At 69.7% G+C, this 55,923-nt stretch carries 50 protein-coding genes (2 of these 50 running past the window's edge); 28 read left to right on the top strand and 22 right to left on the bottom strand.

Annotation, left to right across the window (positions count from 1 at the left end):
• The 3 genes in view from AL346_RS17205 to AL346_RS17195 are tightly spaced (at most 24 nt apart) and all read right to left on the bottom strand, a layout consistent with a single transcriptional unit that may run on beyond the window.
• A protein-coding gene (locus AL346_RS17205; protein WP_019400197.1) for an ABC transporter permease crosses the window boundary here: on the bottom strand, nucleotides 1-621 show its 5' portion. It extends 549 nt beyond the left edge of the window; only the first 621 of its 1,170 coding nucleotides appear in the window; it begins with the start codon at nucleotides 619-621; the stop codon falls past the left edge of the window.
• A gap of 1 nt (nucleotide 622) precedes the next feature.
• A complete protein-coding gene (gene rbbA, locus AL346_RS17200; RefSeq protein WP_019400196.1) occupies nucleotides 623-3,394 on the bottom strand; it encodes a ribosome-associated ATPase/putative transporter RbbA in 2,772 nt (923 codons plus the stop codon).
• 24 nt (nucleotides 3,395-3,418) lie between these two features.
• Complete coding sequence (locus AL346_RS17195) at nucleotides 3,419-4,462, bottom strand: HlyD family secretion protein (protein WP_019400195.1); 1,044 nt, start codon at nucleotides 4,460-4,462, stop codon at nucleotides 3,419-3,421.
• A 337-nt stretch (nucleotides 4,463-4,799) separates the two neighbouring features.
• On the opposite strand from AL346_RS17195, the gene AL346_RS17190 reads away from it, so the two are divergent.
• Together AL346_RS17190 and sseA are read left to right on the top strand one after the other, a co-directional pair.
• Nucleotides 4,800-5,516 carry an alanyl-tRNA editing protein gene (locus tag AL346_RS17190; protein WP_019400194.1) on the top strand — a complete coding sequence of 239 codons (717 nt, stop codon included), beginning with the start codon at nucleotides 4,800-4,802 and terminating at the stop codon, nucleotides 5,514-5,516.
• A gap of 28 nt (nucleotides 5,517-5,544) precedes the next feature.
• Complete coding sequence (sseA, locus tag AL346_RS17185; protein ID WP_019400193.1) at nucleotides 5,545-6,405, top strand: 3-mercaptopyruvate sulfurtransferase; 861 nt, start codon at nucleotides 5,545-5,547, stop codon at nucleotides 6,403-6,405.
• Between the two features lie 70 nt (nucleotides 6,406-6,475).
• Here the strand turns inward: sseA and AL346_RS17180 are convergent, their stop codons facing one another.
• Nucleotides 6,476-7,693 carry a hypothetical protein gene (locus tag AL346_RS17180; RefSeq protein ID WP_019400192.1) on the bottom strand — a complete coding sequence of 406 codons (1,218 nt, stop codon included), beginning with the start codon at nucleotides 7,691-7,693 and terminating at the stop codon, nucleotides 6,476-6,478.
• A gap of 285 nt (nucleotides 7,694-7,978) precedes the next feature.
• Here AL346_RS17180 and AL346_RS17175 point away from each other — a divergent pair, with 285 nt between their 5' ends.
• Nucleotides 7,979-8,578, top strand: coding sequence for a superoxide dismutase (locus AL346_RS17175; protein WP_019400191.1), 600 nt, complete (start codon nucleotides 7,979-7,981; stop codon nucleotides 8,576-8,578).
• Between the two features lie 61 nt (nucleotides 8,579-8,639).
• On the opposite strand, the gene AL346_RS17170 is transcribed toward AL346_RS17175, so the two are convergent.
• Nucleotides 8,640-8,981: a hypothetical protein gene (locus AL346_RS17170; protein WP_156332791.1), complete on the bottom strand. Its 342-nt coding sequence runs from the start codon at nucleotides 8,979-8,981 to the stop codon at nucleotides 8,640-8,642.
• A 173-nt stretch (nucleotides 8,982-9,154) separates the two neighbouring features.
• On the opposite strand from AL346_RS17170, the gene AL346_RS17165 reads away from it, so the two are divergent.
• Entirely contained in the window at nucleotides 9,155-9,673 is a 519-nt protein-coding gene (locus AL346_RS17165; protein ID WP_019400189.1) for a DUF3828 domain-containing protein, read from the top strand.
• 258 nt (nucleotides 9,674-9,931) lie between these two features.
• Nucleotides 9,932-11,458 carry a murein biosynthesis integral membrane protein MurJ gene (murJ, locus tag AL346_RS17160; RefSeq protein ID WP_053193889.1) on the top strand — a complete coding sequence of 509 codons (1,527 nt, stop codon included), beginning with the start codon at nucleotides 9,932-9,934 and terminating at the stop codon, nucleotides 11,456-11,458.
• Nucleotides 11,459-11,574: 116 nt separating this feature from the next.
• On the opposite strand, the gene AL346_RS17155 is transcribed toward murJ, so the two are convergent.
• A complete protein-coding gene (locus tag AL346_RS17155) occupies nucleotides 11,575-12,306 on the bottom strand; it encodes a DUF1194 domain-containing protein (RefSeq protein ID WP_040403349.1) in 732 nt (243 codons plus the stop codon).
• Between the two features lie 181 nt (nucleotides 12,307-12,487).
• The gene (locus AL346_RS17150; RefSeq protein WP_019400185.1) at nucleotides 12,488-13,381 is read right to left on the bottom strand and encodes a branched-chain amino acid aminotransferase; all 894 of its coding nucleotides are present in this window, start codon (nucleotides 13,379-13,381) and stop codon (nucleotides 12,488-12,490) included.
• Between the two features lie 172 nt (nucleotides 13,382-13,553).
• Here AL346_RS17150 and AL346_RS17145 point away from each other — a divergent pair, with 172 nt between their 5' ends.
• The gene (locus AL346_RS17145; protein ID WP_019400184.1) at nucleotides 13,554-14,231 is read left to right on the top strand and encodes a haloacid dehalogenase type II; all 678 of its coding nucleotides are present in this window, start codon (nucleotides 13,554-13,556) and stop codon (nucleotides 14,229-14,231) included.
• A 972-nt stretch (nucleotides 14,232-15,203) separates the two neighbouring features.
• Here the strand turns inward: AL346_RS17145 and AL346_RS17140 are convergent.
• Both AL346_RS17140 and AL346_RS17135 read right to left on the bottom strand, forming a co-directional pair.
• A complete protein-coding gene (locus AL346_RS17140; RefSeq protein ID WP_019401255.1) occupies nucleotides 15,204-16,586 on the bottom strand; it encodes a dipeptidase in 1,383 nt (460 codons plus the stop codon).
• A 61-nt stretch (nucleotides 16,587-16,647) separates the two neighbouring features.
• Entirely contained in the window at nucleotides 16,648-18,189 is a 1,542-nt protein-coding gene (locus AL346_RS17135; protein ID WP_019401256.1) for a helicase HerA-like domain-containing protein, read from the bottom strand.
• Nucleotides 18,190-18,406: 217 nt separating this feature from the next.
• Here AL346_RS17135 and AL346_RS17130 point away from each other — a divergent pair, with 217 nt between their 5' ends.
• From AL346_RS17130 to scpA, 7 genes are all read left to right on the top strand, one after another.
• Nucleotides 18,407-18,790, top strand: coding sequence for a DUF2267 domain-containing protein (locus tag AL346_RS17130; protein WP_019401257.1), 384 nt, complete (start codon nucleotides 18,407-18,409; stop codon nucleotides 18,788-18,790).
• A gap of 108 nt (nucleotides 18,791-18,898) precedes the next feature.
• On the top strand, nucleotides 18,899-19,726 hold the full coding sequence (gene folP, locus AL346_RS17125) for a dihydropteroate synthase (protein WP_019401258.1): 828 nt from the start codon (nucleotides 18,899-18,901) through the stop codon (nucleotides 19,724-19,726).
• 5 nt (nucleotides 19,727-19,731) lie between these two features.
• Complete coding sequence (gene folB, locus AL346_RS17120; protein WP_019401259.1) at nucleotides 19,732-20,100, top strand: dihydroneopterin aldolase; 369 nt, start codon at nucleotides 19,732-19,734, stop codon at nucleotides 20,098-20,100.
• Nucleotides 20,093-20,614: a 2-amino-4-hydroxy-6-hydroxymethyldihydropteridine diphosphokinase gene (gene folK, locus AL346_RS17115; RefSeq protein WP_019401260.1), complete on the top strand. Its 522-nt coding sequence runs from the start codon at nucleotides 20,093-20,095 to the stop codon at nucleotides 20,612-20,614. The genes folB and folK overlap by 8 nt, the downstream gene beginning before the upstream one ends.
• Before the next feature lie 133 nt (nucleotides 20,615-20,747).
• The gene (locus tag AL346_RS17110) at nucleotides 20,748-22,625 is read left to right on the top strand and encodes a methylmalonyl-CoA mutase subunit beta (protein ID WP_053194082.1); all 1,878 of its coding nucleotides are present in this window, start codon (nucleotides 20,748-20,750) and stop codon (nucleotides 22,623-22,625) included.
• 29 nt (nucleotides 22,626-22,654) lie between these two features.
• Nucleotides 22,655-23,035 carry a hypothetical protein gene (locus AL346_RS17105; RefSeq protein ID WP_019401262.1) on the top strand — a complete coding sequence of 127 codons (381 nt, stop codon included), beginning with the start codon at nucleotides 22,655-22,657 and terminating at the stop codon, nucleotides 23,033-23,035.
• Nucleotides 23,032-25,218 (top strand): methylmalonyl-CoA mutase, encoded by a 2,187-nt coding sequence (gene scpA / locus AL346_RS17100; protein ID WP_019401263.1) that lies wholly within the window; start codon nucleotides 23,032-23,034, stop codon nucleotides 25,216-25,218. Before AL346_RS17105 ends, scpA begins: the two co-directional genes overlap by 4 nt.
• A 213-nt stretch (nucleotides 25,219-25,431) precedes the next feature.
• On the opposite strand, the gene AL346_RS17095 is transcribed toward scpA, so the two are convergent.
• From AL346_RS17095 to treF, 5 genes are all read right to left on the bottom strand, one after another.
• Nucleotides 25,432-25,884 carry a hypothetical protein gene (locus tag AL346_RS17095; protein ID WP_019401264.1) on the bottom strand — a complete coding sequence of 151 codons (453 nt, stop codon included), beginning with the start codon at nucleotides 25,882-25,884 and terminating at the stop codon, nucleotides 25,432-25,434.
• Between the two features lie 183 nt (nucleotides 25,885-26,067).
• On the bottom strand, nucleotides 26,068-26,301 hold the full coding sequence (locus tag AL346_RS17090) for a helix-turn-helix transcriptional regulator (protein WP_019401265.1): 234 nt from the start codon (nucleotides 26,299-26,301) through the stop codon (nucleotides 26,068-26,070).
• Nucleotides 26,302-26,309: 8 nt separating this feature from the next.
• Nucleotides 26,310-26,822, bottom strand: coding sequence for a DUF2975 domain-containing protein (locus AL346_RS17085; protein ID WP_026014978.1), 513 nt, complete (start codon nucleotides 26,820-26,822; stop codon nucleotides 26,310-26,312).
• Between the two features lie 67 nt (nucleotides 26,823-26,889).
• Entirely contained in the window at nucleotides 26,890-27,711 is an 822-nt protein-coding gene (locus AL346_RS17080; RefSeq protein WP_019401267.1) for a lysophospholipid acyltransferase family protein, read from the bottom strand.
• A gap of 116 nt (nucleotides 27,712-27,827) precedes the next feature.
• The gene (gene treF / locus AL346_RS17075) at nucleotides 27,828-29,498 is read right to left on the bottom strand and encodes an alpha,alpha-trehalase TreF (RefSeq protein ID WP_019401268.1); all 1,671 of its coding nucleotides are present in this window, start codon (nucleotides 29,496-29,498) and stop codon (nucleotides 27,828-27,830) included.
• A gap of 179 nt (nucleotides 29,499-29,677) precedes the next feature.
• On the opposite strand from treF, the gene AL346_RS17070 reads away from it, so the two are divergent.
• A complete protein-coding gene (locus AL346_RS17070; RefSeq protein ID WP_040403784.1) occupies nucleotides 29,678-30,418 on the top strand; it encodes a DUF3750 domain-containing protein in 741 nt (246 codons plus the stop codon).
• Between the two features lie 11 nt (nucleotides 30,419-30,429).
• On the opposite strand, the gene AL346_RS17065 is transcribed toward AL346_RS17070, so the two are convergent.
• A complete protein-coding gene (locus AL346_RS17065) occupies nucleotides 30,430-31,467 on the bottom strand; it encodes an alpha/beta hydrolase (protein WP_026014979.1) in 1,038 nt (345 codons plus the stop codon).
• Nucleotides 31,468-31,645: 178 nt separating this feature from the next.
• On the opposite strand from AL346_RS17065, the gene meaB reads away from it, so the two are divergent.
• From meaB to AL346_RS17050, 3 genes are read left to right on the top strand one after another with little or no spacing between them, the layout of a single operon-like run.
• Complete coding sequence (gene meaB, locus AL346_RS17060; RefSeq protein WP_019401271.1) at nucleotides 31,646-32,635, top strand: methylmalonyl Co-A mutase-associated GTPase MeaB; 990 nt, start codon at nucleotides 31,646-31,648, stop codon at nucleotides 32,633-32,635.
• Between the two features lie 15 nt (nucleotides 32,636-32,650).
• Nucleotides 32,651-33,352 (top strand): hypothetical protein, encoded by a 702-nt coding sequence (locus tag AL346_RS17055; RefSeq protein ID WP_019401272.1) that lies wholly within the window; start codon nucleotides 32,651-32,653, stop codon nucleotides 33,350-33,352.
• 59 nt (nucleotides 33,353-33,411) lie between these two features.
• On the top strand, nucleotides 33,412-34,779 hold the full coding sequence (locus AL346_RS17050) for a TIGR03808 family TAT-translocated repetitive protein (RefSeq protein WP_019401273.1): 1,368 nt from the start codon (nucleotides 33,412-33,414) through the stop codon (nucleotides 34,777-34,779).
• A gap of 4 nt (nucleotides 34,780-34,783) precedes the next feature.
• Here AL346_RS17050 and AL346_RS17045 read toward each other — a convergent pair whose 3' ends face one another.
• Complete coding sequence (locus tag AL346_RS17045) at nucleotides 34,784-35,794, bottom strand: asparaginase (protein ID WP_026014980.1); 1,011 nt, start codon at nucleotides 35,792-35,794, stop codon at nucleotides 34,784-34,786.
• A 130-nt stretch (nucleotides 35,795-35,924) separates the two neighbouring features.
• On the opposite strand from AL346_RS17045, the gene AL346_RS17040 reads away from it, so the two are divergent.
• Together AL346_RS17040 and AL346_RS17035 are read left to right on the top strand one after the other, a co-directional pair.
• Entirely contained in the window at nucleotides 35,925-37,259 is a 1,335-nt protein-coding gene (locus tag AL346_RS17040; RefSeq protein ID WP_026014981.1) for a UDP-glucose/GDP-mannose dehydrogenase family protein, read from the top strand.
• An 81-nt stretch (nucleotides 37,260-37,340) separates the two neighbouring features.
• Complete coding sequence (locus AL346_RS17035) at nucleotides 37,341-37,691, top strand: GFA family protein (protein WP_019401276.1); 351 nt, start codon at nucleotides 37,341-37,343, stop codon at nucleotides 37,689-37,691.
• Nucleotides 37,692-37,859: 168 nt separating this feature from the next.
• On the opposite strand, the gene argE is transcribed toward AL346_RS17035, so the two are convergent.
• Together argE and AL346_RS17025 are read right to left on the bottom strand one after the other, a co-directional pair.
• Nucleotides 37,860-39,029 (bottom strand): acetylornithine deacetylase, encoded by a 1,170-nt coding sequence (argE, locus tag AL346_RS17030; protein ID WP_019401277.1) that lies wholly within the window; start codon nucleotides 39,027-39,029, stop codon nucleotides 37,860-37,862.
• A 20-nt stretch (nucleotides 39,030-39,049) separates the two neighbouring features.
• Nucleotides 39,050-39,991 carry a LysR family transcriptional regulator gene (locus AL346_RS17025; RefSeq protein WP_019401278.1) on the bottom strand — a complete coding sequence of 314 codons (942 nt, stop codon included), beginning with the start codon at nucleotides 39,989-39,991 and terminating at the stop codon, nucleotides 39,050-39,052.
• A gap of 155 nt (nucleotides 39,992-40,146) precedes the next feature.
• On the opposite strand from AL346_RS17025, the gene AL346_RS17020 reads away from it, so the two are divergent.
• From AL346_RS17020 to AL346_RS16995, 6 genes are all read left to right on the top strand, one after another.
• Nucleotides 40,147-41,760, top strand: coding sequence for an ABC transporter substrate-binding protein (locus AL346_RS17020; protein ID WP_019401279.1), 1,614 nt, complete (start codon nucleotides 40,147-40,149; stop codon nucleotides 41,758-41,760).
• Between the two features lie 87 nt (nucleotides 41,761-41,847).
• Nucleotides 41,848-42,825 carry an ABC transporter permease gene (locus AL346_RS17015; RefSeq protein ID WP_019401280.1) on the top strand — a complete coding sequence of 326 codons (978 nt, stop codon included), beginning with the start codon at nucleotides 41,848-41,850 and terminating at the stop codon, nucleotides 42,823-42,825.
• Nucleotides 42,822-43,751, top strand: a complete 930-nt coding sequence (locus tag AL346_RS17010; RefSeq protein WP_019401281.1) for an ABC transporter permease — start codon at nucleotides 42,822-42,824, stop codon at nucleotides 43,749-43,751. Before AL346_RS17015 ends, AL346_RS17010 begins: the two co-directional genes overlap by 4 nt.
• Nucleotides 43,748-44,731: an ABC transporter ATP-binding protein gene (locus AL346_RS17005; RefSeq protein WP_019401282.1), complete on the top strand. Its 984-nt coding sequence runs from the start codon at nucleotides 43,748-43,750 to the stop codon at nucleotides 44,729-44,731. The genes AL346_RS17010 and AL346_RS17005 overlap by 4 nt, the downstream gene beginning before the upstream one ends.
• Nucleotides 44,728-45,732: an ABC transporter ATP-binding protein gene (locus tag AL346_RS17000; protein ID WP_156332790.1), complete on the top strand. Its 1,005-nt coding sequence runs from the start codon at nucleotides 44,728-44,730 to the stop codon at nucleotides 45,730-45,732. The genes AL346_RS17005 and AL346_RS17000 overlap by 4 nt, the downstream gene beginning before the upstream one ends.
• A complete protein-coding gene (locus AL346_RS16995) occupies nucleotides 45,729-46,481 on the top strand; it encodes an FkbM family methyltransferase (protein WP_019401284.1) in 753 nt (250 codons plus the stop codon). Before AL346_RS17000 ends, AL346_RS16995 begins: the two co-directional genes overlap by 4 nt.
• Here the strand turns inward: AL346_RS16995 and AL346_RS16990 are convergent.
• The 4 genes from AL346_RS16990 to AL346_RS16975 all read right to left on the bottom strand — a co-directional run bounded on the left by AL346_RS16990 (nucleotide 46,471) and on the right by AL346_RS16975 (nucleotide 52,851).
• Entirely contained in the window at nucleotides 46,471-48,213 is a 1,743-nt protein-coding gene (locus AL346_RS16990; RefSeq protein ID WP_019401285.1) for an adenylate/guanylate cyclase domain-containing protein, read from the bottom strand. The genes AL346_RS16995 and AL346_RS16990 overlap by 11 nt on opposite strands.
• Entirely contained in the window at nucleotides 48,210-49,613 is a 1,404-nt protein-coding gene (locus AL346_RS16985) for an adenylate/guanylate cyclase domain-containing protein (protein ID WP_019401286.1), read from the bottom strand. The genes AL346_RS16990 and AL346_RS16985 overlap by 4 nt, the downstream gene beginning before the upstream one ends.
• 74 nt (nucleotides 49,614-49,687) lie before the next feature.
• Nucleotides 49,688-50,131 carry a Crp/Fnr family transcriptional regulator gene (locus AL346_RS16980; RefSeq protein ID WP_019401287.1) on the bottom strand — a complete coding sequence of 148 codons (444 nt, stop codon included), beginning with the start codon at nucleotides 50,129-50,131 and terminating at the stop codon, nucleotides 49,688-49,690.
• Nucleotides 50,128-52,851 (bottom strand): ABC transporter ATP-binding protein/permease, encoded by a 2,724-nt coding sequence (locus AL346_RS16975; protein WP_019401288.1) that lies wholly within the window; start codon nucleotides 52,849-52,851, stop codon nucleotides 50,128-50,130. The genes AL346_RS16980 and AL346_RS16975 overlap by 4 nt, the downstream gene beginning before the upstream one ends.
• 177 nt (nucleotides 52,852-53,028) lie before the next feature.
• Between AL346_RS16975 and AL346_RS16970 the strand changes: the two genes are divergently transcribed.
• The 3 genes in view from AL346_RS16970 to AL346_RS25680 are tightly spaced (at most 6 nt apart) and all read left to right on the top strand, a layout consistent with a single transcriptional unit that may run on beyond the window.
• Complete coding sequence (locus AL346_RS16970; protein ID WP_019401289.1) at nucleotides 53,029-54,312, top strand: glycosyltransferase family protein; 1,284 nt, start codon at nucleotides 53,029-53,031, stop codon at nucleotides 54,310-54,312.
• A 6-nt stretch (nucleotides 54,313-54,318) separates the two neighbouring features.
• Nucleotides 54,319-55,629, top strand: coding sequence for a glycosyltransferase family 4 protein (locus AL346_RS16965; protein WP_245258856.1), 1,311 nt, complete (start codon nucleotides 54,319-54,321; stop codon nucleotides 55,627-55,629).
• Nucleotides 55,626-55,923, top strand: the 5' portion of a protein-coding gene (locus AL346_RS25680) for a hypothetical protein (protein WP_245303211.1). 263 nt of this gene lie beyond the right edge of the window; only the first 298 of its 561 coding nucleotides appear in the window; the start codon lies at nucleotides 55,626-55,628; its stop codon lies off the right edge, out of view. Before AL346_RS16965 ends, AL346_RS25680 begins: the two co-directional genes overlap by 4 nt.

The raw sequence follows: 55,923 nt of genomic DNA, 5'->3' as shown, positions 1-55,923 counted from the left end.
GATGACGGCGAGCATGGTGATGTTGTTGATCACCTGCATCACCGAGGTGAACCAGGACGAGGTCAGGTTTGGATTGAACATCGCCCGCACGACGACGTTGACCGGCAGGATGGCGCTGCCCTCCCGCCGCTGAAGGAAGGCTGTGATCTCGTTCGTCAGGATGTTCTGCACGTAGACGGCGCCGTTGCCCGCCTGGGTCATGGCCGTCGCATCCACATTGACCTGCAGCTCGGGATGACGCCCGGCGAGGAGATCCGCCTCGAAGCGCGGCGGAATGACGAGCACGAAGACGAAGCGCCCCGCATCCATGGCCGCGTCGATGCCGCCGGCGCCGATCTCGACCGGCGTCTTGAACAGGGGCGGCAGGAAGGCATCCTGCAGCCGGCGCGACAAGGACGAGCGGTCCTCGTCGACGACCGCGATGGCCATGTTCTCCGCCTCCGTCTTCGCGCCCGTCGCCACCGAGTAGATGGCGAAGGTGAAGGTGTAGAGGATGAGCGCGACGAGGACCGGGTCGGCCCGGATGCTGCGCAATTCCTTCACCGCAAGGCGCAGGACATTGGCGACATGGCCGCCGATGCCGCGCGCCGACAGGCGATGCCGTTTCGATTGCCCGCTCATCTCACGGCTCCTGCTTGGCGAGTGCGACCTGCGACGCGACGATGAAGCCGATGCCGAACAGCGCCAGCATGACGAGGTTGGGCCACAGGTCGGCGAAGCCGAGGCTCTTGGTGAAGGTGCCGACGCTCACCGGCTGGTACCACGCCGCCGGGAAGGCGAGCCCGATGAAGCGGGCGCTGCCGGACAGCGAGGAGACCGGCACGAGAAGGCCGGAGAAGTTCACCGCCGGGATGATGGCGATGATCGAGGTGGCGAAGACCGCCGCGACCTGGGTGCGCGTGAAGCACGAGACGAAGAGGCCGAAGCCGGTCGTCGCCAGGATGTAGAGCAGGGTCGCGAAAAGCAGCGTCGGCAGCGAGCCCTTCACCGGCACGCCGAACAGCAGCAGCGCGAGCGCAAGCAGCGTGACGAAGCTCACGGCCGCGATGACGACATAGGGCAGCTGCTTGCCGACGAGGAACTCGAACCTGGTGACGGGCGTCGCGCGGAAGTTGGCGATGGAGCCGGTCTCCTTCTCGCGCACCACGCCGACCGCCGTCATGATCGCCGGGATCAGCACGAGCATCAGCATGATGACGCTCGGCACGATGGCGTAGATGCTCCTGAAGGCCTGGTTGTAGCGAAAGCGCGTCTCGATATCGGCCGGCAGGACGCTGAGGGAACCGCCGCCGCGCTCGTGCGCCTGCGTCTCGAGATATTGCAGCGCCAGCCCGCTGACGTAGCCGCGCGTCGTCTCGGCCCGGAAGGGCATGGCGCCGTCGAGCCACACGCCGACCTCCGGCTGCCGGCCGGAGACGAGGTCGCGCCCGAAGCCGGCGGGGATCTCGATGGCGAGCTTGAGCTCGCCGCTCTTCAGGCGGTCCACCACCTCGGCGGCATTGGCGATCGGCGCCCGCTCGTCGAAATAGCGCGAGCCGGAGAAGCTCTCGAGCAGTTGCCGGCTCTCCAGCGACCGGTCCTGGTCGAGGGCGGCGAAGGTGAGCTTCTCGACGTCGAAGGAGATGCCGTAGCCGAAGGTGATCATGAGGATGATCGGGCCGAGCAGCGCGAAGGCGAGGCGGATGGGGTCGCGCAGCAGCTCCATCGTCTCGCGCCGCGCATAGGCCCAGAGCCGGCGCAGGTCGAAGGAGCGCGCGCCTTGCGCATGCCCCGTAGCAGCCGGCAGCGCGACCGGCACCGCCTGCGCGTCCTCGGCAGAGAGGTCGATGCCCGCCGCCTCCGCGAGGCAGGCGACGAAGGCCTCCTCGATGTCGCCGCCACCGTGCCGTTCCGCCAGCTCCTGCGGCGTGCCCACGTCGAGCACCTTGCCCGCATGCATCAGCGAGATGCGGTCGCAGCGCTCGGCCTCGTTCATGAAATGGGTGGAGATGAAGATCGTGACGCCCTCGTCGCGCGACAGGTCGATGAGGAAGCGCCAGAAGGCGTCGCGCGCCACCGGGTCGACGCCCGACGTCGGCTCGTCGAGGATCAGCATCTCCGGCCCGTGGATCACCGCGACGGCGAGCTGCAGGCGCTGGCGGATGCCGAGCGGCAGACTTTCAGGGCGCTCGTCGGCGACATCGGCGAGGTCGAAACGCTGCAGCATCTCGTCGACCCGTGGCGCGACCCTGTCGGCCGGGAGGTGGAAGAGATGGGCGTGCAGCTCGAGGTTCTGCCGCACGGTCAATTCGCCGTAGAGCGAGAAGGACTGGGACATGTAGCCGACGCGCCGGCGCGTTTCGAGGTCGCCCGCATCGAGCGTTTCGCCGAACAGCTTGGCCCAGCCCTCGCTCGCCGGCAGCAGGCCGGTCAGCATCTTCATCGTCGTCGACTTGCCGCAGCCGTTGGAGCCGAGGAAGCCGAAGATCTCCCCGCGCGCGATGCGGAAGCTGACATTGTCGACGGCCGTGAAGTCGCCGAAGCGGCAGGTCAGGCCCTCCGCCTCGATGGCCGGCGGGCCGTCGCTCGCGACGCGCGGGCGCACGGCGACCGGCTCGTGCTGGCGGCGCTTCTCCTCGGGCAGGAGGGCGATGAAGGCGGCTTCGAGCGTGTCCGTCCCCGCCCGCGCGCGCACCTCGTCCGGCGAGCCGGTGGCGATCACCTTGCCGTCGTCGATGGCGGCGAGCCAGTCGAAGCGTTCCGCCTCCTCCATATAGGCGGTGGCGACGATGACGCTCATGCCCGGCCGGCGCCGCCTGATGCGCTCGATAAGGTCCCAGAACTGGCGCCGCGACAGCGGATCGACGCCGGTCGTCGGCTCGTCGAGGATGATGAGGTCGGGATCGTGGATCAGCGCGCAGCACAGGCTGAGCTTCTGCTTCATGCCGCCCGACAGCTTGCCCGCCGGCCGGTCGGGAAACGGGTCGAGGCCAGTCGCCGCGAGGAGCTCGGCGATGCGCGTCTCGCGCTCCTCGGTGCCCTGCCCGAAGAGGCGGCCGAAGAAGTCGAGATTCTCGTAGACCGAAAGGGTGGGATAGAGGTTGCGGCCGAGGCCCTGGGGCATGTAGGCGATGCGCGCGCCGCTCGCCCTGCGGTGCCCGGCATCGGCCATGTCGCCGCCAAGCACCCTCACCTCCCCCTCCTGGATCCTGCGCACCCCCGCGGCGAGCGCGAGCAGCGTCGACTTGCCGACCCCGTCAGGGCCGATCAGCCCGGCCATGCAACCGGCGGGAATGGACAGCGAGACGTCGTCGAGGGCGTGCACCTTGCCGTAGCGGTGGGTGACGCCGCGCAGGGTGACGACAGCATCCGCGCCGGTGACGGCGGGGGCTGCGGAAGGGCTGGCAAGGTCCATGGGAAGGCTCCCGGACGGCGGGGCTCAGTCCGGCAGCCGGATGGCGAGGTCCGTCGGCCAGCCGGCATCCTTGACGGTGCGAACGAAGCCGATGCCGCGCACGCCCGTCTTCACCTGCGGCTCGTATTGCTTGAGCAGGTTGGGATCGATGCGGATCTTGACGCGGAACATCAGCTTCTCGCGCTCGTCGGCCGTCTCGACGGCCTTGGGCGTGAACTGCGCATCGGCCGCGACGAAGGAGACCCGCGCCGGCACCACATAGTGCGGGATGGGGTCGAGGATGATGCGCGCCTCGTCGCCGAGGATGACCCTGCCGGCGTCGCGCGCGGGCAGGAAGACCGTCATATAGACGTCCGTAAGGTCGAGCAGCGTGACGATGCGCGCGCCGGCGGCCACCACCTCGCCGCCACGCGCCAGCTTGTACTGCACGCGCCCGCGCCGGGGCGCCTTCAGCACCATGTCGGCGAGCACCGTCTCGAGCCGGGCAACGTCCGCCTTCGCCGCCTCGATGGCGGCGGCGGCCTGGTCGCGCGAGGCCTGGGCGGCGTTGAGCGCGGCATCGGCCGCCTTCATCTGGCTGCGCCGCTGGTCGAGCCGCTCCTGCGAGAAATGGCCCTTGGTGAAGAGCTCCTCGGCCCTGTCGAGCTCGGCCTTGGCGAGCAGGCGGTCGCTCTCGCGCTGGGCGATCAGCGCCTCGGCCTCGGCCTTCGCCTTGACGGCCCGCAGCACCTGCGCCTCGGCGCCGCGCAACTGGGCCCGGTATTCGGAATCGTCCATGCGGGCGATGACGGTGCCGGCATCGACCATGTCGCCCTCCTCGACGAGAACCTCGGCGAGGCGGCCGGCATATTTGGCCGAGACGTCGACCTGCTCGGCCTCGATGCGGCCATTGGCTCTGGCGATGCCCTCCGGCAGGCTGTTGCGGCGCAGGCGGTTGAGCAGCGTCTCGAGGGCGCCCTGCGCCTGCGCGGCCCCGGCACCGAAGACCGCCTCACCGGGCGGCAGCCAGCCGGGCGTCGCGAGAAACACCGCGAGCAGCGCGAGACGACCGAGACGGGGCAGGCTCATCCGAAACCTCCTGAGATCTACCGCCAGGACATCCGCCTCGGCAGCACCCGCTGCCGCAGGCCGCGATTCTTTCCGAGGGACAGCCGGCGTCACCAGCTGAACGTCGTCGTAGACCCGGAACACCGTTGCGGCCTTGATACAGATCATGACCCGGGGGCTGCATGCCGATCAATGTTCCTTCATTCCGCCCGCAGCCTACAAATCCGGCATGCAGCGGGCCGCCAGCGCCTCGCCCCCGGACCATGCATGGCTCGGGGGTGCGGCCGTGTTCCCGGCGGGCTTGCGGCGGCCAGGGGCGCCGCCTACGGTCGCGCGACCTGTTCTGCGGAGGCGCGCGATGAGCAAGACGACCCTTCTGTTCCGGGACGATCCCTATGCCAAAACGGCCGAGGCGACCGTCGTCGGCATCGCCGACAACGGTGGCATCATCCTCGACCGCACCATCTTCTATGCCCAGGGCGGCGGTCAGCCCGGCGACATCGGCTGGATGACGCTGCCCGGCGGCGAGGAGATCGCCATCGCCAATGCCGTCTACGGCCCCGACCGGTCGACGATCGCGCATGTGCCGGCGGCCGAGGGGCGTCTCCCGGCCGTCGGCGACACCGTCGGCCTGCGCCTCGACTGGGACGTCCGCCATGCGCGCATGCGCGTGCATACCGCGCTGCACCTGCTCTCGGTCGCCCTGCCCTTTCCGGTCACGGGCGGCTCAATCGGCGACGGCGAGGGCCGGCTCGACTTCGACATCCCCGATGCCGGCCTCGACAAGGACGAGATCGGCGTCAAGCTCAACGAGATGATCGCGCGGGATGCGCCGGTGAGCGAGCGCTGGATCACGGACGAGGAGCTCCTCGCCAATCCCGGTCTCGTCAAGACCATGTCCGTCAAGCCGCCGATGGGCTCGGGCACCGTGCGGCTCGTCGAGATCGCGGGGCTCGATCTGCAGCCCTGCGGCGGCACGCATGTGAAGAGCACCGGCGAGATCGGCGCGGTCGCCATCACCGCCATCGAGAAGAAGGGCCGGCAGAACCGGCGCGTGCGCATCGCGCTCGCCTGATCACGGCCGTAACGCAGAGGACCAGGCCATGAGCGAGACCAAGCTGCCTTCGCCCCATTTCGTTTCTACCGCTTGGCTCGCCGAGCATCTCGGCGCGCCGGACATCGCCATCGTCGATGCCTCCTGGTATCTGCCGACGGACAACCGCGACGGCGCCGCCGAATATCGCGCCGCGCACATCCCCGGCGCGGTCCATTTCGACATCGAGGCGATCCGCGACGAGACCACCGACCTGCCGCACATGATGCCGACGGCGGAACGGTTCGCGGACGCCGTCGGCGCGCTCGGCATCGGCGACGGCATGCGCATCGTGGTCTACGACGGCGCGGGGCTGCTCGCCGCGGCGCGGGTGTGGTGGATGTTCCGGGCCTTCGGCGCGCAGGACGTGAAGATCCTCGACGGCGGCTTCCCGAAGTGGCTGGCCGAGCGGCGGCCCGTCGACGCCGAGCCGGCGCAGCCGCCGCGGCGGTCGTTCACGGCGCGGGCGCCGCAGGGTGTCGCCGATGTCGCGGGCGTGCGCGCCGCGCTCACCGATCGCTCGGCCCAGATCGTCGACGCCCGCTCGCCGGAACGCTTCCGCGGCGAGGCGCCGGAGCCTCGCCCGGGCGTGCGCCCCGGCCGCATGCCCGGCAGTTTCAACGTGCCGCATGCCCGCCTCGTCGAGCAGGGAAGGCTGAAGGCGCCGGAGGATATCCGGCCCGTGTTCGAGGCCGCCGGCGTCAGCCTCGACCGGCCGGTCATCACCAGCTGCGGTTCGGGTGTTTCGGCGGCCATCCTGTGGCTCGCGCTCGATGCGTTGGGCAGGCCGCCCGCCGCGCTCTACGACGGCTCATGGGCGGAATGGGGCAGCCGGGCCGATTGCCCGGTCGTGACCGGGCCGGCCGACTGAGCGGCCCCGAAGGGACCGATCGCCGGCGAGCCCGAGGCAAGCCGGCGATCGATCGTCCATCAATCGCCCATCAATCGTTCTTGGGTGCCGGCTGGCCCGACGACTGCAGCTGCCCGCCCTCTCCGGTGGCGATGTAGTTCTTCAGTTCGTCGAGCGAGGCGAACTTGAAGACGCCGCGGCCGGTCTCGGCCTCGATGGAGCCGTCGGAGTACATCACATAAAGATTGCCGCCGGCGCTGTAGGTGCCGACGACGGTCGGCGCGGCCGTGGCCGCGTCGGCCTCCTCCCCGGCGGGCGCGGCCTCCTCGGCCCCCTCATGCTCCTCCAGCTCACCCCGCTCGGCCGGGACCTCCTCGGCGCGGTCCGCTTCGAGCCCGACCTCGGCCTCTTCCGGCGTTTCCTCGTCAGCGGCCGGCGCAGGAGGGGCCTCACGCTCCTGTTGCGGCCAGGTTGCCGCCGGCGCCTCGAATCCCTTCGCTTCGCCCCTGTCCTCCGAGCGGCGCAGCCAGGACGGCAGTTGCGGCAGCGTCTCCTCCCGCTTCGGGGCGGGCTCGGGCTCCGGTTCGGCCGCCGCTTCGGGCTCCTCCGACACCTGGGGCGCCGTGCCGAAGGTCGACAGGCGGGGCTCTTCCGTCTGCTCCTCGCCGGCCTCCTGCGATTCGGCCCTGGCCGTCTGACGCTCCGTGGCGAAGAAATCCCGCGAGAAATCGAAGCGGGCGAACGGATCGTCCAGCTTGCCGGTGCGCGAGGGCTGGGCCGGCTCCTCCTCTGCCGGTGCAGGCTGGTCCGGGGCTGCGGCGGAGACCGGCTCCTCCCGCTCTTCCGGTTCTTCCTCGACGGCCGGTCGATCCTCGAATCGGCGCGAGGGGAACGGTCGCATCGTCTCGAAGCCCGGCTCCTCGGCCGCCTCCGCCTCCCGCGTCTCCTCCTCCGCCCATGCCTTTCCCCCGAGGGTCGGCGCGGCCGCACCGGCGGCGGCGGAGGGTGCTATCGGCACGCCGGGGACGACGACAGGACGAAAATCCGCCTCGTCGTCGAACGGCTGCTCCGCCGCCCGGCCCGGCGACGACTCGCGGGCCGGAAGGAACTCAAGGCCCGCAGCGAGCCGGCGCAGGTCGCGCATCAGAAGCGCAATGGCCGCCAGAACGAAGCCGGCGGCGGCGAAGACGCTGCCGGCGATCACCATCGACCATCCGCGCTCGAGCACGATGACTTCGGCACCGGCCATCACCGCGTAGAAACCGCCGGCGACGAGAACACCTGCAACGACGAGGATTACGGCAACCATCACACGACAACTTTCATTTCAGTCTACGCCATACTTCTTCGGCGCACAGTAAAGCCTCGCGCTCATGCTGCCAACTCGTGGCGCTCTGCGCAGCGCGCGCTTGCCCCGTGCGCCGACCGCCCCTAAGTAGACCGGGTGGGCTCTTCCACGGCTACCCGCACCCCACGGGAGGCCAGCATGACCGTCGACCGCTGAGGCAATTCGTCGACGGCTGTGGTCCTGGCCTGCGGCGCGTCCACCGGCACGCGTCCCGGATTCCTCGATGCGGAAGCAAAGGAGATAACGATGTCCTTCACCCTCCCCGATCTTCCCTATGCCTACGACGCCCTCCAGCCCTACATGTCCAAGGAGACGCTGGAGTATCACCACGACAAGCACCACAAGGCCTATGTCGACAACGGCAACAAGCTGCTCGAGGGCACGGACCTCGCCGGCAAATCGGTGGAGGAAGTCGTCGTCGGCTCCTTCGGCAAGAATCAGGGCCTCTTCAACAATGCCGGCCAGCACTACAACCACATCCACTTCTGGAAGTGGATGAAGCCGAACGGCGGCGGCGCCATCCCCGGCAATCTCGAGAAGAAGATCATCGAGGATCTCGGCTCCGTCGAGAAGATGAAGGAAGATTTTGCCCAGGCGGGCGCCACGCAGTTCGGCTCCGGCTGGTGCTGGCTCGCCGTCAAGGACGGCAAGATCCTCGTCATGAAGACGCCGAACGGCGAGAACCCGCTGGTGCACGGCGCCAAGCCGATTCTCGGCTGCGACGTGTGGGAACATTCCTATTACATCGACTATCGCAACCGTCGCCCCGACTATCTCAAGGCGTTCATCGACAACCTGGTGAACTGGGAATACGTGACGGAGATGTACGAGGCCGCCACCCGCTGAGGGATGCGCCGATTCGCACCGCGAACGGGGCCCGCCGGGCCCCGTTTTCTTTTTGAGGCCCTCAATAGGGATCGCTCGCCTCGAGGATCTCCTGGCCCATCAGGACGCATTCGCCCGGGATCTGCGCATAGATGAGGCGCATGCGGTAATCGGCCTTGTAGACGGCGCCGGGCACCTCGACGACGTCGAGACGGCCCTTGCCCCGCAGCGCCTTGATGGTGCCGAGCGACTTCACGCGGTCGGCGAAGACCGCGGCGCGATCGTCACCGTCGGTGTGGAACTTCAGCAGTTTCAGCGCCTGCCCGGCGGCAGCGGCGGCACAGGCCGGCTCCTCGGCCACAGCCGGGGATGCGGCAATGAGGAGCGCCGTGAGGGCGGCCAACCCGATTCGTGTTCTCGACATGCGGCAAGTCCTTGGTGAAGCAGCCCGGCATTCATCGAAAAGCAGCCGCCGGCCTCATCATGGCTAGGCATATGGCCACCCGGCTTCAAGCCCGAAAAGGAAAGAATGCCGTTGCAGCGCGCGGCCGTTGCGGCATGATCGCGGCGCATTCTCACCCCGAACGGATATCCAGCATGAACATGGTCGGTCTCAGCCGGCGCACCTTCCTCGCGGCGGTGGCCCTCGTCTCCTCCGCCCCGGCCATGGCCGCAGCCGGTGAGCCGGACGCCGTCGTCAGGGCGATCTACGACCGCGCCGCCCAGGGCCAGGGCGACGAGGGCGGCATGTTCCTCTTCGACGAAGCCGTGCGGCGCAGGAACTTCTCGAGCGCGCTCGACGCCTTGTGGCGCAAGGCCGAAGCCATTGCCGAAGCGAACGACGAGCCGGTGCTCGACTTCGATCCCGTCACCAATTCGCAGGACCCGGACGTGAAGTCCTTCACCGTGGCGAGCGAGGCGCGGACGGATGCCACCGCCCTTCTCGCGGTGACGCTCACGGGTCGCTTCACGGAGCGCGCCCGGGCCGCCGACGCCGTGGTGCGCTATGTCCTTATCCTGGAGGACGGCAGCTGGAGGATCGACGACCTGCGCGGCAGCGTCGACGGCGAGGCGTGGTCCCTCAGGGAGATCCTGAAGCAGAGGAGCGGCGAGTAGCCGCCCGCCCCTGGAGAGAGTGAATCTTTCCCGCTTTTCTGCCACGATCGAAACCGATAAGAGCGGCCCTGGCCGCACCGCTCGTCCGACGGGTGCGCCAGGCCACGCCGGCAGGTGCCTCTCGACCGTTTCCCTCGCGTCCCTTTCCGGAATTCAGCTGATGTCGCTCGGCCTCTTCGGGGAACATGTCGGCACCACGCCCGCCGGGGCGGAGTATCGGCCGGGCGCGGCGGCCGTCCTGCGCGACGAGCGGCGCGGATGCTGAAGAAGCTCCTGTCCGTCGGCGGCTTCACGCTGCTCTCGCGCCTCACCGGCTTTGCCCGCGACATCGTCTTCGCCGCGGTGATGGGTGCCGGCCTCGTCGCCGATGCCTTCTTCGTGGCGCTCCGGCTGCCGAACCACTTCCGCGCCATCTTCGGCGAGGGGGCCTTCAACGCCGCCTTCATTCCCGCCTATGCGCGCATTCTGACCACGGACGGTGCGGAGGCCGCCCGCCGCTTCGCCGACCGGGTGTTCTCGCTGCTCACGCTCGTGCAGCTCGCGCTGCTCGCCGCGGCGCTAGCCTTCATGCCGCAGTTCATCGACCTGATGGCGCCGGGCTTCCGGGACGAGCCGGCGAAGTTCGAGCTGACGGTGACGCTGACGCGCATCACCTTTCCCTATCTCCTCTTCATCACGCTGGTGACGCTCGTCTCGGGCGTGCTCAACGCCGCCGACCGCTTCGCCGCCGCGGCCGGGGCGCCCATCCTCCTCAACCTGTCGCTCATCGTGGCGATGGGCCTCGCCTTCCTCTTCCCGACGGCCGGCCATGCCGCCGCCTGGGGCGTTGCGGCCGCGGGCGTGCTGGAGCTTGCGCTCGTCTGCTGGGACGCAAGGCGCGCCGGCCTCGCGCCGCGCTTTGCCGTGCCACGCTTCGATGCCGACATGGTCGCCTTCTTCAAGGTGCTCGGGCCGGCCGTCATCGGCTCGGCCGGCGTGCAGATCGCCATGTTCGCCGACACCATCATCGCCGCCATGCTGCCGACCGGCGCGATCTCCTCGCTCTATTATGCCGACCGCCTCTACCAGCTGCCCGTCGGCGTCGTCGGCATCGCCGCCGGCACCGTCCTGCTGCCGGAGATGAGCCGGCGCATTGCCGGGGGGGACGTCGCGGGCGCGCACGGCGCGCAGAACCGGGCCGCCATCTTCACCCTCGTGCTCGCCGCGCCCTGCGCCGTCGCCTTCCTCGCGGTGCCGGACCTCATCATGCAGGCACTGTTCGGCCGCGGCGCCTTCACCGCCGAGGATGCCGCGGCGGCGGGCGCCGTGCTCGCCGCCTATGCCACCGGCCTGCCGGCTGTGGTCCTCATCCGCTCCGCGGTGGCGAGCTTCTATTCCCGCGCCGACACCACGACGCCGGTCATCGCGTCCCTGTCGGCCGTCGCCGTCAACGTGGCGCTGAAATTCCTGCTCGTCGGCTCCATGGCGGCGCCCGGCCTCGCCCTTGCCACGGCCGTCGGCGCCTGGGTCAACGTGCTCCTGCTCTTCGTGCTGGCGAAGCGCCGCGAATGGACGGCGCCGAGCCGCGAGCTCGGCCGTGCCATTTCAGCCATCGTCATCGCCTGCGCCGTGCTCGGCCTTGCGGCGCTCGCGGCCGAGCGCTGGGGCGATGGCCTGCTGCCCGCCACCCTGCCCTGGCGGCCGCAGGCGCTGATCGTCCTCGTCGCGACGGCCGGCGCGCTCGCCTATGGAGCGACGCTGATCGCCGGGCTCAGGCTGATGCGCGTGCCGCTGCGGCGCGTCTAGAGCCCCTTTCGTTCAGCTTGCATCGCAAGCTGAACAGTAAAACGGGTCTCTAACTTAGGTGATAGACGGATCCGCCGATCAGGTTGATTCAACCTGATCGGATCCGGCTCTAAGGCTTAAGGCACCGACTCAAGGGTGGCGTGACGCGTCGCGCCGCTGCTGTCGGCGATCTCGGCGACGAGCTTGCGCCGGGCCGCGACGGCGAAGGGGCGCGTTTCGTCGGCGATCTCGACGAAGGCGCCGGGCCCGCCGATCAACTGCTCGCCGTAATAGGTCTCCAGCGACATGCCGCCCGGCCCGCCGGGGCGCCCGCCCGGCCGGCGGATGGCGAGGGCATTGATGGTGAAGCCCTTCGCCAGGGCCTCCGCCCGGGCCTCGGCCAGGGGCCGCCCGCCGATGTTGGGGCCGTCGCCCGAGACGTCGATGACCTTGCGCATGCCCGAAAAGCCGCTCTCCTCGACGAGGCGCACGGAATAGTCGATGGCGTTGGAGATCGAGTTGTAGCCATAGGCGCCGCGCGGGCGCGTGCGCAGCTTGTGCGCGAAGGCCTCGGCGGTCGCCGGATCGCGGATGACCTGCCAGTCGACGACGGTCACCTGCGATTGCGGGCCACCCCATTCCACATAGGCGACGGCAATGGCGCCGACGATGCCGCTGCCGATGGCGGCAAGGACGTCATTGCTGGTCAGCGCGCTCGCCCAGCCCTCGCGCTGCAGGGTGAGTTCGTCGTCGTCGATGGAGCCCGAGCCGTCGGCCGCCAGCACCAGCTCGAGATCGACCTCCTCGGCTGGCGCCGGGACGGAAACGAGAGCGATGAGAAGAAACGACAGGCCCGCCAAGATCCGCATGTCCACCTCCGGCATCCCCGGCGCGAAGCATAGAGCCGGATCCGATCAGGTTGGTTCAACCTGATCGGTGAATCCGTCTCTAAACTTAAATAAAGAGACCGTTTTACCGGTCAGATTGCGATGCAATCTGACCGGAACGGACTCTAGGGATGCGGAGGGGATGCGTCACTTCAGGATGACGTTATCCGCCGACCTTCTCGCCGGCATGGGCGAAGGCCCAGTAGAGCTCGCGTGCCTGGCGGTAGACGGGGCCAGGCTGCAGTTCGCGCTCGTCGATCCTGAGCACGGGCATGACCTTGGAGTAGTTGCCCGAGAGGAAGATCTCGTCCGCCTCCACGAAATCGTCGTAGCGCAGCGTCGTCTCGTGCACCGTCACGCCCGCCTCGCGCAGCAGCCTGATGACGCGCTGGCGCGTGATGCCGTTGAGGAAGGTGCCGTTGGGCGCCGGCGTCAGCACCTCGCCGTCGCGTGCCATGAAGACATTCGTGGTGGCCGTCTCGGCGACATTGCCGAGCATGTCGAGCACGATGGCATTGTCGAAGCCCTTGCGCTTGGCCTCGAGGACGGCGCGGGCGTTGTTGGGATAGAGGCAGCCGGCCTTGGCATCCGTCGGCATCGTCTCCAGCGTCGGGCGGCGATAGCTCGCCTTGGTCAGCGTGATGCCGCCGGGCTTCGGCATCGGCGCCACGAAGAGGCAGAGGCAGAAGCGGGTCGATTCCGGATCGGGCGCGATCACCGCCGGCCCGTCCGCCTCGGCCCAGTACATCGGCTTGACGTAGAGCTCCGCGCCCGGCCCGAACTTGCGCGCACCCTCGCGTGCGAGCTCGACGATCGCCTCCGGCGCCATGGTCGGCTTCAGCCCGAGCGTCTTTGCCGAGCGGTTGACGCGCGCGGCATGGCTGTCGATGTCCGGCATCACGCCCTCGAAGACGCGGGCGCCGTCGAAGACGGAGGTGCCCTGCCAGAAGGCGTGGCTGCGCGGCCCCATGAGCGGCGGATTGCCCTCGTGCCAGCCGCCGTCGAACCAGGTCCATGTCTCGCTATACCAAGGCTGCGATTGCCCGGACATCATCATGCTCCAATACGTCAGTGTTCTTGTCCCATCGAACGCCCCGCCCCGCGCGCCGTCAATGGTCTGAAGGCTCATCCTCCAATGAATATCGCTGAAGCGTCCACCACGCTTGCGTGATGTGGTCGCGGGGCGCCATCCTGCCGGCCGTCGCCAATGAAAGCGGAGGGGAACGCGCATGGCTCTTCTCGATGAGGCTGCGCCGGGCGCGAGCGTCGTCGTCTTCGACGCCTACGGCACGCTGTTCGACGTGCATGCCGCCGTGGCGCGGCATGCCGGGGCGATCGGCCCGGACGCGCAGGCGCTGTCGGATGTCTGGCGCGCCAAGCAGCTCGAATATTCCTGGGTGCTGTCGCTCTACGGCGGCTTCCGGGATTTCTGGCAGCTCACGCGCGAGGCGCTCGACCATGCGCTCGCGCGCTTCCCGTCCGTCGATCCCGCCATCGCCGACAAGCTCCTCGGCGCCTATCGGGTGCTCGACGCCTATCAGGAAGCGCCGGCCGTGCTCGCCGCCCTCAAGGCCAGAGGGCTTGCGACGGCGATCCTCTCGAACGGCGAAAGGTCGATGCTCGCCGATGCCGTCGCCTCGGCCGGCATCGGCGGACACCTCGATGCGGTCCTGTCCGTCGACGAGGTGCGCGTGTTCAAGACGAGCCCGGCGGCCTATGCGCTCGTGACACGCCGGTTCCGCATCGAGCCGGCGCAGGTCGCCTTCGTCTCGAGCAACCGCTGGGACGTGGCGGGCGCGACGCGCTTCGGCTTCCGCGCCTTCTGGGTCAACCGCGCCGGCGCGCCGGACGAATATGCCGACCAGCGCCCCGTCGCGATCGTCCGCGATTTGAACGGGCTGGCGTAGCGTGGGGCCGTGAAGCCGCCTCTCGGCCCGTCTGCCGGCCATCGACGCCATTGAACACACACCAGGCTCCAGGGCGCCGGTGGGACACACGACGTTTAAATGACCTTCCGACCACCTCCACCGTCATGCCCGCGCTTGTCGCGGGCATCCACGCCGCAGAGCCTGCGCGAGACCGAAAGGCGTGGATGGCCGCGACAAGCGCGGCCATGACGGGCGGGCGAGGTTGCACCGTTCTTCCCACGGTCCCGCGCTCCAGCCGGACAGCCGAGGGACAGGCGCGGCCAGGACGGGCGAGGTTGTGCCGTTCTTCCAACGGTCCCGCGCGCCGATCCGACAGCTGCGGGACAGGCACGGCTAAGACAGTGGAAACGGCGGGGCCCCTTCCCCATTGCGCCACCTCCACCGTCATGCCCGCGCTTGTCGCGGGCATCCACGCCGCGAAGCCTGCGCGAGACCGAAAGGGCGTGGATGGCCGCGACAAGCGCGGCCAGGACCGGGCGGGAAGGTTGCACCGTTCTTCCAACGGTCCCGCGCTCCAGCCAGACAGTCGAGGGACAAGCGCGGCCATGACGGGCGGGAAGGTTGTGCCGTTCTTCCAACGGTCCCGCGCGCCGGTCCGACAGCTGCGGGACAGGCACGGCCAGGACAGTGGAAGCGGCGGGGCCCCTTCCCCCATTGCGCCATCTCCACCGTCATGCCCGCGCTCGTCGCGGGCATCCACGCCGCGAAGCCTGCGCGAGATCGAAAGGCGTGGATGGCCGCGACAAGCGCGGCCAGGACGCGCGGGGAGGGTGTGCCATTCTTCCACGGTACCGCGCTCCAGCCGGACAGCCGAGGGACAAGCGCGGCCAGGACGGGCGGGAAGGTTGCACCGTTCTTCCAACGGTCCCGCGCGCCGGCCCGACAGCCGAGGGACAGGCACGGGCATGACGGTGGAAGCGGCGGTGCCCCTTCCCTATCGCGTCAGCTGCCCTATTGCGCCAGTTCGGCGAGGATGCGCGCCCAGGAGCGGATGCCCTTGTGGAAGCTCGTCATGTCGTATTTCTCGTTGGGCGAATGCACCCGGTCGTCGTCGAGGCCGAAGCCGACGAGGAGCGAATCGACGCCGAGCGTGCGCTTGAAGTCGCCGACGACGGGGATCGAGCCGCCCGAGCCGATGGTGACCGGATCCCTGCCCCATTCCGCGGCGAGCGCCTTGCGCGCCTTGTTGAGCACCGGCCCGTCATAGGGCAGCGCGACGGCGCGTGAGCCCTTGTGGGCGATGAACTCCACCGAGCAGTCCTCGGGCAGCTGCCGGCGCACGAAATCGCGGAAGGAATCGCGGATCGCGTCCGGGTTCTGGTCGCCGACGAGGCGGAAGGAGATCTTGGCCCGCGCCTCGGCGGCGATGACGGTCTTGGTGCCCTCGCCCGTATAGCCGCCGATGATGCCGTTGACGTCGCAGGTGGGGCGGGACTGGATCTGCTCGATGAGGAGCCGCCCCTTCTCGCCCGCCGGATATTTGAGGCCGACGCCGCCGAGGAATTCCTCGGCCGTGAGATTGAGCGCCTTCCACTGCTCCAGCACCTCCGGCGGCGTCTCGGCGACGCCCTCGTAGAAGCCCGGCACGGTGACCCGGCCGTCCGCGTCGTGCAGCGAGGCGATGATGCGGGCGAGCACGCGGATGGGGTTCTGCGCCGCGCCGCCGAAGAGGCCCGAATGCAGGTCGCGGTCGGCCGCGCGCACGGTCAGCTCCTCATAGAGCATGCCGCGCAGCGAGGCGGTGATGGCCGGCGTCTCGCGGTCCCACATGCCCGTGTCGCAGACGAGGGCGACGTCGCAGGCGAGCTCCTCCTTCGTCGCCTCGACGAAGGCCGGCAGATTGCGGGAGCCGTCCTCTTCCTCGCCTTCGAGGAGGACGGTGATGCCGACCGGCAGCGAGCCGGTGACCGCCTTCCACGCCCGGCAGGCCTCGATGAAGGTCATCACCTGGCCCTTGTCGTCGCAGGCGCCGCGCGCCACGATGATCTTGCGCCCGCCCGGCAGCTCGGCAAGACGCGGCTCGAAGGGCGGCGTCTCCCAGAGGTCGAGCGGATCGACCGGCTGCACGTCGTAATGGCCGTAGAACAGCACATGCGGCGCGCCCTCGCGGCGCTGGTGGGCGAGGACCACCGGGTGGCCCGGCGTCTCGCGCAAGCCGGCCGCAAAGCCGAGGCCTTCGAGGTCGGCCGTGAGCCATTCGGCCGCCTTGCGGCACTCCTCCTTGTAGGCCGGATCGGTCGAGATGGAGGGAATCCGCAGGAGGCCGAAGAGACGGTTGAGCGAAGCGCCGAGATCCTCGTCGATCCTCGCGAGTACCTGGTCGAGATGCGACATCGATGCCCTCCACGGCGGAAGCGGCCCGATGGGCCGCCTGGAATGATGGAACGAAAGGTGCTCAGCGCTTGGTCATGGAGCCAAGGATGCCGCGCAGGATGGCGCGGCCGAGCTGGGTGCCGATGGTGCGTGCCGCCGAGGAGGCGACGTTGGTGATGACCCGCTCCGTGACGGTGACGGTGCGGCGCCCGCCCCTGCCGGCCGGCTGGCCGCCGCCGAGAATGCCGCCGAGCGTGTCGAGCACGCCGCCCTCGCTGCCGGCGCCGGCCTGCTGCGGGGCCTGCTTGGCGGCCGCGGCCTCCGCAGCGCGCTTCGTCAGGATCTCGTAGGCCGATTCGCGGTCGACGGCGTCGTCGTAGCGGCCCTTGAGCGGGCTGGCCGCGATGAGGCGCTCGCGCTCCTGCTGCGTCAGCGGGCCGACGCGGGCCGATGGCGGCGCGATCAGCGTGCGCTCCACCACGGAGGGCGCGCCCTTGCCTTCGAGCACCGACACCAGCGCCTCGCCGACGCCGAGCTCGATGATGGCCTTCTCGGTGTCGAAGGCCGGGTTCTGGCGGAAGGTGCCGGCCGCGGCGCGCACGGCGCGCTGGTCGCGCGGGGTGAAGGCGCGCAGGGCGTGCTGGACGCGGTTGCCGAGCTGGGCGAGCACCGTCTCCGGCACATCGAGCGGGTTCTGGGTGACGAAATAGACGCCGACGCCCTTCGAGCGGATGAGCCGCACCACCCGCTCCACCGCCTCCACCAGCGCCTTGGGCGCGTCGGAGAACAGCATGTGCGCCTCGTCGAAGAAGAAGACGAGCTTCGGCTTGTCGAGATCCCCCACCTCGGGCAGTTGCTCGAACAGCTCCGACAGCAGCCACAAGAGGAAGGTGGCGTAGAGCCGCGGGTTGTTCATCAACTTGTCGGCGGCCAGGATGTTGATGACGCCGCGGCCATCGCGGTCGGTCCGCATCAGGTCGGAGATGACGAGCGCCGGCTCGCCGAAGAAGAAGTCGCCCTTCTGGTTTTCCAGCACGAGGAGCTGGCGCTGGATGGCGCCGACCGACTGGGTCGAGACATTGCCGTATTGCGCCGACAGCGCGCTCGCGTTCTCCGCCACATAGGCGAGGATGGCGCGCAGGTCCTTGAGGTCGAGCAGCAGCAGGCCCTGCTCGTCCGCGACACGGAAGGCGATGTTGAGGACGCCCTCCTGCGTATCATTGAGGTCGAGCAGCCGGGCGAGCAGCAACGGCCCCATCTCCGAGACCGTGGCGCGGACCGGATGGCCGCTCTCGCCGAAGAGGTCCCAGAAGGTGACGGGGAAGCTGTCGGCGGCATAGGTGACGCCGATGTCGGCGGCGCGCTTGACGAAGGGCTCCTTGCCCTCGCCCATGGCGGCGACGCCGGAGAGGTCGCCCTTGATGTCGGCGGCGAAGACCGGCACGCCGGCATTGGAGAAGCCCTCGGCGAGCACCTGCAGCGTCACCGTCTTGCCGGTGCCGGTCGCGCCGGTCACGAGGCCGTGGCGGTTGGCGAGGCGCAGCAGCAGTTCCTCGTATTTGGGAGCGTCCTTGTGGGCGTCGCCGGTGGCCATACCGATGAGAATGGTGCCTTCTTCCGCCATGGGTCGTGCCATCCCTCGAGTCTCGTCCATCGGCGCCTGCAACGCCGATTCAGCTTATAGGAGATCGGGCGCCGCCTTTCCACAACGGGAGCGCCGACGAGGCGGCGAAATGCGCCGGGCCGGCACGTTGCGGAGATGGTTTCGATATAAACTATCTGCTTGCTTTTCGCGGCGGCGGCGCGAAAGATGCGCCCACCTTCCGACACAGGAGCCTACGATGGACGAACTCGTCGCACGCATAGCTGAAAAGGTCGGCCTCGACGCGGGAACGGCGCGCAAGGCCATCGCAATCGTCCTCAACTTCCTGCTCAAGGAAGGCCCCGAGACGGAGGTGCGCCAGCTCATCGCCGCCCTGCCCGGCGCCGAGGCCGCGATGGCCGAAGCCAGCGGCAACGGCAAGGGCGGCCTTGCCGGCATGGTCGGCGGCCTGATGGGCGGTGGCATCATGGCGCTCGGCGGCCAGCTGACCTCGGCGGGCCTGTCGATGGGGCAGATGCAGGCCCTCGGCCGCGAGCTCTTCGCCTATGGCCGCGAGAAGGCGGGCGAGGACGTGATGGGGCCCATCGTCGGCGCCGTGCCCGGCCTGTCGCAGTTCGTCTGAGGGAACGAGCGCGCGCCGCGGCGCCAGCTGCAACGGCGGCGCGCGCAAAACCCTGGCAACCGCCGCAACCGGCTTGACAGGCGGCCGTGACGGCGTCACGCAGCGGGCATGACAGAAGTGCTCAGCCGCCGGCAACTTGCCGGCGTTCCCCTCGTCGGTCGCCCGCGTATCATGGGCATCGTCAACGTCACGCCCGATTCCTTCTATGACGGCGGACGCCTGCCGACGGTGGACGCGGCGCTCATGCATTGCCGCGCCCTCGCCGAGGAGGGGGCGGACTTCATCGACATCGGCGCCGAATCGAGCCGGCCCGGCCACACGCCCATCAGCGCGACGGAAGAGCTGGCGCGGCTGATGCCGGTGCTCGAGCGCTTCGTGGCCGAGAACGCGACGCCCATCTCCGTCGACACGACGAAGGCCGAGGTCGCGGCAGCGGCCGTCGCCGCCGGCGCGCGCATCATCAACGACATCTGGGGCCTGCAGGGCGACCCCGACATGGCACGGGTCGCAGCCGAGCACGGCGTGCCCGTCATTGCCATGCACAACCGGCCGGGAGCCGATGCGGCGATCGACATCCTCGCCGACATGCGGGCCTTCTTCGCGCGCACGCTCGACATCGCCGCCCGGGCCGGCATCGCACGCACCGACATCGTGCTCGACCCCGGCATCGGCTTCGGCAAGACGCCGCAGCAGAACCTCGTCGTGCTGCGCCACCTCGCCGAGCTGCGCGAACATTTCGGCCTGCCGATGCTCGTCGGCGCCTCGCGCAAGTCCTTCATCGGCCATATCGTGAGCACGGTGCCGGACGAGCGCCTGCCCGGCACGCTGGCCGCCCATCTCATCGCCGCGGCTGTCGGCTGCGAGATCGTGCGGGTGCACGACGTCGTCGCCCATGTGCAGGCGCTGAGCGTCGCCGATGCCATAGCGAAGGCCTAGTCATCATGAGTGATCGCATCACCGTCCGCGGCCTCGCCCTGCGCGGCACCCACGGCGTCATGCCGGAGGAACGGGTGCTCGGGCAGCCCTTCATCCTGCACCTGACGGCCGAGCTGCCGCTCGCCGCGGCGCAGCGCTCCGACAGGCTCGAGGACACCCTCAATTATGCCGAGATGGTCGAGGTGGCCCGCGCGGCTTTCTCCAGCCGGCATTTCGACCTGATCGAGGCCGCCGCCGGCGCCATTGCCGATGCCATCATGGCGCGCTTCACGCGCATCGAGCGGCTCGAGGTCACCATCGAGAAGCCGCACGCGCCGATCGACGCCATCTTCGAGACCGTCGCCGTCACCATCGGGCGCACACGCCATGACTAGCTCCGTCCCGCAGCGCGCGACCCCGGTCGAGGCCATCCTCGGGCTCGGCTCCAACATCGGCGACTTGCGCGTGCAGATCGACTGCGCGGTGGCCGCCCTGCACGCGACGCCCGGCGTGCGCGTGACCCGCCATTCGGCCTATTACCGCACGGCGCCGTGGGGCCAGACGGACCAGCCGTCCTTCCTCAACATCTGCATCGCCGTCGAGACCACGCTCGAGCCGCGCACGCTTCTCGAAACGGCGCTCAGGGTCGAGCGGGAGGCCGGCCGCGTGCGGCGCGAGCGCTGGGGACCGCGCATCATCGACATCGACATCCTGTTCTACGGCGACGAGGTGATCGACGAGCCGCATCTGCACGTTCCCCACCCCTATATCGGCGAGCGGGCCTTCGTGCTGGCACCCCTCGCCGACATCGCGCCCGACCGGATGATCGGGAGCCGCAGCGTGCGCGAGGCGGCGGCCGCCATCGACACGACCGGCATCGAGCGGCTCGATTGGGAAGTGCATCTCTGAGGGCGATTTCCGGGCGTTCCGCATCTGCCCAGGCGGTATGGGCATCGATGCGACCAAGGAAGGGTGGTGAGGCGGCATCGCCCGTGGCAATCTCAGCGCCGTTCCATCGCTTCGCACGAGGCCGCAACGCGTGATCGAAGACCTTGAGCTCGCCGCCGCATTTCCCCGGGCCACCCGCGACGACTGGCTCGCCCAGGTCGAACGCGCCCTGAAGGGGGCGGATTTCGAGAAGAAGCTCGTTTCCCGCAGCCGCGAAGGCATCGTCGTCGAGCCGCTCTACGGCAAGGCCGAGGCGGCGCGCGCGCCCCTCGGGCGAGCCGAGGCCGGACCGTGGCAGGTCCTGCAGCGCATCGACCATCCCGATCCCGCCGAGGCCAACCGGCTGGCGCTCGCCGACCTCGAAGGGGGCGCAAGCGGGCTCGTGCTCGCCCTCGCCGGCTCGGCGACGGCACGCGGCTTCGGCCTGGCGCTGGCGGATGCCGATTCCTTGGCGGCCGCGCTGTCGGGCGTGCTGCTCGAACTCGTGCGCCTCAGGCTGGAGACGGCGCCCTTCGACGGCCGCCGCGTCGCGACCATCGTCGCCGAGCACGTCGGACGGCGCGGCCTGCCGGCCTCCGGCCTCGACATCGACTTCGGCCTCGATCCGGTCGGCGACTTCGCCCGCACGGGCCGACTGCCGCTCGCCTGGCCGGAGCTCGCGGCACGGCTGACCGGCACGGTCGCGGACCTCCGCGGCCGGGGCTTCGCGCGCGGCCTCGTGCGCGTCGACACGCGCGCCTGGCACGAGGCCGGCGCCGGGCCGGCGCAGGAGCTCGCGGCAGCGCTCGCGACCGGCGTCCTCTATCTGCGCGTGCTGGAAGAGGCCGGCATCGCCCCGGAAGAGGCAGCCCCGCTCCTCTCCTTCCTCATGCCGGCGGATGCGGACGCCTTCTTCACCCTCGCCAAGTTCCGCGCTTTGCGCCGGCTGTGGGCGCGGATTGAAGAGGCCTGCGGCCTCGCACCGCGGCCGATCCGCCTCGATGCCGAGACCGCCTGGCGCATGGGGACGAAGCGCGATCCCTGGGTCAACATGCTGCGGGCGACGGTCGCCACCTTCTCCGGCGCCCTCGGCGGCGCGGACGGCATCACGGTGCTGCCCTTCACCGCCGCGCTCGGCCTGCCCGACGGCTTCGCCCGGCGCATGGCCCGCAACACGCAGCTCATCCTCGCCGAGGAATCGAACCTGTGGCGCGTCACCGACCCCGCCGCCGGCTCCGGCGCCTTCGAGGCGCTGACGGAGGCGCTCTGCGAGAACGCCTGGGGCCTGTTCCGGGCCATCGAGCGGGAGGGCGGCATTCTCGCGAGCCTCGCCGCCGGCCACGAGCAGGCACGCATCGCCGAAACGCGCGGAAAGGCCAGCCGCGACATCGCCACGCGCAGGGCGCCGATCACCGGCACGAGCGAGTTCCCGCATCTCGGCGAGGCGCCGGTCAGCGTCCTCATGCCGGCGCCGGGCGAGGCCGGTCCTGCCCTGCCCGCCGAAGCGGCGCTGGAGGCCGAGCCGCTGCCGTCGGTGCGGGACGCAGAACCGTTCGAGGCCCTGCGCGATGCGAGCGATGACGCGCTTGCCCGCCGCGGCCGTCGCCCGTCCGTCTTCCTCGCCAATCTCGGACCGCTGGCCGCCTTCACGGCACGTGCCACCTTCGCCCGGAATTTTTTCGAGGCCGGCGGCATCGAAGCGGTGACAAACGACGGTTTCCCGTCACCCGAGGCCCTCGCCGCCGCCTTTCGCGCGTCCGGCGCGGCGCTCGCCTGCCTGTGCTCGTCCGACGAGGTCTATGCCCGCGAGGCCGCAGCCGCCGCCAAGGCGCTCAAGGCCGCCGGCGCAAGGCACCTCTATCTCGCCGGCCGACCGGGGGAACTGGAGGCCGCCCTTCGAGTTTCCGGGGTCTCGGACTATATTTTCGTTGGGTGCGATGTTCTCGCGCTCCTGTCGCGGGCTTTCGCCGAGGCAATGGACGAGGGCGCATGAGAGCATCCGCGAGATGACAGGAGGCATCCATGCGTCCTGCGGGATGGCTGGCTCTGGCGCTCGGCGCAGGCGGTCTGCTGGCGGACGGTGCAGCGCTGGCCCAGACGACGAAATTCGACGGCAGCTGGAGCGTGCTGGTGGTGACGGAGGCCGGCAACTGCGACCGTGCCTTTCGCTATCCCGTCGGGGTGGCGGGCGGCATCGTGCAATACACGCCCCAGCCGGGTGCCCCCGCCGTGGACCTGTCCGGCCGCATCGACCCACGCGGGCGTGTCAATGTCCGCATCCGGCGCGGCGCCGACACCCTCACCGCCACGGGGCGCGTCGAGGATGGACGGGGAAGCGGCACCTGGCGGACACCCACCCGCGGCTGCTCCGGCTACTGGCAGGCTGAACGCAGGGGACCATGATGATGAAGGCGCCTGACAACGGTTCGCGCATCCCCGACTTCTCGACGATGGCATTGGCCGATGTGACCGCGCCGATGGGATCGCCGGCCGGCGAGCCGTGGCTGACGCCCGAGGGCATCCTCGTCAAGCCGCACTACGGCGAAGGGGACCGCAAGGGGCTCGACTTCCTCGACACCTTCCCGGGCCTGCCGCCCTTCCTGCGCGGCCCCTACCCCACCATGTACGTCAACCAGCCGTGGACCGTGCGCCAGTATGCCGGCTTCTCCACGGCCGAGGATTCCAACGCCTTCTACCGCCGCAACCTCGCCGCCGGGCAGAAGGGCCTGTCGGTGGCCTTCGACCTCGCCACCCACCGCGGCTATGACAGCGACCACCCGCGCGTCGCCGGCGACGTCGGCATGGCCGGGGTCGCCATCGATTCCATCTACGACATGCGCACGCTGTTCGCGGGCATCCCGCTCGACGAGATGAGCGTGTCGATGACCATGAACGGCGCCGTGCTGCCGGTGCTGGCGCTCTACATCGTCGCGGCCGAGGAACAGGGGGTGCCGCCCGAGAAGCTCGCGGGCACCATCCAGAACGACATCCTCAAGGAATTCATGGTGCGCAACACCTACATCTACCCGCCCAGGGGGTCGATGCGCATCATCTCGGACATCTTCGCCTTCACCTCGGCGCATATGCCGAAGTTCAACTCCATCTCCATCTCCGGCTACCACATGCAGGAGGCGGGGGCGACGCAGGACCTCGAGCTCGCCTATACGCTCGCCGACGGCGTCGAATATATCCGCGCCGGCTTGGCCGCCGGGCTCACCATCGACCAGTTCGCGCCGCGGCTCAGCTTCTTCTGGGCCATCGGCATGAATTTCTTCATGGAGGTGGCGAAGCTCCGGGCCGCGCGCCTCCTGTGGGCGAAGCTCGTCAAGGACTTCTCGCCGAAGAACGACAAGTCGCTGGCGCTCAGGACCCATTGCCAGACCTCCGGCTGGTCGCTGACGGCGCAGGACGTGTTCAACAACGTCACGCGCACGGCCATCGAGGCCATGGCGGCGACGCAGGGGCACACCCAGTCGCTGCACACCAACGCCCTCGACGAGGCGCTCGCGCTGCCGACGGACTTTTCCGCCCGCATCGCGCGCAACACCCAGCTCTTCCTGCAGCAGGAGAGCGGCACGACGCGGATCATCGACCCGTGGGGCGGCTCCTACTACGTCGAGCGGCTGACGGGCGAGCTCGCCGCGCGGGCCTGGGCCCACATCCGCGAGGTGGAGGAGCTCGGCGGCATGGCCAAGGCCATCGAGGCCGGCATCCCCAAGCTGCGCATCGAGGAGGCGGCGGCGCGCACGCAGGCGCGCATCGATTCCGGCCAGCAGGCCGTCATCGGCGTCAACCGCTTCCGCCCGGACGACGAGCCGCCGATCGAGGTGCTGAAGGTCGACAATTCGGCCGTGCGCGCGGCGCAGATCGACAAGCTCAAGCGCCTGCGGGCCGAGCGCGACGCCCCGGCGGTGGAGGCGGCGCTCACGGCCCTGACGAAGGCTGCCGACACCGGCGAGGGCAACCTGCTCGCCCTTGCCGTCGACGCCGCCCGGGCCAAGGCGACGGTCGGCGAGATTTCCGCGGCACTCGAGAAGGTCTGGGGCCGCCACCGGGCGGAGATCAAGGCCATCTCCGGCGTCTACAAACGGGAGGTCGGTGCGATGAGCGATGCCGTCGAGCGCGTTCTCGCCCTCGTTGAAGCCTTCGAGCATGACGACGGCCGCCGACCGCGCATCCTCGTCGCCAAGATGGGCCAGGACGGGCACGACCGCGGCCAGAAGGTGATCGCCTCGGCCTTCGCCGACCTCGGCTTCGACGTCGATATCGGCCCGCTGTTCGCGACCCCGGCGGAGGCCGCCCGCCAGGCGGTGGAGAACGACGTGCACATCGTCGGCGTCTCCTCCCTCGCTGCCGGACATCTGACGCTGGTGCCGGAGCTGAAGGCGGAGCTCGAAAAACAGGGCCGGCCGGACATCATGATCGTCGTCGGCGGCGTCGTGCCGCCCCAGGACTACGAAGCCGTGACCACGGCCGGCGCCTCGGCGATCTTCCCGCCGGGCACGGTGATCGCCGAAGCGGCCGAAAAGCTCATCAAGGAGCTCAACCGCCGCCTCGGCTACGAGCCGAAGCAGGCCGCGGAGTAGCGGGCACGGGGCACGAGGCCGGCGGCCGGATCGCGATGGGCGATCGCGCCGTCGGCCGCGGCGATGGCGTCATCGGGCGCGGCTTCAAGCTAGCGGCGCAGGTCCTCGCAGTGGCGGCCCTCGTGCCGGACGACATCGCCAGACGCCATCAATGTATCCTGGAGCTGGGAGCGGTCGGGAAGACCCGACGTGGCCCGGCTGGCTGTGCCGCCCCTACATTCCCGCCGGGTGATGCGCATAAGAGTAGAGCCGGTATTTCGCATGCTCGCCTGTGCCCATGCCGCCGACGGTCGTGAGGGCCTCGAGCATGACGCGCAGGGTGGCGAGACCGAGCCCTCGCAACCCGGTTTGCCGGGCGACGCCGGCGGCGATGGTCACGCCGCCGACATGGGGCTGCCCCGTCTTGCCTCCGCCGGCTTCAGGCGGACCCAGCGTGTCCGGCACCGGCCCGTAGGACAGGCATTCGCCGTTGCCGTCGCAGGCGCGGAACCAGAGGCCCGGGTACCGCGCCTCCAGGGCGGCGAAGGCCGGTGAAGGAGAGAGCGCGAGGCGCCCTTCCATATCGCGCGCCAAGGCGGCGTGAACTGCAGCGGCGACCAGCGCCTCATCCTGCGGCGCCGACCGCTCGACGGCGATAGCCAATGCGGCGAGGGCGACCACGCCCATTACCACCGCCGGCCAGCCAAGGGCGCCGAGCCTTCCTTGCCGGACGGCACGCCCGGTGGCATCGGCCGCTCGCCTCTCACGGATCATGGCATGCACCTCCCCAAGTCGGGATCGCAGAAACGCTCCCGTCAACCTAGGGCGAATAACATGTTTGTCAATTAATTTTTCTCGATAAACATGAAATCAATCATCGTCGATCGGCTGAGGACAGCCGTCATCCACGAATTCGAGAATGTCGCCCGGCTGGCAGTCGAGATGCCGGCAGAGCGCGTCGAGCGTCGAGAAGCGGATGGCGCGGGCCTTGCCGGTCTTGAGCACGGAGAGGTTCTGGATCGAGATGCCGACGGCAGCCGCCAGATCGCCGAGGCGCATCTTGCGCTTTGCGAGCATGACATCGAGGTTGACAATGATCGCCATTGCCCGGCTCACACCGTCAGGCTCAGTTCGTCCTGCATGCGGCAGGCCATTCCCATGATGCGGCCGAGCAGGATGACGACGAGCCCGATGAACAGTTCGCCGAGATGCAGCCGGTAGACGAGCGGCACCTCGGTGAGCCGCTCGGTGAAATAGAGGACGAGGCCCGCCGCCAGGAATGCGACCTGGTCGGCCAGGGAATAGGCGACGAGGAGGACACCCATGCGGTGGATGCGCACCACCGCCGGCGCCGTGAACACCTCTCCGCCTGCATAGAGCAGCAGCAGCTGGTGCAGTTCCCGCAGCATCAAGCCGAGGAGCAGCGGCGCAATGCTGGTTAGCACGACAAAGGCGATCTTGCTGGAAAGCTGCAACTGGCTCGCATCCGCCGGACCACCCGGCAATTCAGGATCGCCATGCATGCTCGCCACCGTCGCAATGGCAATCCATGCGAGGGGCACGAGCCATTGCAGGACCGCGGTGACCAGCGACAGGCGCCGGCTGTAGATTTGAACCGTAGGCATCGCCCATTCCCACCCGGTGACAATGTCCGCCGACGCTAGTCCGGGCGGGCTTCGGCAGCAATCAGATTTATCGATAAACATGAAACGCGCGCCGTGATGGCCCGGTTGCAGCCTCCCGCTCCCCCGCCGTGCCGTGAATGAGGCCGGCGCCCGGATCGCGGTGGCCGATGACGCCGTAAGCCGCCGCGATGGCGTCATCCAGCGCGGTTTCGAGCCGGCGGCGCAGGTCCTCGCAGTGGCCGGCCGCCGCGTCGGACGGAACCTGCACCGGCTCGCCGATGACGATGGCACCGCGACCGAAGGGCAGCGGGATGCTGGCCCGGTCCCAGTTGGCGAGGTCGATGCGCCGGCTGGTCACCACCGCGAGCGGATAGATCGGCCGGCCGGAATGCAGCGCGAGACGGATGATGCCGGGCCCGCAGATACGGGCGCGCTTCGGCACGTCCGCGGTCAGGGCGACACTGGTGCCGTCGGCGAGCGCCCGCAGCATGGCGCGGAAAGCGGGGGCGCCCCGCTTGCGCCGGGCCTGCCGCGGATCCTCCGCCCCCGATCCGTGGATGACGCTGAGGCCGAGGCGCGCGCAGACGGCGCCGATGAGGGCACCATCGCGGTGTGTGGAGACGAGCGCCGCCACCGGCCGTTCGTCCATGCGTGCTGCGAAGGAGAGAAGCTGCTGGCCATGCCACATGGCGAAGATCGCAGCGCCCTCGGGCTGCGGCCCCAGACGCGCGTCGAAGCGGGTCGTGCGCGCCACGAGGCGCAGATAGCCCGCAAGGGCGAAGCTGCCCGCCCGGACGGTGAGCGGCGGGGCGAAGCGATCCGCGGCGGATTGCTCGCGGACTGAAGGCGCACTGGTGGAAGCGGCACGCCGGAAGGCAGCGGACGTCATGAAAACACCCTGTCGGTTGCACGGGCCCCGTCATCGGGGCCCTGCTGCCGAGAGGGTCTGCCGCGGCCACATTACCGCGGCCTGACGTGCGGGCGCCCTGCGGGTGCCGCCCTTCCCTACTGCGCCGTCGCCGGCTGCCGTGCCGGCGGCCGGTTGTCGTTGGCGGCGCGGCTGGCGCAGCCGGCCACGGCGTCGCGCTCCTTCACCGCGTCCGGATAGAGCACCAGGATCTTGCGCAGCACGCCGTTGGTCCAGCCGAAGCCGTCCTGGGTCGGATATTCGCCGCCGCCGGTGACGAGTTGCTCGTCGACCACGTTGTACTTCTCCATGAGCTTGCCGGTGGCGCGCCAGGCCGCCACCGCCTTGCTGGCGAAGCGCTCGGCGATGGTGCGGGCGAGGTCCGTCTCGCCGTAGTCGGCGAGGCCCTTGATGGCGATCCACTGCAGGGGCGCCCAGCCGTTCGGCGCGTCCCACTGCTCGCCCGTCGCCACCGTCGTCGTCACGAGGCCGCCGGGCCTGAGGAGATCCGCCCTCACCGCCTTCGCCACCTCGCCGGCCTGTTCAGGGGTGGCGATGCCGGTGAACAGCGGATAGAGCGCGGCGGCGGTGACCGCGTCGATGCGCCGGTCCTCGCGCCAGAGATAATCGGCGAAAATGGTCTTCTCATCGTCCCAGACGTGGCGCTGGACGGCCGCCTTGCGCAGCTCGGCGCGGGCCCGGATCTCGGCCGCCTTCTCCGGCTTGCGGTCGGCCTCGTAGGCCTCGGCGAGGACGGTCTCCAGCCGGTAGAGCAGGCTGTTGAGGTCGACCGGCACGACATCCGTGGTGCGGATGGTCGGCAGGCGGTTGCCATCTTCCAGCCAGCGCGAGCTGAAGTCCCAGCCGCTCTCGGCGGCGGCGCGCAGATGCCGGTAGACCTCCGGCTGCGGCCGGTTGGAGCCGCGCGCCGTCTCGACGTCCTCGCGGTAGGATTCATCGCGCGGGCGGTCGCGGTCGTCCCAATAGCGGTTGAGCAGGGTGCCGTCGGGAAGACGCACCACCCGACGGTGCGCCTCGCCGGGGGCCAACGTATCCGCGCCCTCCATCCAGAAGGCATATTCCTTGGCGAGCGCCGGCAGGAAGGTCGTGTGGACCGCCGTGCGGTCGGCACTGTGCGCGGCGACGAGGTCCACCATCAGGCCGAAGAACGGCGGCTGCGAGCGGCTGACGTAATAGGTGCGGTTGCCGTTCGGGATATGGCCGAAGCGCTCGATCAGGCTGGCGAAGTTGTCGACCATGTGCCGGGCGAGGTCGTGCCGGCCGCTCTCCTCGAGGCCGAGCATCGTGAAATAGGAATCCCAGTAGTAGATCTCGCGGAAGCGGCCGCCCGGCACGACATAGGGCGCCGGCAGCGGCAGCAGGGAAGAATATTGCTCCGTCACGTCCGGCTTGCGCTGCAGCACCTCCCACAGCGCGTCGATGTGGCTGCAGACGTCGCCGCTCGCATCCGAGCGATAGGCGTCGCTCGGCGCTTCCGGCAGCGTGAAATGGGCCGCGACGAAAGCCGAAAGATCGAAGCCGGACTTGCCCCGCTCCTCCTCATAGCGCTGCACGATGGTGGCGGGCGGCTCCTTCGGCACGGCATCGACGAAGGTCTTTCCATCCGGGAAGACGCGGTTGAGCTGTACTTCCTCGAAGAGCTTGCCGTAGAGCTGTGCCGGCGTCTCGACATCGGCCTCCTGGGCCGAGGCGAAAGCGACGTTGAAAGCACAAGCTGCGAGCAAGGCGACGAGCGCTCGTCTTTGCATGACTTGGGCTCCTGCGACGGGTGGAACTCTGCCGGCGGCCCGGCAGGCGAGGCTCCCCAGCCCAATGACAGCAGGATAGCAGTGAATACTTCTCGTCTCACCCTCGTCAGGAAAACGGCGCCTCGCCCTCGCCGTCCCGTGAATTGACAGCTCCTGCCGCGGGCGGCATCCGGTTGTTCATGCGTCTCATGCGCCTTGCCCTCGCGGCCTTCTTCCTCGTCTTTCTGCTGCCGCTCGGCGCGCATGCGCTCATGTGGATGACCCACGAGCATCCCCAGTCCTGGAGCCGCGCCGACTGGACGAGCAGCGGCCTCCTGCCGGCGCCGGTCGCCGACAGCCCGGCCGTCATCCACATCTACGCGGCCCGCACCGGGCGCTGGAAAGGGGCCGTGGCGCACCACACCTGGCTCGTCGTCAAGGAGGCGGGCGCCGCGCCCTACGAGCGCTACGACAAGGTGGGCTGGGGCTCGCCCGTGCGGCGCGACGGCTGGGCGGCCGACGGGCGCTGGTACGGGAACATGCCCGAGCTCGTCGCCGCCATCGAAGGCGAGGCGGCTGCGGCATTGCTGCCCGCCGTCAGGGCGGCGATCGCCGACTATCCCTTCCGCGAGCGGGGCCACTACCGCGTCTGGCCGGGGCCGAACTCGAACAGCTTCGTCGCCCATGTTATCGCGCGCGTGCCGCAGCTCGGGGTCGCCCTGCCGCCGACGGCGCTCGGCAAGGACTACCATGTCGAGATGATCTACGCCGGCCTCGCCCCGAGCGGCACCGGCTTCCAGGTCGCCCTCGGCGGCCTCTTCGGCATCACCCTCGCCTGGGTCGAGGGCCTCGAGATCAACCTCTTCGGCCTCGTCGCCGGGCTCGACCTGCGCCGGCCCGCGCTGAAGCTGCCCGGCTTCGGCCGGCTCGCGCTCGTCTGAGCGACTTCACATCAATCCCAGGTCCGGCGCTCCACGGCCCGCTTGATCACGCCGCGCACGTCCTTGTTCGTCAGAAAGAGGTCGTGCCGGATGATGCCCCAGCCGTAGTCCGAGGCATCCGCGATCTTGACGCCGAGCGGCTCCAGCACCGCCCGGTCGGCGGCGCCGACGCGCGAGACGCCGCCGGCAAGGCGGCTCGAGACGGCGAGCGCCCGGTCGTTGACGCTGGAGATGACCGTGATGTGCTTCGCCAGCGGGCCGATGCGCTTCACGCCGGTGGCGAAGAGATCGACGTCGATGTCGGGCGAAGCCAGAACGATGGCGCCGAAGCGCGCGGCGACGTCCGCGCTGCCGCTCACAGCCCAGAGCTGGCGCAGCGTCTCCAGCGTCAGGAGCGTGCCCATGCTGTGCGCGACGATGTGGACGCGGCCGACCATGGCGTTGCGCACCAGCGCCTCGAGCAGGTCCTGGAAGGCATCGCGCGACCACAGCGCGCTCTCTCGGTCATAGCCGTAGTCGAGCAGCCCCTCCTTCGACGGCCAGGAGAAGCTGACCGTCGCCCCGGAGAAGCCGATGGCGCGCGTCAGTTCCGCCGCGTCGATCGCCGCCCGCTCGAAGCTCTGGTTGTAGCCATGCACATAGACCAGCACGTCGCGCCCGCCCGCTTCCAGCGTCAGCGCCGCGACGGGATCGTTGTTGCCGAGGGGCTCGACCGCGTTGATGCGCCAGTCGCCCGAGAGCGTCGAGCCGATGCGGCCGAAGAACGTCTCCGGCGGCGGATCGAAGCGCACGGCGACGGCGCGCGTACCGCCGGCGCGGGCGGAGCCGAACCACGGCCGCTCGCTCGCCCCGTTCACCGGCGCGCGTGTCGTGACGGCATAGACGACAGGGCCGCCGCGCGCGCCCATCGGCGACGATCCGAGGGCGGATGCCGGTGCGCTGTCGCCGTCGAGGGCGCCGATGGCGCTGGAGCAGCCGGCGAGCGTGACGGCGCCGGCATTGACGAGCGCAAGGCGCAGCAGGGTGCGGCGGGACAAACGATGGGGCATGAACGGGCTTCGGTTGCCGGGCTTCTGGGACGGGTCCCTTTTGGCGTTCGATTGTGGGCGAAGATAGGGCAAAAGGTGGCAAAGGCCGGTCTGCGACGGTTCGCCCGGCCCGGCAAAGTTCCGTTTGCGGAATTCAACCCCACCTCGATGCGCGAATCTGTGGCAACTATAACGTGACATGACACGCCTCGACCGTTCCGCCCTGCCCGATCTTGCCGCACGCCTCGCCAGGGGCGAGCGCGCGGCGCTGGCGCGCGCCATCACGCTCGTCGAATCGCGCCGCAGCGACCATCAGGCGCTGGCGCGCGAGCTCATCCAGACCGTCCTGCCCCGCACCGGCGGGGCTGTGCGCGTCGGCATCACGGGCGTGCCGGGCGTTGGCAAGTCGACCACCATCGACACTCTCGGCTCCAACCTGACGGCGGCGGGCCACAAGGTGGCGGTGCTCGCCGTCGACCCCTCCTCGCAGCGCAGCGGCGGCTCGATCCTCGGCGACAAGACGCGCATGGCGCGGCTCGCCGTGGACGAGAATGCCTTCATCCGCCCCTCTCCCGCCTCCGGTACACTTGGCGGGGTCGCGGCGAAGACGCGCGAGACGATGCTCCTGTGCGAGGCAGCGGGCTTCGATGTCATCCTCGTCGAGACGGTGGGCGTCGGCCAGTCGGAGACGGCGGTGGCCGACCTCACGGACTTCTTCCTCGTGCTGATGCTGCCGGGCGCCGGCGACGAGCTGCAGGGCATCAAGAAGGGCATCGTCGAGATGGCGGACATGATCGCCGTCAACAAGGCCGATGGCGAGGGAGCGACGCGCGCCAAGGCCGCGGCGGCCGACTACCGCGCCGCGCTGCACATCCTCGCGCCAGCGAGCCGGACCTGGTCGCCGCCGGTCATCACCATCTCCGGCCTCGCCAATGCCGGGCTGGATGCCCTGTGGGAGAAGGTGATCGACCACCGCGAGCGCATGACTGCGACGGGCGAACTGCAGCAGAAGCGCCGAGGCCAGGAGGTGAAGTGGATGTGGGCGATGGTGGAGGACCGGCTGCACGCGCGGCTGCGCGCCGATCCGCAGGTGCGCAAGCGCGTGCCGGCGCTCGAGGCCGAGGTCGCGGCGGGAAAGCTCGCAGCGACCGTCGCGGCCGACGAGATCGCATCCATTCTGGGGCTCTGACCGAGGCAATCCGAGATGGGCAAACGGAACAAGCGCTGCGACATTCTCATCACCGGCTTCGGGCCCTTCCCGCGTGTGCCGGTCAACCCGACGGCGGTGCTCGCCGAGCGCGTCGGCGGCAGCCGGCGCCTCGCCCGGCTCGGCATCAGGGCGGAGCACCACGTCTTCCGAACGCGCTACGCCATCCTTGACAAGGCTTTGCCGACACGGCTGGACGCCGCGCGGCCGCGGGCGGTCCTGATGCTCGGCGTCGCCGCCCGCGCCCGCCACGTGCGGGTGGAGACACGCGCCGTCAACAAGGCCAACAGGACGGCCCCCGACGCCTCGGGCAAGACCCGTCGCGGCGCGGCGCTTGCGAAGGGCGCTCCGCTGGTGCGGCGCTCGCCGGCCCCGCTCGCACGGCTGAAGGTGGCGATGGCGGGCACGGGCATGCCCGTCCGCCGCTCCATCGACGCCGGCCGCTATCTGTGCAACGCGAGCTATTTCACCGCGCTCGGCCAGCTTGAGGAGAAGCGCCCGTCGATCCCGGTCGTCTTCATCCACGTGCCGATGCCGAGCGCCTGGGCGAGCAGCCAGACGCCGCGCCCGAAGCGCAGGAATTCCACCGCTGACGCCTCGGCCAAGGCGCAGCGCCCCACCCTCGCCGCCATGGCCCGGGCCCTCGAGACGGCCGCCGTTGTCCTTGCCCGGGAAAGCGCCCGCCGGCGGGTGTCCTGATCCGGGACAAAACGGCCGGCACGGATCTTGTGTCCATGGCCTCGAAAGGACACGAGCCCATGGACGAAAGCCGCCGCCTCATCCTGATGACCGCCGCCCTCGCCGGCGCCGCGCCGCTCGCGGCGGGCCCCGCGATCGGCCGCGAGGCTGACGGCATGGCCGCCGCCCTTGGCCTTTCGGCACTCCAGTTCGGCCTGCGGCCCAATACGGACGAGGACCAGTCCACCCGGCTCACGGCAGCGCTGGCGGAGGCGGCCCGGCGGGGCGCGCCGCTCCTCGTCCCTCCAGGGCGCTATCGCATCGCCGAGGTGGCGCTGCCGGATGGAGCGCGGCTCGTCGGCGCGCTCGGCCTCACCACCCTCGTCCATGCCGGCAGCGGGCCGATGCTCACGGCGCGGAACGCCCAGTCCATCGCCCTTTACGGGCTGCGCCTCGACGGGCTCTCGCGCCCGCTGCCCGATCGCGCCGGCCTCGTGACGCTCGAGGGCGTGCGCGAGGTCGAGATCGACGGCTGCCGCTTCGAGAAGGCCGGCGGCATCGCGCTTTATCTCACGGGCTGCGGCGGCCGCATCACCGGCTCGACCTTCTCCGAGGCCAGCCATTCGGCCCTGTTCTCCATCGATGCGACGGGCCTCTCGATCACCGCCAACACGGTGACCCGATGCGGCAGCAACGGCATCCAGGTCTGGCGCTCGCAGAAGGGCGACGACGGCACCATCGTCTCCGGCAACCGGATCTCGCATATCGCCACCGATGCCGGCGGCACGGGCGAATACGGCAACGGCATCAGCATCTTCCGGGCGGGCGGCGTCCTCGTGAGCGGCAACACCGTGCGCGACTGCGCCCTGTCCGCCATTCGCAACAACTCCGGCTCGGCCTGCCAGATCATCGGCAACAACTGCGCGCGCCTCGGCGAGACGGCGCTGTGGGCCGAGTTCGCCTTCGAAGGTACGATCATCGCCAACAACGTGGTCGAGGAGGCGATGAGCGGCATCTCCATGACCAACCTCGACCACGGCGGCCGCCTCTCGGTCTGCAGCGGCAACCTGTTGCGCGGCCTGCGCCACCGCCCCCGCTCCTATGACGGCGTGCTCGCCGGCGGCACCGGCATTCACGTCGAGGCCGAGGCGAGCGTCACCGGCAATGTCATCGAGGATGCGGAGGACAAGGGCATCAGCGTCGGCTGGTCCTGGGCCATGCGCAACATCACCGTGACCGGCAACGTCGTGCGCAACGCGCGGACCGGCATCCGCGTCAGCCTGGTGCCGAAGGAGCGCAGCGCCGTGATATCGGGCAACGTCATCTCCGGCGCGCGCGAGGGCGCTGTCGTCGGCTACGAATACGAGAAGGCCGTCACGGGCGACCTGACGGTGCGGCCGGATGCGCGGGCAACCGGCATCGTGGTGGCCGGAAATGCCGTCGCGTGACGCATCAGGCGCCGGCGAGCGCCGCCGCCGGCCGCATGGTGCCGACGACGAGGCCGTTGCGGTTGCGGATCGGCGGCCGCGACAGGGCGGAGACGGCCTGCCCCTCCTCGTTCGACAAGGCCAGGAAGCGCCCCGTGAGCGCCGCCATGGCGACCTCGGCGGCGCGCGCCGCGCCATCGTCGCACTTGAGCGCAAGGCCGAGGCCGAACTCGGGAAAGGCGGCGCAATAGACGCCCTCGGCGCCCACCTTGACGAAGGCGCGCTCGCGCAGCGCCTCCATCAGGATGGTGTCGAAGCAGCCGGTGCCGGCGACCATAAAGGGATGCCGGGCGACCGCAGCGCGCAGGCGGGCGAAGGCGGCGGCGCGCTCGGGCGAGAGGCCCCGGCCGGTGCCGAGCCGGGCGAAGGCGCGGGCGAGTGCGCGCAACGGCACCGCATAGGTCGGAATGGCGCAGCCGTCGATGCCGCGCAGTTCCTCGCTGTGGGCGAAATCCGTCAGGGCCTCCATGGCGGCCTTGACCTCGCGCTGGATGACGTGATCGGGCGCGACATAGCCGGCAGGATCGACGTCGAGCGCGCAGGCCGTGCAGATGAAGCCGGCGTGCTTGCCGGAGCAGTTGTTGTGCAGGGCCGTGGGCTCCGCCCCGCTGCGGGCGAGCGCCCGCGTCGCTTCCGCCCCGAGGGGCCAGTGGGTGCCGCATTCGAGGCAGGCCGGCTCGCGCCCCGCCCTGGCCAGCATGCGCGCGGCGGTCTCGGCGTGCAGCGGCTCGCCGGAGTGGGAAGCGCAGGCGAGCGCGAGCTCCGCCTCGGTCAGGCCGTAGCGGTCCGCCGCGCCGCTCTCGATGAGCGGCAGCGCCTGGATGACCTTGACCGCAGAGCGCGGGAAGACCGGCCGGTCGACATCGCCGAGGACGAGCACGTCCGCCCCATCGGCGTCGACCACGGCAAGCGCGCCGCGATGCGCCGATTCCACGACATCCCCGCGGGTGACCTCGACCAGGACAGGATCCGTCATCATGCCTTCTCCGTTTGACGCTCTTTTGCGCAGCGACCGGGCCCCTGTCAAACCATGGGGTTCCTTGCCCCTCGCCCGCCGAGGCTTTAAAGCCCTCGGCGATCTTCTGCTCCACCACCAGGGTGTCTCGATGCGCGTCGCAATGATCGGTTCCGGCTATGTCGGCCTCGTCTCCGGTGCCTGTTTCGCCGATTTCGGCCATGTGGTGACCTGCGTCGACAAGGACCCGGCCAAGATCGAGGCCCTGACGCGGGGCGACATCCCGATCTTCGAGCCGGGGCTCGACGATCTCGTCGCCACCAATGTCAAGGAAGGGCGCCTGTCCTTCGCCACCGACCTGACGGAAGCCGTGCGCTCGGCCGACGCCGTCTTCATCGCGGTCGGCACGCCCTCGCGGCGCGGCGACGGCCACGCCGACCTCTCCTACGTCTACCAGGCGGCGCGCGAGATCGCGAAGGTCATGGACGGCTATACCGTGATCGTCACCAAGTCGACGGTACCGGTCGGCACGGGCGACGAGGTGGAGCGCATCGTGCGCGAGACGCGGCCGGACGCCGATTTCGCCGTCGTCTCCAACCCGGAATTCCTGCGCGAGGGCGCGGCCATCGCCGATTTCAAGCGGCCCGACCGCATCGTCATCGGCACCGATGACGAACGCGCCCGCAAGGTGATGGCCGAGGTCTACCGCCCGCTCTACCTCAACCAGGCGCCGATCCTCTATACCGGCCGGCGCACGGCGGAGCTGACGAAATACGCGGCCAACGCCTTCCTCGCCACCAAGATCACCTTCATCAACGAGATCGCGGACCTGTGCGAGAAGGTGGGCGCCAACGTGCAGGAGGTGGCGCGCGGCATCGGCCTCGACAACCGCATCGGCGGCAAGTTCCTGCATGCCGGGCCGGGCTACGGCGGCTCGTGCTTCCCCAAGGACACGCTCGCGCTCATCAAGACGGCGCAGGACGCGGATTCGCCCATGCGCATCGTCGAGACGGTCGCGGCCGTCAACGACCAGCGCAAGCGCGCCATGGCGCGCAAGGTGATCGCGGCCTGCGGCGGCTCGGTGCGCGGCAAGACCGTGGCCGTGCTCGGCCTCACCTTCAAGCCCAACACCGACGACATGCGCGAGGCGCCGGCGCTGTCGATCATCACTGCGCTGCAGGACGGCGGGGCGGCGATCCGCGCCTACGATCCCGAGGGCATGGAGCAGGCGCAAGGCCTGCTCGACCGCGTCACCTATTGCGACAGCGCCTATGACTGCGTCCAAGGCGCGGATGCGCTCGTCATCGTCACGGAATGGAACGCCTTCCGCGCGCTCGACCTCGACCGGGTCAAGGGACTGATGAAGGCGCCCGTCGTCGTCGACCTGCGCAACATCTACCGCGCCGGCGAGATGGCCCGCCGCGGCTTCCTCTATGTCAGCGTCGGCCGGCCCGACGGGGCGGCGGATGCCGACGGGATGATGTGACGGTGCCCTCCTCCGCCTTGCGATCCTCGCCACGGGTGGCATAGTCGCGCCCTGACGATCGGACAGCCGGCAGGAGCGACGATGCAGACCTATCAGGGCGGATGCCACTGCGGCACGGTGCGCTACGAGGCGACGACGGATCTCGAGACCGTCGTCTCCTGCAATTGCTCGCATTGCAGCAAGCGCGGCCTCCTGCCGACCTTCGTCACGCCGGACCGGTTCCGGCTCCTCTCCGGCGAGGATGCGCTCGAGGACTACCAGTTCAACCGCAAGGTCATCCATCACCTGCGCTGCCGCCACTGCGGCATCGAATCCTTCGCGCGCGGCAAGGCGCCCGACGGCAGCGAGATGGTGGCCGTCAACGCGCGCTGCCTGGACGGCATCGATGTCGGCAGCCTGAAGCTGACGCCGTTCAACGGGCGGGATTTCTGAACCTCGGCGAAGGCCGCGAGGCGCTGGGGATCGAGGGCCCCCGACGAACGGAGGCCTCGTCATGGCCGGGCTCGTCCCGGCCATCCACGCGTTCGATCCTGCTCAGCTTTCGAGACATGGATGCCCGCGACAGGCGCGGGCATGACCGCTGTGAAGCAGGACTGGCCCTCAATGCACCTCGGTGCAATGGGCGATGAGCCGGTCGACGAAGGCGCCGCAGGCCTCGAGCTGGGCGATCTCGATATACTCGTCCGGCTTGTGTGCCTCGCCGATGGAGCCCGGCCCGATGACCACGGACGGCACGCCGGCGACCGCCTGGAAGAGGCCGGCCTCGGTGCCGTAGGCCACCTTGCCGTGCTCGTTGCGGCCGGCAAGACGCTTGGCGAGCGTGACGACCTCGTCGCCCGGCGCCGTGTCGAGCCGCGGAAAGCCGGCGAAGACGTCGAAGTCGAAGCCGCTTTGCGGATCGACGGCCTGCATGGCCGGCTCCAGCTCGCGCCTCGCATAGGCCTCGATTTCCGCGACGACGGCATCGGGATCGTCGGCACCGATGGCGCGGATCTCGAAGACCATCTCGCTCTCGTCGGGGACGATGTTGAGCGCCGTGCCGCCCGCGAAGATGCCGACATGGGCGGTGGTGTAGGGCACGTCGTAGAGCGCATCGCGGGCGCCGCTCACGGCGAAGCGGTCGGCAATGGCGCGGATATGGGCGACGAGCCGGGCGCCCCACTCCACCGCATTGACGCCCTGCGGCGCGAGCGAGGAATGGCAGCCCTTGCCGCGCACGCGCACCTTCAGGCTGCGCTTGCCCTTGTGGCCGATGACCACGTTCATCGAGGTCGGCTCGCCGACGAAGCAGCCGAGCGGCTTGACCTCGGCCTTCGCCAGCTTCTCGACGATGCCGCGCACGCCGACGCAGCCCACCTCCTCGTCGTAGGAGAAGGCGAGATGGATGGGCCGGGCGAGCGCGGCCGCCTTCATCGCCGGCACCCGCGACAGGCAGACGGCGAGAAAGCCCTTCATGTCGCAGGCGCCGCGGCCGTAGGCCCGGCCATCCCGCACGACGAGAGCGAAGGGATCGTCCGTCCACTCCTGCCCGTCCACGGGCACGACGTCGGTATGACCGGAGAGAATGTAGCCCGCCTGCTCCGCCGGCCCGATGGTGGCCCAGAGGTTGGCCTTGGTGCCCGTCGCGTCGTAGATGCGCTCGCTCGCGATGCCATGGGAGGCGAGATAGTCCTCGACCCAGGCGATGAGATCGAGGTTGGAGTTGCGGCTCGTCGTGTCGAAGGCGACGAGGCGGGCGAGAATCTCGGGGATCGCGGGACTGGACATCATGAACTCCGGCAGGGGCCGCCTCAGCGCAGGGCGACCGTGAAGGGATCGTCCGGCTGCTCGGCACGGACGAGATCGACGAAGCGACGGGCGGCCGGCGGAGCAGCGCCCGTCGCGGGCAGGAGGAAGGCCATCTCGTAGGTGATTTCCGGCAGGAACGGCCTGTAGACGAAGCTCGGATCGTCGCTCAGGGACATGGGGAAGGGGTTGAGCACCGAGATGCCCGCCCTGCTGCGCACCATTTCCATGACGAAGGTCGAGGTCGTCGCCTCCGCGACGATGTTCGGCTCGATGCCGACATCGGTAAAAGCCCTGTCGAACAGCGCCCGCGCCGCGAAGCGCCGGGTGACGACGATGAGCGGCTCGCTGCCGATATCGACCGGGCGGACGACGGGAAGCCGCGCTAGCCGATGGTCCGGCCACATGATGCACTTGGCCTTCGAGCGGCGGAAAGGCTCGGCCCTGACCCCGAGGTGGGCGACCGGCGTCTCCAGCATGCCGATGCCCACATCGACGCTGCCGGCCGCCACCGCCGCGAGTACGTCTCCCCCGCGGCCGATCTCGACGACGACGCGCGTCTCGGGCTCCGCGGCCACGAAGCGGGCAAGGAGCGGCGCGAGGAAATGATGCGCGACGGTCGGGGCGGCGGAGATGCGCAGGAGGCTCTGCGCCCGCGGCGCCCGGGGCCAGTTCTCGAGCCGCGCGAGGCCGGCGAGGATCGGCGCCGCCTCCGCCTCCAGCGCGAGCGCATCGGCCGTCGGCACGAGGCGCCCGCCATCGCGCGAGAACAGCACCCGCCCGACCCGCTCCTCGAGGGCCGCAACGGCGCGGGAGACGGCGGGCTGGGAGATGCCGAGGCGCTGGCCGGCTGCGGTCGTCTTGCCGGTGGCGATCAGCGCGTGGAGCACCTCGAGCTCGCGCAGGCTCGGTCGCGATGATCGGCTTTCGCTATCCTCGGACGGCATAGTTCTATGCAATCTCGTTATTCTTTTTGGCGGTGACAATGCCAAGAATGAATAATAGCATCGGGCCCCAGATGAGCAAGCCACGTCGGCGGGGTGCTGCCGCTCCCCGCGCGTTTTCGTTATTGTGGTGCGCATCCACCCAGAGGAGAACGGGAATGAAGAAACTGAAACCCGCAGCCTATGCCCTGCTGCCGCTCGCCGTCGCCATGGCGCAGCCGGCCGCCGCGCAGGACACCAAGGAGCTGAAGGTCGGCGTCGCCTCCGAGGCGACCTCCATCGACCCGCACTTCCACAACGTCGGCCAGAACAACGCCCTGCGCCGCCACATCTTCGAATCCCTCATCGCCACCGACGCCAACCAGAAGCTGCTGCCGGCGCTCGCCGAATCGTGGAAGGCGGTCGACGACACGACGTGGGAGATCAAGCTCCGGCCGGACGTGAAGTTCTCGAACGGCGAGGCCTTCACGGCGCGGGACTACGTCTACACCATGTGCCGGGTGCCGCTGGTCGAGAACTCGCCCTCGTCGTTCACGGTATTCACGCGCGGCATCGAGTCGATCGAGACGCCGGATCCGCTGACCATCCGCGTCAAGACGGCGACGCCGCAGCCGCTCTTCCCCAACAACATGACGACGCTCGGCATCCTCTCCGCCGCCGTCTTCGGGGCGGGCGACGTCAAGTACGGCAAGGACGGCTGCGAGAACATGGGCACGCCGCCGAAGTCTTCGGACTTCAACGACCCGGCGAAGGCCGTGGGCACCGGCCCGTTCAAGCTGAAGGAATATACGCGCGGCACGCATATCATCCTCGAGGCCAACGAGGGCTACTGGGGCGAGAAGCCCGTATGGCAGCGCGTCGTCATGCGGCCGATCACCAGCGCCGGCCCGCGCGTCGCGGCCCTGCTCGCCGGCGACGTCGACATGATCGAGAACCCGCCGATCCAGGACTTCGACAAGATCAAGGGTGCCGGCTTCACCCTCGTCGAGGGCCTGTCGAACCGCATCATCTACATCCACCTCGACCAGTTCGAGGACAAGACGCCGGGCGTGAAGGGCACGGACAAGAACCCCTTCAAGGACGTGCGCGTGCGTGAGGCCCTGTCGAAGGCCATCAACCGCGAGGCCATCGTCGAGCGCATCATGGGCGGCGTCGCCCAGGCCGCCGGCGAGCTGCTGCCCTACCCGCTCTTCGGCACCACGAAGGATGCGAAGCCCGTCGCCTACGATCCTGAGGCGTCGAAGAAGCTGCTCGCCGAGGCCGGCTACCCGAACGGCTTCGAACTGACCATCGGCACGCCGAACGACCGCTACATCAATGACGAGAAGGTGGCGCAGGCGGTGGCGCAGATGTTCACGCGCGTCGGGATCAAGACCAACATCGACGCCATGACGGCCTCGACCTTCTTCTCCCGCCGCAACAAGCACGAGTTCTCGGCGTACCTCGCCGGCTGGGGCGCGGATTCGGGCGAGATGTCCAACTCCCTCAACGCCCTCGTCGTAACGCCGAACAAGGACACGGGCGGCGGCCACACCAACCGCGGCCGCTATTCCAACGCGGAGGTCGACGCCCTCGTGATGGAGGCGCAGCGCACCATCGACGACGCCAAGCGCGAGGAGCTGCTGCAGAAGGCGTCCAAGATCGCCATGGACGACTACGCCCTCCTGCCGCTGCACTTCGAGGTGACGCCCTGGGCGTTCAAGAAGACGCTGAGCTACACCCCGCGCGTCGACCAGTATACGCTGGTGACCGAGGTCAAGCCGGCGCAGTAACATCGGCCGTACGAGGCTGATGACCGGACCCGACCGGCGAGCCATCGCTTGCCGGCCGGGCACCGCTTTTTTGCAAGGTCAACGACAATGCTCGTCTACGTCATCCGACGCCTGGGCCAGGCGGCACTCGTGCTGGCCGTCATGGCGACGCTCGTGTTCATCGCCGTCTATGCGGTGGGCGATCCCGTCGCCATCCTCGCGAGCCCCCAGGCGGACCAGCAGGAGCTGGAGGCGATCACGCAGCGCCTTGGTCTCGACAGGCCGCTCTACGAGCAATACGGCCTCTTCGTCTGGAACGCGCTGCACGGCGACCTCGGCCGCTCCTTCGTCTACAACGAGCCGGCGCTGACGCTGATCCTCAACCGCCTGCCGGCGACGCTGGAATTGGCGCTGACCGCCCTCGTCATCGCCGTCTTCATCGGCATCCCGCTCGGCCTCTATGCCGGCCTCAAGCCGCAATCGCTCGGCGGCCATTCCATCATGGCCGGCTCGATCCTCGGCTTCAGCCTGCCGAACTTCTGGCAGGGGCTGATGCTAGTGCTGCTGTTCTCCGTCATGCTCGGCTGGTTCCCGGCCGGCGGGCGCGGCACGACGCGCGAGCTCCTCGGCGTGCCGGTGAGCTTCCTCACCCTCGACGGGCTCTCCCATCTCATCCTGCCGGCGCTCAACCTCGCCCTCTACAAGATGGCGCTCGTCATCCGCCTCACCCGCGCCGGCACGCGCGAGGTGATGCTGCAGGACTACATCCGCTTCGCCCGCGCCAAGGGCCTGTCCCAGTCGCGCGTCATCGGCGTGCACGTCTTGAAGAACATCCTCATCCCGGTCGTCACGGTGCTCGGCCTCGAGCTCGGCTCGATGATCGCCTTCGCCGTCGTCACCGAGACCGTCTTCGCCTATCCCGGCATCGGCAAGCTGCTCATCGACTCCATCGGGCGGCTCGACCGGCCGGTGATCGTCGCCTACCTCATGCTCACCGTCGTGATGTTCGTGATCATCAACCTCATCGTCGATCTCATCTACGCCGCCATCGACCCGCGCGTGCGCCTCGAGGAGGCCAAGGCATGAGCGAACAGGCCGCCACCCCCGCGCCCGCAGCCGCCGCCCGCCCGACCGACAAGGGCGAGAGCCTGCTGCTGCGCCACGTCGCCGCCTTCTTCGAGAGCCCGCTCGCCGTCATCGGCCTTGCCGGCCTCGTTGTGCTGGTCATCCTGGCGCTCGCGGCGTCCTTCATCGCGCCGCAGAACCCCTACGACCTCGCGCAGCTCGACATCATGGACGGCACCCTGCCGCCGAGATCGGAGAGCCTTGCCGGCTACACCTACTGGCTCGGCACGGACGAGCAGGGCCGCGACCTGCTGTCGGCCATCCTCTACGGCCTCAGGATCTCGCTCGGCGTCGGCGCCATCTCCGTCGTCATCGCCTGCGCCGTCGGCGCCTCGGTCGGCGTCATCGCCGCCTATGCCGGCGGGCGCGTCGACAATTTCGTCATGCGCGTCGTCGACCTGCAGCTCTCCTTCCCGGCCATCCTCGTCGCCCTCGTGCTGCTCGCCGTCTTCGGGCGCGGCGTCGACAAGGTGATCATCGCCCTCGTCATCGTGCAATGGGCCTATTACGCGCGCACGGTGCGCGGCTCGGCCCTCGTCGAGCGGCGGCGCGACTATATCGAGGCGGCGCGCTGCCTCGCCCTGCCGAAGAACCGCATCGTCTTCCGCCATCTCCTGCCCAACTGCCTGCCGCCGCTGATCGTGGTGGCGACGGTGCAGGTGGCGCATGCGATCGCGCTCGAATCCACCTTGTCGTTCCTCGGCGTCGGCGTCCCGGTGACGGAGCCGTCTCTCGGCATGCTCATCGCCAAGGGCTACGACTATCTCCTGTCCGGCAAGTACTGGATCTCGACCTTCCCCGGCATCGCCCTCGTCGCCGCCATCGTCGCCATCAACCTCGTCGGCGACCGGCTGCGCGATGTCCTGAACCCGAGGCTGTCGCGATGAGCCAACCCGTCCTTTCCGTCCGCGACCTCGTCGTGGAGTTCTCGGCCCGCGAGGGGGTGCTCACCGCCGTCAACGGCGTCAGCTTCGATGTCCATGCCGGCGAGGTGCTCGGGCTCGTCGGCGAATCCGGCTCCGGCAAGTCGGTCACCGGCCTTGCCGTGCTCGGCCTCATCGACGCGCCGGGACGCATCGCCTCGGGCGCCATCCTCCTCAACGGCGAAGACCTGACGAAGAAGAGCGAGGCCGAGCTGCGCCGCCTGCGCGGCCGCAATATCGCGATGATCTTCCAGGACCCGATGACGACGCTGAACCCGGTCCTGCGCGTCGACACGCAGATGATCGAGGCCATCCGCGCCCATGAGAAGGTGTCGGAGCGGGCCGCGCGGGATCGCGCCCGCGACGCACTCGCCAAGGTCGGCATCCCCTCCCCGGAGGAGCGGCTCGTCTCCTATCCGCACCAGTTCTCCGGTGGCATGCGCCAGCGCGTCGCCATCGCCATCGCGCTGCTGCACCGCCCGGCCGTCCTCGTCGCCGACGAGCCGACGACGGCGCTCGACGTCACCATCCAGGCGCAGATCCTCTCCGAGGTGCAGCAGCTTGCCGCCGAGAGCGGCACGGCGCTCGTCTGGATCACGCACGACCTGTCCGTCGTCGCCGGCCTCGCCGACCGCGTCGCCGTCATGTACGCCGGGCGCATCGTCGAGGAGGGCCACGTCGCCGACGTGCTCGAGCGGCCGGCCCATCCCTATACCAACGGCCTCATCGGCTCCGTGCCGAGCCGCAACAAGCGCGGCGAGCCGCTGGCGCAGATCCCCGGCATGACGCCCTCTCTCGCCAGCCTGCCGCCGGGATGCGCCTTCGCGCCGCGCTGCCCGCGGGCGGATGCCGTCTGCAAGAACCCGCCCGGCGTGACGCATGCGGGCGATGCCCGCGCCTTCCGCTGCTTCCATCCCCTCATTCCCGTGGAGGCCGCCGCGTGACCGCCGCCCCCATCCTCGCGCTCGACGGCGTCTCCAAGCGCTTCGTCCGGAAGCTCGACGCCGCCGAGAAGATCGCCAACCTCTTCGGCGCGCGGCGCCATGAGCAGGTGGTGCATGCCGTCGACGGCATCGACCTTGCCATCGCCCCGGGCGAGGTCGTCGGCCTCGTCGGCGAATCCGGCTGCGGCAAGTCCACCCTCGGGCGCGTCGTCGCCGGCATCCTCGACCCGAGCGCCGGCAGCGTCTCCTACGAGGGCGCGGATGTCGCGAAGCTCTCGGGCGCGGCGCGGCGCAAGGTGGACCTCGCGGTGCAGATGGTCTTCCAGGACCCGATGGCCTCGCTCAACCCGCGCCTGCGCGTCATCGACATCATCGGCGAGGCGCCGGTGGTGCACGGCCTCGTCTCGCGCGCCGAGGTCGAGGACTACGTCTGCGACGTGATGACCCGCGTCGGCCTCGACCCCGCCACGCGCCGGCGCTATCCGCACCAGTTCTCGGGTGGTCAGCGCGCGCGCATCGGCATCGCCCGGGCGCTCGCGGTAAAGCCCAAGGTGATCGTCTGCGATGAATCGACCGCGGCGCTCGACGTGTCGATCCAGGCGCAGGTGCTCAACCTCTTCATGAAGCTCAGGGAGGAACTCTCCCTCACCTATCTCTTCGTCAGCCACGACCTCGGCGTCGTCGAGCACATCGCCGATCGCGTCGCCGTGATGTATCTCGGCCGCATCGTCGAGCTCGCGCCGGCGGAGGAGCTGTTCCGCACGCCGAACCACCCCTATACGCGGGCGCTGCTCGAGGAGGTGCCGCGGCTCGAGCCGAAGAAGAAGACCTTCTCGGCGCTGAAGGGCGAGCTGCCCTCGCCGCTGTCGCCGCCCAGCGGCTGCCATTTCCACCCGCGCTGCCCCTATGCCTTCGACCGCTGCCGCACGGAGCGGCCGGCGCTCAAGCCCATCGGGCCGGGGCGCGTGTCCGCCTGCCATCTCAACGACAAGGCGGCGTGAAGGTGACGACAGGGCGCAGCGTCGTGCTCGGCGACCGGCGCATCGCGCTCGCCGACGACCAGCCCACCTTCTGGGAGCGCGTTGCCGCCGACAACTGGGAGCCCGGCACCCGCCGCCTCATCGACACGCTCGTCGACGCCTCAACGCTCTTCGTCGACCTCGGCGCCTGGGTCGGGCCGACGACGCTGCAGGCGGCCGCGCGCGGCGCGCGCGTGGTGGCGGTCGAGGCCGATCCCGCCGCGCTCGACCAGCTCGGCCGCAACCTCGCCGTCAATCCCGAGCTGGCCGCGCGCGTCACGGTGGTGCCGAAGGCGATCCATCCGGACGGTGGCACCGTCACCTTCGGTGCCCGGCGCAAGCCCGGCGATTCCATGTCGAGCCTGCTGCTCGCCGGCGCCGATACCACCTGGCAGGCCGAGGCCCTGACGCCCGCCGCGCTCGCGGAGCGGCTGCCGCCCTCCCCCCGCCGCGTCATCAAGATCGACCTCGAAGGGGCCGAGTACGCGCTCCTGCCGGCCATCGCCCCCCTCGTGGCGCACGCGAACGTCGCCGTCATCGCCTCCTTCCACCCCCGCGTGCTCGCGGAGAGCGGCGAAACCGACGTTGCCGGCGCAACGCGCCGGGCGCTCGCCGCCTTCGCCGGCTGGCGCGCCCACAGGGTGACGGAGGCCGGCGCCGCGACCGAGGCACAGGATGTCGCCGGCATCGACGCCGTGGCGCACGACGAGTGGCTCCTCGTCAGATCGTGACGGTGAGGATATCGCCGATCGTCTCGCGGCGGTCGGCGATCCAGACGGCGATGGTCTCACTGCGGCCGCGCACCGGGACCTGACGGAAGTCGCCGCCCGGGCATTCGATGCCGGCAGCCTTCAGCGTGTCCTCCGACGTGACGAGGAGGCAGCGGAACTCCTTCGTCATCTCCTCCAGCCGGCTCGCCGTGTTGACGGTATCGCCGAGGGCCGTCAGCTCGCGCTCGCCGCCGCGGCGCATGCCGCCGACGCGGCCGAGCACGGCCGGGCCGGTGTGGATGCCGAGCCCCATGCGCAGCGGTGCCGGCACGAGGCCGGCGAATTCGGCGTTGAGATCTTCAAGCGCGGCCAGCATCTCGCCGGCCGAGGCAAGGGCGGCGCGGGCACCGGCGTCGCGCTCCGGCCGGGTGCCGAAGAGGGCCATGATGCCGTCGCCGAGGAACTTGTCGACGGTGCCGCCGTGCCGCTCGATGACCGCGGTCATCGCCTCGAAATAGGAATTGAGCAGGAAGACGGTATCGTAGGGATACATCCCCTCCGCGAGCGAGGTGAAGCCGCGCAGGTCGGCGAAGAGCACGGTGATGCGCCGCTCGACGCCCCAGCGATAGGGATCGCGCTGGCCGGCGTCGGCGCCCTCGGCCGGCACCAGAAGATGGACGCCGAGATCGGCCGTCGGCCTGATCTGGCAGGCGAGCCGCACGTCGGGCGGCGCGTCGATGCGGGCGAGCACCGTCTCCTCCAGGGTGCCGCGCGGCGGCAGCGTCTCGCCGCCGGCCGTGACGAGGACACGGCAGGTGGTGCAGCGCCCTCGCCCGCCGCAGATCGAGACATGCGGCACGCCGTTCATGCGGCTGATCTCGAGCAGGGTCGGCCCGGGCCTTGCCCGCACCCGCCGCCCGCCGCCGTAGCTGATCCTGACCTTGGCCCTGAGGCGCGTCGCCACCCGCACGGCGATGAGGCCGAGCCCCACGGCACCCAGGAAGGCGAAGACGAGATGGTTTCCGGCCTGCGCGAACCACTCCGCCAAGGCTGCGGCTTCCTCGCTCGGCCAGCGTGGTACCTGCCTGCCGCGCTCCAGCAGCTCCAATCGGCGGGCGGCCTCGATCCAGCCGGCGAGTGCGAGCAGGGGCAGCGCCGTGGCGATGGAAAGGAGCCACGGCGCTGCCGCCGGGAACCACGCCTTCGGCCGCAGCCAGTGGTAGAGGCCGATCGAGGCATGGCCCCAGACGATGACGACGAGCAGCGACTGGCTGACGGCACCATCCGGCCACAGCCGCCGCAGCACCGGCTCGTAGAAGTCGTCCACCCCGGCAGCGACATGCATGCCGCGGGTGCCGAGAATGTGCCCGACGAGCAGCACAGGAATGGCGAAGCCGAGGCCGATCTGCAGGGCGTCGTTCAACGGCATGCGCCAGGTGCGGCGGCGGAAGAGCGCGCGGACGCCGAGGGCGATGTGCACGGCAAAGGCGCCGTAGAGCAGGATGGTGCCCGGCGGTGATCGCCAGAGCGCCCAGCGCCACGTCTGCACGACGTCCATCACCGCGATGCTGACGAGCCCGAGGGCGTGGTTGAGGAAGTGCAGGAGGACGAAGGCGAAGAGGACGAGCCCGGAGGCCAGGCGCAGACGCGCGAGCGACGGCAGCAGGCGCCGCCCGCTTCCCCGGCCCCTCCCCGTGCCCCGGTCCACGCCCTTGCCGGTGCTCTCGCCCCTTGCAACCTCGGCCGCGGTCACGCGCTTCCCTCCGCAGCGGCGCGATCCATGACGGCGAGATCGACCGGCCCCGCCACGCCCTCGACGGCAACGCCCGGCACCAGCCGGAAGGCAGCCGCCGCGGCGAACCCCTCGGCCTCGGCCCTGGCGAGCGTCGCCGCATCCGTGACCGCGCACGTGCAGCCGATCTTGTTGTGCTTCTCGAGCTTGGCGGCCAGGTTCACGGGCTCGCCGATCACGGTGTACTCCAGCCGGCCGTCGTTGCCGACGGTGCCGAACAGGACGCGGCCGGAGACCACCGCAAAGCCGACGTCGACCTTGCGCCCGCCGGCCGCGGCGAAGGCATGGCTGAAGCGCGCCGCCTCGTCGGCCAGGGCGAGGACCGCCCGCAGCGCATCGGCCGTCGGGGTCGGCGAGACACCCGTGCAGCCGAAGGTGGCCAGGATGCCGTCGCCGAGGAACTTGTCGATCGCCCCGCCGTGCGAGGCGATGATCGCGCCCATGCGCTGCTGGTAGGCAATGAGCAGGCGCATCACCTCGTCCGGCGGATGGTCGGCGACGAAGCGGGTGAAGCCGCGGATGTCGGCGACGAGCACCGCCGCCTCGACCATCTCGCCACGCCCGGGGGCGAGCGCGTCCCCGCTCGTGATGCGCCGGGCGATGGTGGGGTCGAAGAAACGGGACAGCTCCGCCGTCGCGGAAAGGCCGAGCGCGGCCGTCAGCAACTGGCGACGGCCGCGTGCGATGGCGATGGCAAGGACGCCGGTGAAGAGCAGGATGGCGACGATCTTCTCCACCTCGGCGCCGAGGAGGATGCTGTTCGAGGTCATGTAGGTGACGAAGTCGCGCGTCACCGCGGGGGCGTCCACATCCGCGCCGGCCGCATCGAAGGCATAGGCCGTCATCCCCGCCCAGCCGACAGCGGCGACGACGCCCGCGAAGATGACGAGGCGCGGCTCGAAGCGCAGCGCCCTGATGGCGATGAAGAGGAAGACCAGGAGGAAGGTCGGCGCCTTGAGATAGAAGGCCGCCGGCTGCTGGTACTGCAGGTGGAAGGACCAGATGAGGCCGTAGAGCAGCGCGAAGTCGATGACCGTGAAGGCGGGCACCAGCCAGCCGCGCATCCGCCCGCGGCGGGCGAGCGCGACGCGGACGAGGCCCAGAACGAGGAAGATGCCGCCGACGACGGGCACGGGCCGGAAGGCGCCGAGGGCGTCGAGCGCCTTGGGCGAGACGGCGTAGAGCACGTTGAAGAAGACGGCGATGGCCACGACGAGCCAGGCCGAGAGCACCTCGGCCTCGCGCGTTTCGCCGTCGACGATGCGCTGCGCGCGCTCCGGCAGGCGCCCGAAGGCGCCGAGCGCGCCGAGCCGTCGCCCCGCGGAACGCGTGCTGGCTGTGCCCAGATCACCGACGGCCATGCGTTCGACCCGCCAATTGCCCTCGCCGCGTCCATATTAGCGCCGGCGGATGCCGAGGCGAACGGCCGGCGCCTTCAGGAATTGCTCTGCGCGAGGCGCGCGTTGGTGCGCTCCAGCCGCTTGGCGAGCTCCCGCATGACGGCGATGGACATCTGCGGGAACTGGTTGAGCAATTCGAGAAAAACCCTCTTGTCGATGCGCAGCGCGACGATCGGCACCGCCGCCGTCACCGTCGCCGAGCGCGGCGTGTCGGACAGGATGCCCATCTCGCCGACGATGTCGTTGCGGGCGAGCTCCGCGACCTTCAGCGGCCCGGACGGCGTGTCGAGCGTCACGTCCGCCTGGCCGTCGAGGATGACATAGGCGGCGTCGGCCGCATCCCCCTGCCGGAAGAACGGCTGGCCGGCGGAAAAATGCACCCGCTCGCCGGTGAAGGCGAGGAGCTTGAGCCGCGCGGGATCGATGTCCCGGAACATCGGCACCTGCCGCAGCGATTGAACTTCCGAATCAAGCGTCATCCATGTCCCCCTGCAACATTGGCCGCGGCGGCATCGGCGTCCTCTCCCTCGGGCCCGGTCGCCGGGCGCCGCCGAAGCTCCGCCCGCGCCCCGTCGAAGGCGATGAGCGCATCGAACCCCTCGGCCTGCCCCTCGTCCCGCAGCACCGCGACGAAGCAGCGGTTCTCGAAGGCGGCGAGCAGGCCTTCGCGGATATGCCGCGCCTGTTCCTCACCATAGGCCGCAAGACCGCCGTCGAGAACGAATATGTCAGGTTTCTTGACGAGACAGCGCACCAGATTGACGCCGGCACGCTGATGCGGCGCGAGAAGCCGCCCGCCGGGCCCCACCTGGAAGCCGAGCCCCACCTTCTCCACCTCCTCGCGCAGGCCGAGCTCGTCGACGACGGCGCTGACCACGCGCATGACGCGCGACTGGGCATCGGCGATGCCGTGCGCGATGCGGCCGAAGAGCAGGTTCTCGCGCAGGGGCGCGGCGTCGCACACCAGCTCGGGGTCGTAGAGATCGAGCTGGCGCGCCCAGATGGAGCCGTCGAGCTCCTTACGGAAGATGACGCGCGCCGCGACGATGGCCTGCCTGAGCCGATCGTCGAGCAGGCCGAGGCGGTGGCGCGGCTCGATGTAATCGAGCGCGAGCGCGAGGAGCCGCGAGCGGTCCTCCCCGTTGAGGGCCTTGAGGCCCTTGGCCGCGACGCGGCGCAGGATGTCCTCGAACTCCGGCAGTTCGTCGGCGTCGATGAAGGAGAACTGCTCGAAGAGCGGATGGCCGGGCGGCAGGTCGCGGAAGATCTCGGTCATCGTCTCGGTGATGCGCGCGCCGATGGCGACGAGGTCGTCCATCAGCGCCCCGCGGTCGAGCGCCTTGCGCACCACCGGATTGACGGCCCGCCCCCGCCCCGTGAAGGCCGGCCCGACGGCGACGCCGAACAGGAGGTTCTCGCCGATGCTGGCCTGCGCGTTGTAGCGGCCGGGATCGAACGGCTCGACGAGGTTCTCGAGGCCCTGCTCGGCGAGCGTGCTGCGCAGCCGGTGGCGGGCCTCGACGACCTTCTCCGCGAGGTCGGGCATGCGCTGGCTGGACACCCGGCCGAGCAGGCCGAAGCGGTAGACGTCCTCGCGCATGCCGATCCTGCCGAGGGCCCCGAGCAGCACGCCGTCGAGACCGTCGGCATCCTCGACGTCCAGGCGCTCGTAGTCTATCCACTCGTCCTCGAGCCGGTCGACGGGATTGCCCGTGCGCTCGGCCTCCATGCGCCGCCGGCGCGCCTGCGGCCCCTCGTCGGGAAGACGCCTGACGGGCCGGTTGCGCAGGCCATAGATGAGGTTTTCCCTCAGCGATCCGGGAAACAGGGCCGGCTCCGGCCCCGCATAGGCGAGGTGGCGGCCGAGCTGGCCCTCGGGAATGCGCCCGAGGTCGCGCCCGCCGATCGTGACGCGCCCGGCATATTCGTCGTGCCGGCGGGCGAGCACCCGCGCGAGCGTGCTCGGCCCCGGACCGCCGTTGCCGATGAGCGCGATCCGCACCGGGAAGGGCAGTTCGAAGGAGAACTCCTCGACGAGCGGCGAGCCGTGAGGATCAGCGACGCGCAGCCGCTCGGCGGCGATGGGGCCCGCGAGCGGCCCGTCCTCCTTCTCCCGCGCCGCGAAGACGTCGAGCGGCACGAGCTTGTCGGGCAAGAACTGCTGGATGATCTGGTCGTACTTGATCTGCACGTCGAGGCGCTGCTGGTCCCAGTCGATCAGCTCCTTCAGCGGCGGCGGCAGGTCGCGGTAGGCGCCGATGACGGCGACCAGCTGACCGATGTCCAGCTGGCCCTTGAGCGCGAGATAACCGCCGATGGCATAGAACAGGAAGGGCGTGATCTGCGCGAGAAGGTTGTTGATGAACTTGACCATGAACTTCCACTTGTAGATGCGGAAGCGCAGGTCGAAGAGATGATGGAGCCGGTCGCCGATCTCCGCCTTTTCCCAGGCGGTGGCGTCGTGGACGTGCACGGCCTCCATGCCGTCGACGATCTCGGCGATGCGCCCGGCGAGCTTGCGCGAGGCGATCTGCCGCTCCTTGCCGAGGCGCAGCTGAACCCGCCGCATGCGCGGGATGATGACGAACTGCACCCCCACCACGGCCGCGGCGAGAAGGCCGAGCCAGATGTTCTGGATGAGGATGAAGGCCATCGCCGTCGCGGCCTGGGTGCCGAGGAACAGCGGCTGGACGAAGGCATCGCCGATGAAGCCGCCGATGGGCTCGACCTCGTCCTTGATGATGGTCGCCGTCTCGGATGACTTCACCGTGCGCAGGGTCGAGGGGGTGAAGCGCAGCGTCGTCGCGAAGAGGTCGAATCGCAGCCGGCGCAGCATCCGCTCGCCGAGCGCCCCCTTGGCGACGTTGATCACATATTTGAAGGCGCCGTTGATGAGAACGAGGGTGAGGAACAGCGTCGACAGGCCGAAGAGCAGGCCAAGCTGATCGACCGAGAATCCCTCGAACAGCTCGACCGTGCCCCCTCCCATGAGGCGCGGCAGGTCGAAGGAGATGATGAAGAAACGGACCTCGCCGTTGCCCTCCGTGAAGGCACCGCCCTGAATCGCCTCGTTGACGATGCGCTTCGGCAGCTCCAGCGACCAGAAATAGAATGGCAAGGAGGCGATGACGACCGCGAAGATCGCGAGCTGTTCACGCTTGGAAAATCGCCAAATGTAGCGAAACAGGCTCTTGTCCAAGCCTTTCTCCTTGATTCAAGGCGCGGGCGTTGCCACTGTCCGCGACATAGGCCCATGGTGGGCATCTGTCGAGGACGGGGACGCGCGCCCGGCTGCATGCTAAAAGAAAGAGATGAGGGCGCAAACGGCCCTTGTCCCCCATGGCCACATTAATCGAGACTGATCAGGAGGCTGCCGATGCGGGCAGCAGAGACGGGCACCTTGTCGCTGAACCCCGGGCAAGATGGGTACAGCCCGCATGCCGATCAAGACGGCCAGCACGCGCGTGTCCTCATCTACAGCCATGACACGTTCGGCCTGGGGCATCTGAGGCGCTCGCGCGCCATCGCCAATGCGCTCGTCGCCGAGCGGCCGGGCGTGTCCGTGGTCATCATCTCGGGCTCACCCGTCATCGGCAATTTCGAGTTCGGCTCGGGCGTCGACTACGTGCGCGTGCCCGGCGTCGTGAAGCAGCCGGACGGGGACTACCGCAGCCTCAATCTGCATGTGCATCTCGAGGATGCCATCGGCCTGCGCAGCGCCATCATCGAGCAGACGGCCCGCACCTTCCGGCCGGACCTCGTCATCGTGGACAAGGAGCCGACGGGGTTCCGCGGCGAGATCGTGCCGGCGCTGGAGCGCCTGCAGGGCACGGGCGCGCGCATCGTGCTCGGCGTGCGCGACGTGATGGACGAGCCCGCCCTCCTCGTGCCGGAGTGGGAGCGCAAGGGCGCCGCCGAGGTGCTGGAGCGCTACTACGACGAGGTGTGGGTCTACGGCCTGCGCGAGATCTACGAGCCGCTGGCGGCGCTGCCGCTCGGCGAGCACATCGCCGAGCGCATCACCTACACCGGCTACCTGCGCCGCAGCGTGCCGCAGGAGCCCGGCCTGACGCGCTATCCCAAGATGACGAAAGGCCCTTTCGTGCTCGTCACGACGGGCGGTGGCGGCGACGGGGACGACCTCATCGACTGGGCGATCTCCGCCTATGAGAGCTCCACGCCGCCGGATATCCCGGCGGTTGTCGTCTTCGGCCCCTTCATCAACCGTGACACCCGGCGCGGCTTCATGGAGCGCATCGCCCGCAACCCGAAGCTCGACGCCATCGCCTTCGACACCAAGCTCGAGGTGCTGATGAGCCGCGCCACGGCCGTCGTCGCCATGGGCGGCTACAACACGTTCTGCGAGGTGTTGTCGCTCGACAAGCCGACGCTGATCGTGCCGCGCACCAGCCCGCGGCTCGAGCAATATATCCGCGCCGTCGAGGCCGAGCGGCTCGGCCTCGTCAACGTGCTCGTCCACGAGGACGGCCATCGCGACCCCGACCGCATGGCGCGCGCCATCGACCGGCTTGTCGCACAGAAGAGGCCGTCGGAGGTGACGGTGCCGGGCCTTCTCGACGGGCTCGACGTCATCCAGCAGCGCTTCTCCTCCTGGCTGGAGCGGCGCGCCGCGCGAGCCATGACGCAGGCCGCCGAATAAGCCCAGATGACGATGTCCGGTTCTCCTCACGGCGCCTTGCCGCCGGCGCGCATCGCCATCGTGGTGAAGGGCTATCCGCGCCTGTCCGAGACCTTCATCGCCCAGGAGATCCTCGGGCTCGAGCAGCGCGGCCTCAGCCTCGCGATCTGGTCCCTGCGCCACCCGACCGAGCGCGTCAGCCATCCGATGCACCGGCAGATCGCGGCGCCCGTCGCCTACCTGCCCGAATATCTCTACCAGGAGCCGCTCCGGGTCCTGCGCGGGGCCCTCGCCGCCCTCGCCAATCCCCGGCTCGGCCAGCTCCTCACCGCCTTCTGGCGCGACCTGAAGCGCGACTTCACGCCCAACCGCGGCCGGCGCCTCGGGCAGGCGCTCGTCATGGCCCGTGAACTGCCGGCCGACATCCGCCATCTCCATGTCCACTACCTGCACACGCCCGCCTCGGTCGTGCGCTATGCGAGCCTGCTCCGCGGCCTCTCCTTCAGCTTCTCGGCCCATGCCAAGGACATCTGGACAACGCCGGAGTGGGAGAAGCGCGAGAAGATCGCCGAGAGCAGCTGGGGCGTCACGTGCACCGAGACGGGACACCGGCACCTCGCCGCGCTCGCGCCGGACAGCGGGCGTGTCCGCCTCGTCTACCACGGGCTCGACCTCTCGCGCTTTCCCGCCCCGCCGGCCGAACGCCCGACGCGCGACGGCAGCGATGCGGCCGACCCTGTGCGGATCATCTCCGTCGGGCGGGCGGTGGCGAAGAAGGGCTACGACGATCTCCTCACCGCCCTCGCCGCGCTGCCGGAGGGGCTCCACTGGCGCTTCGCCCATATCGGCGGCGGCGAGATGCTCGCGAATCTCAAGCAGCAGGCGGCGGCCAAGGGAATCGCCGACAAGGTCATCTTCCTCGGCGCCAAGGCGCAACCCGACGTGATCAACCTCATGCGCGAGGCCGACATCTTCGTGCTGCCGGCCAAGGAGGCGAAGAGCGGCGACCGCGACGGGCTGCCCAACGTCGTCATGGAAGCGGCGAGCCAGGGCCTTGCCGTCATCGCCACCGACTTTTCCGGCATTCCCGAATTCATCCGCCACGACCGCGAAGGCTGGCTGACGCCGCCGGGCGACTGGGAGGCGCTCGCCAACGCCCTCAACCTGCTCGCGCGCGACCCTGAGGCGCGCCATCGGCTGGGGGCGGCCGCCTTCAACCGCCTGCGCGACGACTTCTCGGCCGATGGCGGCATCGACCAGGTCGCGGCGCTCCTGCGCACGAGCCTCGGCGAGAAGCCTGCCGAGGTCCCCGTCGCCGAGGAGGAGGCGCGGCCGTGAGCGGCGGGCCCGTGGCCTTCTACGCTCCGCTCAAGGCGCCGGACGATGCGACGCCGTCCGGCGACCGCCGCATGGCGCAGCTCCTTCTCGCAGCGCTGGAACGGGCCGGCTACGGGCCGGAAATCGCCTGTCGCCTCAGAACCTTCGACGGGGCGGGTGACAAGAAGATTCAAGAGCGACTGCGGGCCGAGGGCGAGCGCGAGGCGGAGCGGCTCATCGCCGAATATGGAACACGTCCCCCCGCCGCGCGGCCGCGCGCGTGGTTCACCTACCACGTCTATTACAAGGCGCCCG

The organism is Chelatococcus sp. CO-6 (assembly GCF_001271345.1).
Taxonomy (GTDB): domain Bacteria; phylum Pseudomonadota; class Alphaproteobacteria; order Rhizobiales; family Beijerinckiaceae; genus Chelatococcus_A; species Chelatococcus_A caeni.
Note: the sequence above shows the minus strand (reverse complement) of the source record. Positions and strands in the feature narration are given on the sequence as shown.

What these genes read in the sequence shown, in the direction of transcription:
- rbbA (WP_019400196.1), bottom strand. Translation starts at nt 3,394, where the DNA reads ATGGACCTTGCCAGCCCTTCCGCAGCCCCCGCCGTCACCGGCGCGGAT.
- AL346_RS17195 (WP_019400195.1), bottom strand. Translation starts at nt 4,462, where the DNA reads ATGAGCCTGCCCCGTCTCGGTCGTCTCGCGCTGCTCGCGGTGTTTCTC.
- AL346_RS17190 (WP_019400194.1), top strand. Translation starts at nt 4,800, where the DNA reads ATGAGCAAGACGACCCTTCTGTTCCGGGACGATCCCTATGCCAAAACG.
- sseA (WP_019400193.1), top strand. Translation starts at nt 5,545, where the DNA reads ATGAGCGAGACCAAGCTGCCTTCGCCCCATTTCGTTTCTACCGCTTGG.
- AL346_RS17180 (WP_019400192.1), bottom strand. Translation starts at nt 7,693, where the DNA reads ATGGTTGCCGTAATCCTCGTCGTTGCAGGTGTTCTCGTCGCCGGCGGT.
- AL346_RS17175 (WP_019400191.1), top strand. Translation starts at nt 7,979, where the DNA reads ATGTCCTTCACCCTCCCCGATCTTCCCTATGCCTACGACGCCCTCCAG.
- AL346_RS17170 (WP_156332791.1), bottom strand. Translation starts at nt 8,981, where the DNA reads ATGTCGAGAACACGAATCGGGTTGGCCGCCCTCACGGCGCTCCTCATT.
- AL346_RS17165 (WP_019400189.1), top strand. Translation starts at nt 9,155, where the DNA reads ATGAACATGGTCGGTCTCAGCCGGCGCACCTTCCTCGCGGCGGTGGCC.
- murJ (WP_053193889.1), top strand. Translation starts at nt 9,932, where the DNA reads ATGCTGAAGAAGCTCCTGTCCGTCGGCGGCTTCACGCTGCTCTCGCGC.
- AL346_RS17155 (WP_040403349.1), bottom strand. Translation starts at nt 12,306, where the DNA reads ATGCGGATCTTGGCGGGCCTGTCGTTTCTTCTCATCGCTCTCGTTTCC.
- AL346_RS17150 (WP_019400185.1), bottom strand. Translation starts at nt 13,381, where the DNA reads ATGATGATGTCCGGGCAATCGCAGCCTTGGTATAGCGAGACATGGACC.
- AL346_RS17145 (WP_019400184.1), top strand. Translation starts at nt 13,554, where the DNA reads ATGGCTCTTCTCGATGAGGCTGCGCCGGGCGCGAGCGTCGTCGTCTTC.
- AL346_RS17140 (WP_019401255.1), bottom strand. Translation starts at nt 16,586, where the DNA reads ATGTCGCATCTCGACCAGGTACTCGCGAGGATCGACGAGGATCTCGGC.
- AL346_RS17135 (WP_019401256.1), bottom strand. Translation starts at nt 18,189, where the DNA reads ATGGCGGAAGAAGGCACCATTCTCATCGGTATGGCCACCGGCGACGCC.
- AL346_RS17130 (WP_019401257.1), top strand. Translation starts at nt 18,407, where the DNA reads ATGGACGAACTCGTCGCACGCATAGCTGAAAAGGTCGGCCTCGACGCG.
- folP (WP_019401258.1), top strand. Translation starts at nt 18,899, where the DNA reads ATGACAGAAGTGCTCAGCCGCCGGCAACTTGCCGGCGTTCCCCTCGTC.
- folB (WP_019401259.1), top strand. Translation starts at nt 19,732, where the DNA reads ATGAGTGATCGCATCACCGTCCGCGGCCTCGCCCTGCGCGGCACCCAC.
- folK (WP_019401260.1), top strand. Translation starts at nt 20,093, where the DNA reads ATGACTAGCTCCGTCCCGCAGCGCGCGACCCCGGTCGAGGCCATCCTC.
- AL346_RS17105 (WP_019401262.1), top strand. Translation starts at nt 22,655, where the DNA reads ATGCGTCCTGCGGGATGGCTGGCTCTGGCGCTCGGCGCAGGCGGTCTG.
- scpA (WP_019401263.1), top strand. Translation starts at nt 23,032, where the DNA reads ATGATGATGAAGGCGCCTGACAACGGTTCGCGCATCCCCGACTTCTCG.
- AL346_RS17095 (WP_019401264.1), bottom strand. Translation starts at nt 25,884, where the DNA reads ATGGGCGTGGTCGCCCTCGCCGCATTGGCTATCGCCGTCGAGCGGTCG.
- AL346_RS17090 (WP_019401265.1), bottom strand. Translation starts at nt 26,301, where the DNA reads ATGGCGATCATTGTCAACCTCGATGTCATGCTCGCAAAGCGCAAGATG.
- AL346_RS17085 (WP_026014978.1), bottom strand. Translation starts at nt 26,822, where the DNA reads ATGCCTACGGTTCAAATCTACAGCCGGCGCCTGTCGCTGGTCACCGCG.
- AL346_RS17080 (WP_019401267.1), bottom strand. Translation starts at nt 27,711, where the DNA reads ATGACGTCCGCTGCCTTCCGGCGTGCCGCTTCCACCAGTGCGCCTTCA.
- treF (WP_019401268.1), bottom strand. Translation starts at nt 29,498, where the DNA reads ATGCAAAGACGAGCGCTCGTCGCCTTGCTCGCAGCTTGTGCTTTCAAC.
- AL346_RS17070 (WP_040403784.1), top strand. Translation starts at nt 29,678, where the DNA reads ATGCGTCTCATGCGCCTTGCCCTCGCGGCCTTCTTCCTCGTCTTTCTG.
- AL346_RS17065 (WP_026014979.1), bottom strand. Translation starts at nt 31,467, where the DNA reads ATGCCCCATCGTTTGTCCCGCCGCACCCTGCTGCGCCTTGCGCTCGTC.
- meaB (WP_019401271.1), top strand. Translation starts at nt 31,646, where the DNA reads ATGACACGCCTCGACCGTTCCGCCCTGCCCGATCTTGCCGCACGCCTC.
- AL346_RS17055 (WP_019401272.1), top strand. Translation starts at nt 32,651, where the DNA reads ATGGGCAAACGGAACAAGCGCTGCGACATTCTCATCACCGGCTTCGGG.
- AL346_RS17050 (WP_019401273.1), top strand. Translation starts at nt 33,412, where the DNA reads ATGGACGAAAGCCGCCGCCTCATCCTGATGACCGCCGCCCTCGCCGGC.
- AL346_RS17045 (WP_026014980.1), bottom strand. Translation starts at nt 35,794, where the DNA reads ATGACGGATCCTGTCCTGGTCGAGGTCACCCGCGGGGATGTCGTGGAA.
- AL346_RS17040 (WP_026014981.1), top strand. Translation starts at nt 35,925, where the DNA reads ATGCGCGTCGCAATGATCGGTTCCGGCTATGTCGGCCTCGTCTCCGGT.
- AL346_RS17035 (WP_019401276.1), top strand. Translation starts at nt 37,341, where the DNA reads ATGCAGACCTATCAGGGCGGATGCCACTGCGGCACGGTGCGCTACGAG.
- argE (WP_019401277.1), bottom strand. Translation starts at nt 39,029, where the DNA reads ATGATGTCCAGTCCCGCGATCCCCGAGATTCTCGCCCGCCTCGTCGCC.
- AL346_RS17025 (WP_019401278.1), bottom strand. Translation starts at nt 39,991, where the DNA reads ATGCCGTCCGAGGATAGCGAAAGCCGATCATCGCGACCGAGCCTGCGC.
- AL346_RS17020 (WP_019401279.1), top strand. Translation starts at nt 40,147, where the DNA reads ATGAAGAAACTGAAACCCGCAGCCTATGCCCTGCTGCCGCTCGCCGTC.
- AL346_RS17015 (WP_019401280.1), top strand. Translation starts at nt 41,848, where the DNA reads ATGCTCGTCTACGTCATCCGACGCCTGGGCCAGGCGGCACTCGTGCTG.
- AL346_RS17010 (WP_019401281.1), top strand. Translation starts at nt 42,822, where the DNA reads ATGAGCGAACAGGCCGCCACCCCCGCGCCCGCAGCCGCCGCCCGCCCG.
- AL346_RS17005 (WP_019401282.1), top strand. Translation starts at nt 43,748, where the DNA reads ATGAGCCAACCCGTCCTTTCCGTCCGCGACCTCGTCGTGGAGTTCTCG.
- AL346_RS16985 (WP_019401286.1), bottom strand. Translation starts at nt 49,613, where the DNA reads ATGGCCGTCGGTGATCTGGGCACAGCCAGCACGCGTTCCGCGGGGCGA.
- AL346_RS16980 (WP_019401287.1), bottom strand. Translation starts at nt 50,131, where the DNA reads ATGACGCTTGATTCGGAAGTTCAATCGCTGCGGCAGGTGCCGATGTTC.
- AL346_RS16970 (WP_019401289.1), top strand. Translation starts at nt 53,029, where the DNA reads ATGCGGGCAGCAGAGACGGGCACCTTGTCGCTGAACCCCGGGCAAGAT.
- AL346_RS16965 (WP_245258856.1), top strand. Translation starts at nt 54,319, where the DNA reads ATGACGATGTCCGGTTCTCCTCACGGCGCCTTGCCGCCGGCGCGCATC.